We start from the raw sequence: 57,671 nt of genomic DNA on the forward strand, positions 1-57,671 counted from the left end.
AGCTGTTGGAAAACGAAGAGATCAAAGTTGAAGAGCATGATAAATTGAGTCCAGAATTGGATACCGAAGTTGAAGACGGACTGGAAGTGAAGCTCGATAAAGCCTTCCAAGTCAAATTGAATGACGGTGGAAAAGAGAAGAAAGTCTGGACCACTTCGATTACGGTCGCTGACCTTTTAAAACAACATAAGATCAAATTATCTGATCTGGATCGTATAGAGCCTGGCGAAGACACACTTGTCAAAAAAGGTTCTAAGATCAAAGTCATCAGAGTAGAAAAGGTCACCGATGTAGTGGAAGAGAAAATCGATTACGCTGTGGTGAAGCGTAAAGACAACAATCTAGCCAAGGGTACAGAAAAAGTCGTTTCCCAAGGGCAAGAAGGTAAACTGAAAAAGCATTACGAAGTTATCATGGAAAACGGGAAAGAAGTATCTCGTGAGCTTGTAAAAACCGAAAAAGTATCGGATAGCAAAGATAAAATTGTTGCAGTCGGTACGAAGGTGAAAAAACGCAATATATCCCGTCAGAAGCCTTCTACTGAACCGGAGGGTAGAGAGTTCTACGTTACCAGCACTGCATATACGGCTTTCTGTACAGGATGCTCTGGAATCACGACGACAGGATATAACTTGAGAGCAAACCCGAATGCCAAAGTCATTGCGGTCGATCCGAGTGTTATACCGCTTGGAAGCAAGGTCTGGGTTGAGGGATACGGCTATGCAACGGCGCTTGATACAGGTGGAGCAATCGTTGGTAACAAAATTGATGTGTTCTTCAGTAGTAAATCTGCTGCAAGAAGCTGGGGAAGAAAGACTGTTCGAATTAAAATCATCAATTAACAGAATGGTTGAGAGAGCATAGGATTAATCTCCTGTGCTTTCTTTTTTATTTTGGTTCTACAAAGCTTTATCTATATAAAAGGGTTAGGGTATACTGTTTTAATAGTGGCTCTACTTATTAGACGTATTTATTACAAAAAGGTTTCACATTTTTCGGAGGTTTTCATGAAAATCAAAGAAGTCATCGTGGTCGAAGGAAAAAGCGACACGATTGCAATAAAACGCGCATTAGATGCGGATACAATTGAAACGAATGGCTCTGAGATCAGTGCATCTACTCTGGAGCAAATCCGTCTTGCTCAGGAAAGACGTGGTGTCATTGTCTTTACCGATCCGGATTACCCAGGGGAACGTATACGAAGGATCATTCGAGATGAGATACCGGGGTGTAAGCATGCCTTTTTACCAAAAAAAGAGGCTATCGCCGTTAATAATAAAGGTGTAGGGATTGAACATGCATCCGATGAATCAATTCAGGCAGCCTTGGAGAATGCGAAGGAAGATTACTTAGGAGAAGAGGTCGAGCTCATCCACCGGCAGGATCTCGTTGATGCAGGGTTGATTGGTGGTATGCAGGCACGCTCCAGGAGAGAAAAGCTAGGGCTGCATCTGAAGATTGGATATAGTAATGGAAAACAACTACATAAGAAGTTGAAGATGTTCCAAATAAGTCGTGAAGAATTCATAGATGCGGTTCATCAGGTGCTAAAGGAGGAAAAGGAATGAGAAAAGATATCTCTACCCCTCAATATACAAGATCGATTATTGATAAGCATAAATTCACTTTCAAAAAAAGTCTCGGTCAAAACTTCTTGATCGATCGGAACATACTCGACAAAATTGTGAGTACAGCAGGAATAACGTCTGAAACGGGCGTGATCGAAATTGGACCGGGAATCGGTTCCTTAACTGAGCAATTGGCCAAACATGCCAAAAAAGTAACAGCATTCGAAATTGATCTACGTCTTATACCAATTTTGAAGGACACGTTATCTCCATACCCACATGTGAACGTTATCCATCAGGATGTTTTGGAAGCGGACCTTCACGACATGATTAAAAATGATTATTCGGAAATAGAAGACATTATGGTGGTGGCCAATTTACCCTACTACGTTACGACACCCATCATCATGAAGCTGTTGACTGAACAGCTGCCGATCCGTGGCATCGTCGTAATGATTCAGAAGGAAGTAGCGGATCGGATGGCGGCAAAGCCGGGTAACAAGAATTACGGCTCGCTGTCGATCGCCGTTCAATATTATGCTGAAGCGAAATCAGAAGTGAAAGTACCGAAAACGGTTTTTGTTCCTCAGCCGAACGTCGACTCCTCTGTCATTTCGTTGACGTTACGAAAACAGCCCCCAGTTGAAGTAACCGATGAAGCATTTTTCTTCGAGGTTGTACGGGCAAGCTTTGCACAACGGAGAAAGACTTTATTAAACAACTTACAAAACAACCTTCTTTCAAAGGATCAGAAGCCTTTAATCGAAGAGATTTTACAAGAGCTTGATATCGACGGAAGGCGTAGAGGTGAATCGCTGACGATCGGTGAATTTGCAAAGCTTTCAAACGGCTTATTGAAATTAAAATAGAAATTGATTTTCAACCCCCTGTTGAATATGGACAGCCTTCTTTTAGCGTGTCCAGCTCGACAGGGGCTTTTTTTCCTTCAATCTGCGAAAGACTCCCTCTTTTTTATAGCTTGTTTTTGAATGTTTCCCTTTATTTATCATTTTTTCATCCTCTCTCACATAGGTTTAAAGAGTATCCATAATATTGGTATGAAGAAGTATTTCTGATCACTCTCGTCGAAGGGGAGAAGAGAATATGTCTATACAGGTAGGAGATATTGTCGGGCGACGCTCATATCATTGTGACCTTCTGTTCCGGATAACATATATATCAGAAGATCAAAAAATAGCTGAACTTGCTGGGGAGGATATGAGACTGATTGCGGATGCCCCTTTAGAAGATCTTGTTGTCATGAATGGTGATGAACAACAAGAACGTCGGAAAAAGATCAAAGAAAAGGAAAAATCATCTTACCGATTGTTTCGTCAAGATTATCAGCTCCTTCGACATAAAATGGAGTACTCCGCTACGGGGGGTTATGACAAAAACAACTCCTATTTCAGGCTGCCCGGTAAAGTGCTGCATGTCGATGGAGATCCTTATTATCTGAACAAATGCCTGGAGTTATATAAAAAGTTGAACGTACCCGTATTTGGCATCCACATGAAAGAATCGGAAATGCCTGAGAAGGTCCCCGCCTTAATCGATGAAGTAGCTCCAGATATTCTAGTCATTACAGGTCACGATGCCTATATCCGTTCTAAAGGGGAAATTTCCGACCTGCAAGCTTATCGGCATTCGAAGTATTTTGTACGAACCGTAAAGGATGCAAGGAAGAAAAACCCGAACCTCGACCAGATGATGATTTTTGCGGGTGCTTGTCAATCGCATTTTGAATCGTTAATCCGAGCAGGAGCCAATTTTGCAAGTTCACCATCTAGAGTCAACATACACGCGCTGGATCCGGTGTATATCGTCTCAAAGGTAAGCTTCACCTCGTTTTACGATCGAATTAATGTTTGGGAGGTCTTGAGGAACACCATCACTGGCGACGATGGTCTAGGTGGGGTGGAGACAACAGGTTTCCTAAGGACAGGAATGCCGATAAAGGATCCTGAAAACAGCAATAACTCCTCTACAGCTAACGCGAATGTATAGACAAACGAAGGGCTGACTCTTATCCAAATGGAAAATGAGCACAGAAAGAACAACAAAGAGGCAGCCTCATTTGTCGCATCTTTTATTTCGTGTTGACTTTTTCATATTTTTTGTACAAGTCTACATATTCACCTGCTATTTAAGACAAAATAGTTTTAGATTAAAAAATTATCGGCAATACCGTTGACAACCGTTATAGAGGATTGCTATAATTTTAGATTTATTTTGACAAAATGCATCAAAAGATGTTATAATTTGTCTAAGTGAGGTGTAGTAGCATGGGAAAAACAATTCCTGATATAAAACGCGTGTTAGAAGGGCAAGTCGGAAAGCGGCTTACGTTGAAAGCTAACGGAGGACGACGAAAAACCATTGAACGAAGCGGCACCTTAGAAGAAACTTATCCAGCAGTTTTCATTGTAAAATTGGATCAAGATACAAACGCATTCGAACGTGTATCATACAGTTATGCGGATGTGTTGACCGAAACGGTCGAAATTACGTTTGCTGAAGATACGGCGAGCGGTATGATGGTAAGCGGGCAGTAAGGCAGAAAGTGTCTAACTGCTTTTTTACTTTTTTTTCATACGGCGTCTGCTTCTCTTAAAGGATACATAAGGAAATTATAAAACCCCTTCATCCACCCATACTAAGGGTATGTAGTAGTCATTAAGACTTGAAAGGGGCTTTACGCAATTATGAGTAGACGACGCGGCATTATGTCCGACCGTTTTAAAGAAGAAATTGCAAAAGAATTAGGCTTCTATGATACCGTGCAAAAGGAAGGCTGGGGAGCGATCCGCTCTCGGGATGCTGGAAACATGGTAAAACGTGCAATCGAACTTGCACAACAACAAATGTCGAAATAACTACTGCAATTCAGGGAACGATCTGACAACTGGCCAAATTCAGGAATGCGTACCACGACACAGCTGCCGACAAATGGCGGAGGTCGTGCTTTCGAATTTGACCGTTGTTGGGTCGTCCTTTTTTATCTCTGGCAATAATATTGAAAAAGCTTACACATAATGGCTTTGGTTATGATAAACTATCAGCGGTAAATGGTCATATAAGAAGGTGATAATAATGAAATACTCCGTTAAAGCTCCTGCAAAAATCAATCTTTCATTAGATGTATGTCATAAACGTGAAGACGGCTATCATGAAGTGGAAATGGTCATGACGACGATTGACCTTGCAGACAGAATAGAGTTGAGCACACATGAACGTGATGAAATTACGATTGAATCCTCAGGAGGTTATGTCCCTTCGGACAGTCGTAATTTAGCATACCAGGCAGCAGATCTTTTGAAGAAGACCTTCAACCGTTCCGAAGGCTTACATATTACAATTGATAAGCATATTCCCGTCTCTGCTGGATTAGCAGGTGGGAGCAGTGATGCTGCAGCCACATTGAAAGGTTTGAATTACATGTGGGATCTCGGGCTAAGCTTGGATGAATTGGCTGAACTAGGTTCTCAAATCGGATCTGATGTCGCTTTCTGTGTCTACGGCGGTACAGCAATCGCTACCGGACGTGGGGAAAAAATTCAACGGATTTCTTCGCCGCCGCCTTGTTGGGTCGTGCTGGCGAAACCCTCCATCGGGGTTTCAACTGCTGACGTATACCGGAACTTGAATTTGGATCAAATTGAGCATCCCAACATTGATCAAATGGTCGATGCCATTGAATCCAAGGATTATGAGGCGATTTGTGCATCACTTGGAAATGTCCTTGAATCTGTGACGCTGAATGAGTACCCTGAAGTGCGACACATCAAAAAACAGATGGAAAGACTAGGTGCAGACGGCGTTCTCATGAGCGGAAGCGGCCCCACTGTGTTTGGCCTCGCTGTTCATGAAACACGGGCACAACGTATCTATAATGGGCTTAGAGGGTTCTGCAATGAGGTATATATGGTAAGGATGTTGGGTGAAAGCGAATAGAAGGTTGAATAAACACGTACAAAAGTGGTATATTAACCTTAAAATATTCGGTTTTGGAGGAATGACACATGAAGTTGAAGCGAAGTAGCAGACTTGTGGATTTGACAAGATACCTCCTCCAGCATCCGCATCAACTGATCTCCCTTTCTTTTTTTAGTGAACGATACGGTGCCGCAAAATCTTCCATAAGTGAAGATTTATTGATCATTAAAGAAAATTTTGAAGGGCAAGGAGTAGGCTGGCTCGTAACAGTGCCTGGTGCAGCTGGTGGTGTCCGATACATACCTAAAGTTTCTATGGAAGAAGCCCAGGAAGTCGTTGATGAACTTAAGAGCTTGTTAAGTTCATCAGAACGTGTTTTACCTGGGGGATACCTTTATATGACGGACATCATCGGGAATCCTGCTTTCATCAACAAGGTAGGCCGTATGTTTGCCTCGATGTTTGCAGACCGTTCGGTCGATGTTGTGATGACCGTTGCTACCAAAGGCATCCCATTAGCCTATGCCGTTGCGTCTTACCTGAATGTACCTGTCGTGATTGTACGCAGTAACAGTCGAGTAACGGAAGGTTCGACCATGAGTATCAATTATGTATCCGGTTCGACGAAAAGGATACAAACGATGGCATTGGCGAAAAGAAGTTTGTCTTCAGGATCAAACGTCCTTATCATCGATGATTTCATGAAAGCTGGCGGAACGATCAAGGGCATGATGGACTTACTTCAAGAGTTCGACGCTTCGATGGCTGGTATCGGTGTATTGGTCGAATCAGAAGAAGAGGTTCAGGAGAGGCTTGTCGAAGATTATATATCGGTCGCTCGACTTTCGCATGTTGATGCGAGACAGAAACAGATCCAAGTTGAAGCTGGAAATTATCTTGATCGAATGGAGAGTGAGAAAGAATGAAATATGTCCACACATCCAAAGCACCTGAAGCAATCGGCCCTTATTCTCAAGGAATGATCGTCAATAATCTTTTCTATAGTTCAGGACAGATTGCTTTGACACCAGAAGGGACGCTTGTCGGAGATGATCTTGAAGCCCAAACACATCAAGTGTTCGCCAATTTGAAGGCGGTCTTGGAGGAAGCTGGGGCTTCTCTTGAAACGGTCGTCAAAACAACCGTATTCCTTAAGGATATGGGGGATTTCCCTCAGGTTAATGAAATTTACAGTCAGTATTTCGACACTCATAAACCAGCCCGTTCATGTGTTGAGGTTTCCAGACTCCCTAAAGATGTGAAAATTGAAATTGAAGTCATTGCACTCGTCAAATCATAATTTGGATATAAAGATCACAAAGCCGTTCGTTGAAAAGATAACTCAGCGAGCGGCTTTTTTTATGATTGCAGGATCCTGATGAAGTCATCACCATTCAAATAACTAAATTTTTTAATTATTTTTTATATTTAGAGAAGGAAAATGTTACTAGTGTGTAGAAACTACGTAGTACGCTGGTATTTATAAAAAAGGTGGTGTGTTTTACAAAATGGAAGTAACTGACGTAAGACTTCGACGAGTGAACACAGATGGGCGTATGAAGGCAATTGCTTCAATTACCATCGATCATGAATTCGTAGTTCATGATATCCGGGTGATTGACGGTAACAATGGAATGTTTGTGGCAATGCCGAGCAAAAGAACGCCAGATGGAGAATTCCGTGATATCGCACATCCAATCACATCCAACACTCGTGAGAAGATTCAGACAGCTGTGTTAACCGAATACCATCGTGTAGGGGAATTAGAGTCAGCACTAGAAGAAGCGGGTGCATCCTAATAATCTACGCAACCGAGAACCTGATCATAAACTGATTAGGTTCTTTTATTGTGCTGGAAATAATGGTTAATATTGGTTGTGCGGGCGAGGAATCGCGCTCTACATAACGATTGCGATGACAATATTGTTTCAAAATGGCGACAAATGCTGGCTTTCCTTGAATCAAAAAGAATTATGAGATATATTCATAGTGGATATTAGGACAGCAAGCATTGGAGGATATTTATGTCGAAACGTTATGCAGTTGTGTTAGCAGCTGGAAAAGGTACACGCATGAAATCTCGTTTATATAAAGTATTGCATCCTGTCGGTGGTAAGCCGATGGTGCAACATGTTGTCGATCAAATTAAAGAAGTTGATGTCGAACGGATTGTGACAGTAATCGGTCACGGAGCTGAGAAGGTGAAGGATCAATTAGGTCCTGAAGTCGATTATGTGCTCCAAGAGGAACAGCTAGGAACTGGACATGCTGTCATGCAGACCGAGGACTTACTTGGTGATCTCGAAGGAACGACACTTGTCGTATGTGGTGACACGCCATTGATTTCATCCGAGACAATGGAAGGTCTCTTGTGTCACCATGAGAAGGAAAACGCAAAAGTCACGTTGTTGACAGCACATGCTGAAGATCCAACTGGATATGGAAGGGTCATCCGAAATGAAGATGGGACGGTCTCCAAGGTCGTCGAGCATAAGGATGCTTCTTTACAAGAACAGGCTGTGCAAGAGATAAATACAGGAACGTATTGCTTTGATAACAAGTTGTTATTTGCAGCATTAAAGCAAGTGACCAACGATAATGTTCAAGGTGAATATTATCTTCCGGATGTCATTGAAATCGCCAAAGATTTGAATGAAACCGTGGCAGCTTATCAAACCCCTACTTTTGAAGAAACGATCGGTATTAATGATCGAGTAGCATTGTCTCAAGCAGAAATACTGATGAAGAAACGTATCAACAGGCAGCATATGAAAAACGGTGTGACAATCATTGATCCACAACAAACGTACATCGCTTCTGATGTGCAGATTGGCCAAGACACGGTCATCTATCCAGGTACCGTCATTACCGGTGAAACCAAGATCGGTGAGGAATGCATCATTGGTCCGAACACTGAGATTAAAGACAGTCAGATCGGTAACGAGACGACTGTGAAGCAATCTGTTGTCCATGACAGTGAAGTGGGTGACCAAGTCGCCATCGGTCCGTTTGCCCATATCCGTCCTCAATCGAACCTTGGAAACAATATCAAGGTCGGAAACTTTGTCGAAATCAAGAAGTCAAAAATGGATGATGGAAGTAAAGCCTCCCACTTGAGCTATATCGGCGATGCTGAGATCGGAAAAGATGTAAATCTTGGATGTGGATCGATCACCGTCAACTATGATGGAAAGAACAAACATCTTACTAAGGTTGAAGATGGTGCCTTCATCGGATGCAATTCCAACCTGGTTGCTCCTGTAACCGTAGGAAAGAATGCTTATGTTGCTGCAGGATCCACCATTACGGAGGATGTACCAGGCGAAGCATTATCCATTGCAAGAGCAAGGCAATTGAACAAAGAAGGATACGTTTCCAAAATCCAAGATAAGCAAAACAACCTCAGGGGGGAATAAGCATGTCCAAGTACGAGAATTCCAAATTGAAAGTATTTACGTTGAACTCTAATGAACATCTAGCTCAAGAAATTACCGAACATATCGGGGTCCATATGGGGAAGTGCTCCGTCCAACGTTTCAGTGATGGTGAGATCCAGATTAATATTGAAGAAAGTATCCGTGGTGGCGAAGTCTACGTCATCCAATCCACTTCTTCACCAGTAAACGAAAATCTGATGGAACTCCTTATCATGATTGATGCGTTGAAGCGTGCATCTGCTAAAACAATCAACGTGGTGATTCCGTATTACGGATATGCAAGACAAGACCGTAAAGCTCGTTCAAGAGAACCGATTACTGCGAAGCTGGTTGCAAATCTTTTGGAAACTGCTGGTGCTACTCGTGTCATTTCAATGGACTTGCACGCGCCACAAATTCAAGGATTTTTCGATATTCCAGTTGATCAGCTGTTGGGCGTACCGATTCTTGCGAATTACTTCGAAAGCAAGAACTTGGACGACATCGTAGTGGTCTCTCCTGATCACGGTGGCGTTACCCGTGCTAGAAAAATGGCGGATCGACTTAAAGCTCCAATTGCGATCATTGATAAGCGCCGCCCTCGTCCGAACGTTTCGGAAGTCATGAATATCGTGGGTAATATCGAAGGAAAAACAGCGATTCTGATTGATGATATCATTGATACAGCGGGTACAATCACACTAGCAGCGAACGCATTGATTGAAAATGGTGCCCGTGATGTATATGCTTGCTGTACACATCCAGTGTTGTCAGGCCCAGCAATTGAACGTATTCAGAATTCAAAGATCAAGGAGCTTGTTGTTACTAACACGATTGCATTACCAGAAGAGAAGTTCATCGACAAATTGACACAGCTTTCTGTGGCACAACTTCTCGGAGAAGCGATCATCCGTGTACACGAACAGCAATCTGTAAGTAAACTTTTTGACTAATCTTTCAAAAGCTTTTTATGTCATTTGTTGATTTCATGATAATTCACGACACTCCAGCGGGAAAAGCGAGCCAGGCGAGACCCCGCAGCGAACGATAATCTTCATGGTTTATCACATACGTGAGCGAGGAGGCTTGCGGTTCGCCCGCGGAAAGGGAGTGGATTTCTAAATCAACAATGATCAGCATGAATCTTTTTCAACATCATATGTTTGAACCTATCTGTTTTCGGGTATAGTTTTAAAATAGCAACTGACACAGGAAGGTGATTTCGTTATGGCTATTGATTTAGATGTAAAACCAAGAACTGATTTCAGTCGATCTACTACACGAAAGCTTCGTGAAGAAGGAAACGTTCCAGGCGTTTTCTATGGCAATGGCGATAGTAAGCCGATTTATCTGGACCGTGTTAACTTCATCAAAACCATCCGTGAAAATGGAAGAAATGCTGTCATCAACTTGAAAATTGACAATGAGAAGCATTCTGCAATGGTTCAAGACCTTCAAATCGATCATTTGAAAGATCTCTTGATCCATGTCGATTTCCGCGAAATTGATTTGAATGAAGAGACAGATGCAGATGTACCTGTACATCTTGTTGGAGAAGCAGCAGGTGTCAAGGAAGGCGGCGTAGTCCAGCACTTCCTGCATGAAATTACAGTTCGTGCACTGCCAGCTGATATTCCGAGTGAAATCGAAGTGAATATCGAAGAATTGAACATCAGTGATGCTTTCACAGTTGCAGATATCATGGAGAATTCCTCTTATAACATCATGACTGATCCTGAGGAAGTCGTCGTATCCATTGCACCACCGACGGAAGAGCCTGAGGAAGAAATGGTGGAAGAAGAAGATCAAGAACCAGAAGTGATCAATGATAAAGAGGGTTCTGAAGAAGAGGAAGAAAAGGAAGACAAGAAAGAAGAAGAATAAACAAACTTCAAATGATTCATACAGAGGCGTAGCCGCTTTGGTTACGCCTCTTCTATCGTGTCTGGAAAGCAGACCCAGATTAAGTTTCTCCACCTGGCTGGTGAATTGTAATGAAGTTGAAAACATCCTCCAAGGAGGATGGAACATCTTAATCTTGAATAGAATAAGAAAGTTCAATTGAGGAGTCTCTAACATGCTGAACAAGATCAAACAGTTGTTGAAAAAGGAAGGATATGAAGACATGAAGGTAATAGCGGGTCTAGGGAACCCAGGGAATAAATATGAAGAGACGCGCCATAATGTAGGATTCAAAGTAATTGATCAGCTATCGGATTCGTTATCGATTCCGTTGAATAAGCAAAAGTTTAACGGCCTATTTGGCATAGGGGAAGTGAACGGGCATAAAATATGTTTACTGAAACCATTAACCTACATGAACCGTTCAGGTGATTCAATCATCCCGCTTATGAACTATTATAAGGTCAAACAAGACGATCTTCTTGTCATCTATGATGACCTGGATCTTGCTCCTGGTAAGCTCCGGTTACGTGAAAAAGGAAGTGCAGGAGGTCATAATGGGATGAAGTCCATCATCCAGCATCTAGGTAACCAAGATTTCAAGCGAATCCGGATTGGGATCGGAAGACCTGAGCATGGAGAACCCGTCCATGAGTATGTGTTGAAATCATTTCGCCCTGATCAAAAGCAAGCGATCGAAGAATCACTCCAACGATCCGCTGAGGCTTGTGAAAACTGGATTGACACGCCATTCCTTCAAGTGATGAACCGATATAACGGGTGAATAGAATCCATCCTTGGCGACCATAATGTTAGTATGCCAGGTCACTGAGGAGGCGTATGATGGCGGTTTATTATACGTGTAAGCATTGTAAGGTCGACATTGGAAGGCTTGATGTCAATACAATCGAAACAACAAACCTAGGATTCAATCAGCTGACAGATCATGAACGCGAGGAATATCTATCCTATGATGATCAAGGACATGTTCATGTAAAATCCATATGTGAGGACTGTTATGAAATGCTGAGAAGGAACCCTGATTACCACGCATTGGATTCATTCATACAATGATTAGCTTTGGCTACGGAGCCAAGGCATTTTTTGCTGTAAAAAAGAGTGAAATGGCTCCGTTCGCTTTTAAGGTATTTAAAGAAAACAGAAGCGCAAGGCGGCGAATCCAGCGGGAAGCGTCCGCCTGGAGCTGTTCAACATCAACAACATTCTTTAACAGAGCACCATGAAGAAATAGAAGAGGGACTGTAACTCCCATTCCTATCGGGAAGGAGATAAATGATGCAAGGTTTACTTAATTATTTTTGTGATAATGATGACTTTCATTCGCTTGCAACCGGGATGTCTGAAGGTCTTCGAGAGCAGCTTGTGTCAGGCTTGTCAGGTTCAGCACGAACGTTAATGATGGCATGCTTGTATCAGGCGAATGGTCGTGCTCAGCTTGTTGTCACCCATAACCTTTTCCAGGCACAAAAGCTTTATGAAGACCTGGCTGGGATATTAGGTGAAGACACTGTGCATTTATATCCTGTTAACGAACTGACATCAGCAGAAATTGCGATTGCGAGTCCAGAACTGAAGTCGCAAAGGATCGATGTTCTGAATCGGTTAACTGATCGCAATACGGGTGGCATCGTCATCACCCCGATTGCAGGGTTAAGAAGGATGATCCCGCCTCCAACTGTTTGGAAATCCAGTCATGTTGTTTTTGAAAGAGGGACGGATATCGACCTTGATCGGGTGAAGGGTCAATTGATTGCGATGGGTTATGAGCGGTCTGATATGATTACAGCTCCTGGGGAATTCAGTATTCGCGGAGGGATTCTCGATGTATATCCGCTTACTGAAACCAAACCATTACGAATTGAATTGTTCGACACAGAAGTGGATTCCATCCGGTATTTTGATGTTGAGACACAACGATCAGAGGATCAGCTTCAGGAGATCAAGGTGGGACCTTCCGAAGAAATCATCCTTTTTCCTGAACATTATCAAAAGGCGGCTGCCAATTTAGAGTTGGCTTTATCCCGTTCGCTTCAAAAAATCAAAGATGATGGAGTCAAAGATAAACTGACTGAAAATATCGGTTATGATATCGAGCAGTTGAAGCAACAACAAACATTCCAAGGGATGTATAAGTACATTTCCAAATATTATGACAGCCCTGGTAGTTTACTAGATTATTTACCCGAAAATCCGGTTGTCATCATGGATGAAATCAGTCGAATCCAGGAAACCTCTTCACAGCTTGAGAAAGAAGAGGCGGAGTGGCACACTGCCCTGTTGAACCAGGGGGAAACGGTTACTGGATTGGATTTATCTCATTCTTACGAGGACCTCGTCGATCGTGAAGATCTCGTCTTTTTGTATTTGTCATTATTTTTAAGACATGTGCCCCATACAAACCCTCAAAACATCATTAATATGAGCTGTAAGGCCATGCAGAATTTCCATGGTCAATTAAATGTGCTCCTGACTGAAGTCCAAAGGTGGCACAAAAGCAAGGATGCCGTCGTCTTTATGGCAGCTAATGCGGAGCGAGCCAAGCGCCTGGAGCGTGTTATGGAGGATTATAAAATCGAAGCATCCATTGTTGAAGGGAAAACGCCGCTTACTCCAGGAAAGAACCATATCATGATTGGTGATTTGAACGGCGGTTTCGAGCTTCCGATGAAGAAACTCGTCGTTTTGACTGAGGACGAAGTATTCACAAAGAAAACACGAAAAGCCCGTAAACCACAAAGGGTTTCCAATGCCGAGCGTATCAAGAGCTATTCAGAGTTGAAGGTTGGCGACTATGTCGTCCATGTTAATCATGGAATCGGGAAATACCTCGGGATCGAGACTTTGGAGATCAATGGTGTCCATAAAGATTACCTTCACTTAAAATATGCAGGGGATGACAAGCTTTATGTACCTGTCGAACAGATTGACCAGGTGCAGAAATTCGTTGGTTCTGAAGGGAAGGAACCAAAAGTTTATAAACTTGGCGGAAGTGAATGGAAGAAGGTCAAAAGCAGAGTCCAATCTTCTGTTCAAGATATCGCCGATGACCTGATCAAGCTGTATGCAGAGCGTGAAGCCACAAAGGGATACGCATTCTCCGAGGATGCCGGACTTCAGCAGGAGTTCGAAAGTGCTTTCCCATATCAAGAAACAGAGGATCAATTACGAGCGATCGAGGAAATCAAAAAAGACATGGAAAAAGAACGACCAATGGATCGATTATTATGTGGGGATGTCGGTTACGGAAAAACAGAAGTGGCAATCCGTGCAGCATTCAAAGCCATCAATGATGGAAAACAGGTGGCGTTCCTCGTTCCGACCACGATCCTTGCTCAACAGCACTTTGAGACGTTCCAGGAACGTTTCGCAGAATTCCCGATTACGATCAAGACACTAAGCAGATTCAGAACACGTAAGGAACAGACGGAAACATTGAAGGGTCTGAAAGCTGGGACAGTCGATATCGTTGTCGGGACACACAGGCTTTTGTCAAAGGACATTCAATTCAAGGACCTAGGCCTATTGATTATCGATGAAGAGCAACGTTTCGGGGTCACTCATAAAGAGAAGATCAAACAGATGAAAACGAATGTCGATGTCCTCACCTTGACCGCTACTCCAATACCGAGAACCTTGCATATGTCGATGCTCGGAGTCCGGGACCTTTCCGTTATCGAGACACCGCCGGAGAATCGTTTCCCGGTGCAAACCTATGTGGTCGAGTTCAGCGGGGCGGTTGCTCGTGAAGCGATAGAGCGTGAATTATCGAGGGGTGGGCAAGTCTATTACCTCTATAATAAAGTGGAATCGATTGAACGAATGGCTGAACAGATCTCCCAGCTCGTCCCTGATGCTCGTGTCGCTTACGCTCATGGACAGATGAGGGAAAGTGAGCTGGAGTCGGTCATGATCGATTTCTTGGATGGGAACTATGATGTACTGGTCAGCACGACGATCATTGAAACAGGTGTTGATATCCCGAACGTCAACACGCTTATCGTACATGATGCAGACAAGATGGGACTATCCCAGCTGTACCAGCTCCGTGGACGAGTCGGACGGTCGAACCGCGTCGCATATTCTTATTTCATGTATCAACGTGATAAGGTGTTAACAGAGGTAGCGGAAAAACGCCTTCAAGCCATAAAAGAATTCACGGAATTGGGATCCGGGTTCAAAATCGCGATGCGGGATCTATCCATCCGTGGAGCAGGGAATCTGCTAGGAGCTCAGCAGCATGGTTTCATCGACTCAGTTGGATTTGATTTGTATTCTCAAATGTTGAAAGAGGCGATTGAAGAACGTAAAGGTGAAAAGCCTAAGAAGAAGCAGGTTGAGCTTGAGCTCGATCTGAATGTGGATGCTTACATTCCTTCATCTTATATAGAAGATGAGAAGCAGAAAATCGATATGTACAAACGCTTTAAAGGGATCTCTAGCTTTGATGATGTCTTGGATCTTCATGATGAAATGATCGATCGATTTGGAGATTATCCAGAACAGGTTCAGAATCTTTTCGCTGTTGCCAGAATCAAGCTGTATGCTGCACAAGAGAAAATCGTTAAGATTGAGCAGCTGAAGAATAATCAAGTCCAAATTCTGACTTCGAAGGAAACGACGTCCCATCTAGATGGCAGTAAGCTGTTCGACATCGTCAACAAAATCGGGAGACATGTAAACCTAGGTATGGAAAAGGAACAAATAAAAGTATTGGTCAATACACGAAGGTTGAGTGACGAGCAGCTCTTAAAAACGATTGAAGACGTGCTTGAACAATTCCCAAATGCCAAGAAAGAAACCGTTCAAGCCTGAGTGTCCACAATTAAATAAGAGGAAACACAATCAATACAGTGGATCTCAACTAAAATCCACCACGTTATGCGTCAGAAGCTTGGTCTCGACAGATTTTCTTTGGAGAATTTTCCGTTTTCTGTGAATAGATTAGGCTAACGTACGGATACTAAAGGAAAATGAATGGTATATTTATTCATTCGTACCATGAATGCTATTGTATCTCAATTATCTTGCAAAGATAGAAAGTGAGGGCATCAAAGAATGAAAGCCACAGGTATCGTACGTCGTATTGACGATCTTGGACGGGTCGTCATTCCAAAGGAAATTCGAAGAACCCTGCGCATTCGTGAGGGAGATCCTCTTGAAATTTTCGTTGACCGTGAAGGGGAAGTCATCCTGAAGAAGTATTCTCCGATAAGTGAGCTTGGAGATTTTGCTCAGGAGTACGCAGAGTCATTGTATGAGCACACCCAGCATATCGCACTCATATCTGACAGAGATGCATTTATTGCGGTAGCAGGTGGGGGAAAGAAGGATTACTTAAATAAAAATATCGGTAAAATCATCGAGACATCAATGAGTGATCGGAAATCGGTCGTTTCCTCTCAAGCTACATCCGTTGAAGTCGTGGATGGGAACAGTGAGTCTGTTGCCCATGTCATTGCTCCTATTGTGGCGAACGGGGATCCGATCGGTGCAGTTGTCTTGCTATGTAAATCGGACAAGCAAATCGGCGATGTCGAACAAAAATTAGCTGAAACAGCCGCAGGCTTTTTAGCAAAACAGATGGAACAGTAACAAGAAAAGAAGCAGCCAACTGCTTCTTTTTTCTTTGGCTCTGTTAGCTTTTAATGTTGATATTTAAAAAAATAGAAGCGTAAGGCGGCGACTCCAGCGGGAAAAGCAACAGCTGAAGACCCCGCAGAGTGAGGAACGAGCTCGAGGAGGCTGAAGCGTTGCCCGCGGAAAGCGTCCGCCTGAAGCTGTTCAATATCAACAACATTCTTTAACTGAGCTTTTTCTTGACATGCATATCTCATCAATGCACTCCAATCTTTTTGTCAGAGTCTGTTTCTGCTTATATCGTGATATAATGATGCTATTATTGTCGATTTTTAGGCGGTGTCAAGATGTTGAACCAAACCGATCTGCAGAAAACATTCTGGAAAGGGACCATGATCATATCTGGTGCGGCTTTGCTCGTAAAGGTCCTTAGTGCATTCTACCGAATTCCTTACCAGAATATTGCGGGGGATCTGGGGCTGTATGTCTATCAGCAAGTCTATCCTTTTTATGCGATAGCCTTTGCATTAAGTTTATATGGATTTCCTCTCATCATTTCGAAAGTGGTATCTGAGCACGATGAACGGTTTGTTAAAGATCGATTGACGACTGTTTTCTTCGGTCTCAGTATCCTCTTTCTTTTGGCATTCATTCTATTACATCAAACGGCTCCGATGATCTCTGAAGCGATGAATGATCCGCTATTGATTACACCATTACGCATGGCTTCCTATGCGTTTTTGTTCGTACCGATCCTTTCAGTTGCCCGTGGGTATTTCCAAGGTGAGAAGGAGATGACGCCGACAGCAGTGTCGCAGGTAGCTGAGCAATCCGTCCGTGTAACGCTCATCCTACTACTTACGATTTGGTTTGTCGGAGAAGGGGCAGATCAATACACAGTCGGAAGTGCTGCAATTTTCGGTGGATTGGTTGGAAGTGTCGTTTCGATCATCGTTATGCTCACGTATTTACGAAAAAACCAAACACATCCTAAAGTTTTTCAAATACCCTCTATTTCTGTCATGATGCATTCCTTCGGGTTGATATGGAAGGTATTCAAAGGCGGTATTGCCATATGTATCACAGCAGTCATGTTTGCCTTGTTCTCACTTGTAGATGCACTCCAGGTTGTACCGGGTTTACATTCAGGCGGTTTGGACCTATTGGAGGCAAAAGTAAATAAAGGGGTGTTCGATCGAGGTCAGCCTCTTCTTCAGCTTGGCACAGTATTGGCTACTTCAATGGCTCTGCCTCTAATCCCTTTTATCGCCAAATCCAATCATGCTCAAGATAAGGAAAAGATCATCACGCTGACGGGCCAATCGTTGAAATTCAGTTTCATAATTGGTGGTGCAGCGGCTGTCGGTCTAGCAGTCATCATCGTGCCGACTAATATATTCTTATACGAAAACACGAATGGATCCATGGCGCTTGGCATTTTGGGGGCAGCCATCCTTTTTGGCTCCCTTGCGATAACGTCATCGGCCATTCTGCAAGGACTTGGTCGGATCGCCTATCCGGTCTTCTTCATTCTAATTGCCTTGATGGTCAAGGCTGCATTGAATGCATGGCTGCTTCCTCTGTACGGCATTACTGCTGCAGCTGTGACAACAGTCATCAGTTCAGCATTTGTTGCATGCAGTAATCTATTCATGATCCAGCGTTTGACGAGGGTATTCCATTTCCAAAGGTTTTCCGGTTTAAAGGTGTTGTTGGCCCTCCTCTTAATGGCGGGTATTACGTTTGTTTGGAAAGCGTTTTTGTTGTACTTCCTTCCTGTTGAAGATCGTCTGGCAGCTGGATTGATTGCATTGTCCAGTGCGGTTATCGGGGGAGTCGTCTATGGCTTTGCACTCATTTACCAAAAAGTATGGAAGTATGAAGAGATGATTTTATTGCCAAAAGGAAAGTATCTAGCGAAATGGTTCTTTAGAGAAAGGAGAGATGAAGATGCATAACACAATAACAGTCGTCGGTCTCGGAGCGGGAGACTTGAATCAGCTGCCTTTCGGGGTTTATAAATACCTGAAAGAGGCTGAACATATCTTCTTGAGAACGAAAGAACACCCGGTCGTCAATGAGTTGCAGGCAGAAGGGTTATCATTCATAAGCTTTGATGAATTGTATGAACAAGAATCCGAATTCAATTCTGTTTATGAATCCATTGTCGAACGGTTATGGGAGGAGTCTCGAGACAAGGATATCGTGTATGTCGTTCCGGGGCATCCTTTTGTTGCTGAGCAGACTGTCCAGTTATTGCTTGAAGGACAGGACGCACACAATACGAATGTAGAATTTAAAGGCGGGCAAAGCTTCCTCGATTCGATGTTCCAGGCACTCCGAATTGACCCTGTTGATGGTTTTCAGCTACTTGATGGGACAAGTTTGACTGCAGAACAAATGAACATTCGACAACACGTCATCATTGCACAAGTCTATGATTCATTCATCGCTTCACATGTTAAATTGATCCTTATGGAGCGTTATCCAGATGATCATCCCGTACATATCGTAACGGCTGCAGGCTCTGAGTCCGAATCAATCACCTCAGTCCCTCTTTATGAGATCGATCGTCATGTCGAGTTGAATAACCTGACAGCCCTTTACGTAGAACCGGTAACCAGGATGGATCATTTGACTCGGGAATTCTCTCAATTGAGAGATGTTATCCGGACGCTCAGAGGCCCGGATGGGTGTCCATGGGATAAAAAACAAACTCACGAAAGTTTAAGGAAATACTTACTTGAAGAAGCGTATGAAGTCATAGAAGCTATTGATCGTAAGGACGATGAACATCTGACAGAGGAGTTAGGTGACGTATTGCTTCAAGTCATGCTCCATGCCCAAATCGGAGAAGACAATGGATACTTTACGGTGGAAGACGTGATTCAAGCATTGAATGAGAAAATGATCCGTCGTCATCCACATGTGTTCGGGGACCAGTCTCTTGATACAGCGGAACAAGTGAAGGCGACATGGGATGAAATCAAGAAAAGTGAGAAGGATGAGGATCAAACTGCTTCAATCCTCGATGGAACAGAGCAATTTCCGGCTTTGTTGAGAGCAGTCAAATTGCAGAAAAAAGCGGCTAAGGTAGGCTTTGATTGGGATGAGGTCAGCCCGATCCTCGATAAGATTAAAGAGGAGATCGAGGAATTCCAACAAGCAGCAGAAAATCAAGATGAGCTAGAAACAGAGAGTGAACTAGGTGATGTGTTATTTGCACTCGTAAACTTATGCCGTTATTATAAGGTTGACCCTGAGCTTGCTCTTAATCGGACGAACCGGAAATTTTTCGATCGCTTCCGTTTTATTGAATCTGAGCTGGCGAAAAAGGATGTCTCTTTTGATCAAGCTACACTTGAGGACATGGACAAATTGTGGGAAAAGGCAAAAATTCTTTCAAAAAAGAAGGAAAATCCTGAAGAATAGAGAACTTTATTCTGTGGAATGGACAGAGAAGCGCTCGAATACGCGAATTTGTCTATCAAACATGGTTAGAAAATTAGGAGGTACATAAGATGAACAAAAATGATCTAGTCAACAATATTTCCGAAAAAGAAGGCATGACAAAGAAAGATGTTGAAGCTGTTGTAAACGGTTTGCTTACTGAAATCACTGAAGCCCTTAAATCAGGGGAAAAAGTCCAATTCGTAGGATTCGGTACTTTTGAAACAAGAGAACGATCCAGCCGTTCCGGACGTAACCCACAGACTGGTGAAACGATCGACATTCCAGCCTCAACGGTTCCTGCTTTCCGTGCAGGTAACAAGTTGAAAGAAGCCGTAAAATAAATGCGCTTAGATAAGTTCTTAAAGGTCTCTCGCTTGATCAAAAGGCGAACGGTCGCCAAAGAGATTTCAGATCAGGGGAGGATCTTGATTAACGGGAATGCCGGGAAGGCATCCTCGACCGTCCAGGCTGGAGATGAACTGAAAATCCGGTTCGGACAAAAGATCGTAACGGTCAAAATCAATGATTTAAAAGAGACATCCAAAAAAGAAGATGCTGCATCCATGTATACGGTCGTTAGCGAAGAACGGTTGAACGAAGAAGCTTGACCGGGACGACAGCATATTTCTTGGAGATTTGTTAATAGGGGTTAGTGATAAAGAGATTGACGACAGATCCGTCTAACATAGACAGCTGTCAGTCAATCTCTTTTTAATATTTTGGACCTGTTCGCTTCTAATATTGGTATCTTAAGAAAACAGAAGCGTAAGGCGGCGACTCCAGCGGGAAAAGCAACAGCTGAAGACCCCGCAAATTGAGGAACGAAATTGAGGAGGCTGAAGCGTTGCCCGCGGAAAGCGTCCGCCTGAAGCTGTGCATTCTTAAACGAAGCCAATACTTTTAAAGAACGTGAGACTCCTGTTGGCGCACCCTTTCACGGAGGCTTGTTCTAATTTACCGCCCACCTACATACATTGGTACAAACTATGTATGGGGGGAGCTTCCATGGATTCATATTACGATTACAATGGACCAAACTACGATAAATCATCAAATACGACTCCAGATCATGACATAAAGATGAGAGGCCGGAAATCGCTCGATATTACAGGGGTTAAACAGGTTGAAAGCTTTGATAATGAAGAATTTCTTCTCGAAACGTCAATGGGCTTTCTTGCAATACGTGGTTATAACTTAAAGATGAAGAATCTTAACCTTGAACAAGGACTTGTGTCGATCGAGGGGAAGGTATTCGACCTTGTCTATCTCGACCAACAACAAGGGGATAAAGCTAAAGGATTTTTTAGCAAGTTGTTTAAATGACATTGAATGTGCAACTTTATACCATCCTGGCGATGATTGGCAGTGGAATCTGGATCGGAATCGCTATGGACACGTATCACAGGTTCTTGCCTAGAAATAAAAAATGGAACTGGCTGAGGTTCATCAATGATATTATCTTTTGGATCCTTCAGGCCTTATTGATCTTCTACGTCTTACTCCAAGTGAATCATGGTGAAGTGCGCGTTATCATCTTTTTGGCTTTACTCTGTGGATTTGCTGCGTATCAAAGCCTGTTCCAGAGTATCTACAAGCGGCTGTTGGAACGATTGATCAGAATTGTCATAGGTCTTTACAAGATCATACGCAATATCATTTTCATTCTACTCATCCAACCGGTAAAAGTTATATTGAAACTCCTTCTTACCTTGAGTAAAATGGTAGGTAGTCTACTATTATCCATCCTTCTATTCCTTTCAGGTATTCTTCTTTTTCCTTTTAAACGAATCGGTTCCTTCATCTTTCAACGAATACGGAAGATGATTCCGATAAATATCGGTACAAAACTAAAAGGGAAAGCAGGAATTTTGAAGAAGCCAACGAATATGGTGAAAGATTGGATTGGAAAATTCAGACGGTAAAGGAGGTCCTGGATGGTGCAACGACATGATAAAGTAACGGCCTTAAACGAAAACTTCATGAATGAAGAAAAGTTGAAAAGCGAACGAGCACGCCGAAGGAAAAAAGGGTTAGTGCGACGTTTGGTTGTTTTCGGTGTATTGGTTGTCATCATGTTTGCCGTCATGATTACTACACTTACCTCACAAGCCTCTGTCATTGCGGAAAAGAAAGAAGAGAAGCAAAAGGTTGAACAACGTCTGGAAGAAGTGAAGAATGAGAAAGCACAATTAACCGAAGAAGTGAATAAACTACAAGACCCTGATTATATCGGAGAAGTCGCCCGCAGAGATTATAATATGTCCAAACCAGGAGAGACGATTTTCAAACTGCCAAAGAAGAAGGAAGAGTCTCGTTGACCTTGGATTTTCGGGCATGTATAATAAAATAAATTTGATTCATTCATACTTTTAAGGAGGAGCAATTTTTACAATGACAATTGAAGTAGGCAGCAAATTGAAGGGAAAAGTATCAGGTATTACCCATTTTGGAGCATTTGTCGAGCTGCCAGATGGTGTCACCGGTTTAGTCCACATTAGTGAAGTTGCCGACAATTATGTGAAAGACATCAATGAGCATTTATCCGTCGGAGATGAAGTAGAAGTAAAGGTTATCAATGTTGATAACGATGGTAAGATCGGGCTATCCATCAAAAAAGCGAAAGAACAGCTATCTAAGCCGAACAAAAGACCTGACCGTCCTCGTGGAAGAGGAGGTAAACCTCGTAGACAGAACAATGAGTTTGTTTCATTTGAAGATAAGCTGAATCGTTTCCTGAAGGATAGTGAAGATCGTTTATCTACGCTCAAAAGACAAACTGAATCGAAACGTGGAGGTCGCGGTGCACGCCGAGGGTAATTCACTATCTGCTGCTTACCGATTGTAGTAAAAAAACCGCTCTGATCGGACGAATTAAGCACAAGAAAAAGACTGACATCATGTCAGTCTTTTTTTGGTTATGCTCTGTTAAAGATAATTGTTCATCCTCCGTATATAGGAAAATTAATTTATGAAAAAGTATTGACGTTCTCCTGAATATCTTGTATTATTCTTGTTGTGTCTTTAAGACAAACTGCATGTGGCGGTGTAGCTCAGCTGGCTAGAGCGTACGGTTCATACCCGTGAGGTCGGGGGTTCGATCCCCTCCGCCGCTACCATTTTTATCTGAGATTAAAAATAAACACTTCTACTATCACAAAATAACTTAGGCCCCTTGGTCAAGTGGTTAAGACACCGCCCTTTCACGGCGGTAACACGGGTTCGAATCCCGTAGGGGTCACCACTACATACAATCTACAAGCTGTCCAACTTTGTTGGGCGGCTTTTTTATTTATGCGCTCAACCTAGTAAATAAACGTGCCCCTTTCATAGGCGAATTCAAATCCGATTGACAGCAAACGATTGATTTATGGTAAAAGACATTACATAAAATTCTGAAAATTGAATCATATTGACAACCGGCATCGTAACCCGTCGATAAGTTTTATGACCTCTGCCTGATGGTTTGACAAAAAATGAGAGAAATGTGTGTTTTAATAGACAACACCAAATCTATTAACAGGTGGTGCGGGGATGATGCAAAAGGTAGGATCACAAAGTAACCCTATACTGCGGAAATTCGTCGTGGTAGATCGGTTTAAGAAAAGTATGTTTATGTACATGAAAGAAACGAAACAACGGGTGAAACGATTTCTCCTCCACTGGAGCTTGCTGTTGTTTTGTACAGGCTTCTTGCTTGGTCGAGCTCTTATACTTTCTGAGCTTTCACCCTTTGCCATCCCTTTCTTCGGAGTCGTTCTTTCGCTGAAAAGGGAGAGGGCAGGAGTCGCTGCGGTAGCAGTCCTGACTGGAGCCCTGACCACCTTTGATCAAACAGGATTATTTGTTTCATTGGGGTTAGCGGTGTTTTTTGTTCTGCATACCCTTCTTACAAATCTCGCAAAACCAAGTTATAAACTATTACCGATAACGGTATTAGCCGCCAGCTTCATCACCCGGATGGCCTTACTTTCGTTCGGGTCTGAACCCATCACGACTGGTACAATGTTGATGGTTTCAATAGAAGCTGGTTTAAGCAGTGTTCTTACATTGATATTCTTACAAAGTATCCCACTGCTTTCGTTGAAGAAAATTCAGCATTCCTTGAAGAACGAAGAGATCGTCTGTTTCATCATCCTCCTGGCATCCGTTATGACCGGTACGATTGGATGGCATGTGTACGATCTATCCATGGAGCACATCCTTTCACGATATCTTGTATTGATCTTCGCCTTCGTAGGGGGAACGGCGATTGGTTCTACCGTAGGTGTCGTTACAGGGTTGATCCTTGGATTAGCTAATATCGCAAGCCTCTATCAAATGAGTTTGCTCGCTTTTTCAGGCTTATTAGGAGGTCTACTGAAAGAAGGTCGAAAAATCGGGGTCAGTGTAGGCTTGTTCATCGGTACGTTGCTTATCGGTCTATATGGTGGCGAAACAGGGATTCTATATACCAGTTTCTTGGAATCATGTGCAGCAGTAGCAATCTTCTTGCTTACACCGAACAATGCCATTTCTAAATTATCCCGGTACATACCTGGGACGAAAGAATATTCACAGGAGCAACAACAATACTTGAGGAAAGTGAGAGATGTGACCGCAAACCGAGTGGAGCAATTCTCACATCTGTTCCAGGCATTATCGAATAGCTTTTCAAATACCAGTGCGACAACGATGATGGAAGAGGAAGGGAAACGAGAGCTGGACATGTTCCTCAGTAACGTGACAGAGAAGACCTGTCAAAATTGCTTCAAGAAACGACATTGTTGGGTGAATCATTTTGATCAGACATATGATTATATGGCGAACATCATGACTGAAACGACTCCGAATGGAAATCTGAAGGATCGTCAGCTCCAAAAGGATTGGGAACGACATTGTGTACGTTCAAAGAAAGTGATTGATACGATCCAGTATGAGCTGGGTCAATACCATGCGAATATCAAGCTCAAGCAACAAGTGAAGGAAAGCAGAAGATTAGTGGCGGAACAGCTGCACGGCGTATCACAGGTGATGGATAACTTCGCAAAGGAGATTCAAAGAGAAAGGGAGAACCATCAGATCCAAGAAGAGCAAGTGAAGGAAGCGTTGGATGACATCGGGTTGGAAGTCGGAAACATTGAAATCTATTCACTTGAAAAAGGGAGCATCGATATTGAGATGAGCATCCCTTATTGCAACGGAAGAGGAGAATCTGAAAAAGTCATCGCGCCGTTGTTATCAGATATCCTGGATGAAGCGATCGTGGTCAAAACGGAAGAATGTGCAGCCTATCCGAACGGGTATTGTCATGTCGTGTTCCGTTCTTCACAAAACTTTGTAATTGAAACAGGGGTTGCGAGTGCGGCTAAAGGAGGAGCCTGGGTTTCAGGAGATAGCCATTCCATGATTGAGCTCGGTGCCGGGAAATATGCGGTTGCAATAAGCGACGGGATGGGGAACGGAGAACGGGCGCATCTAGAAAGCAACGAGACGTTGAGGCTGTTACAACAAATCCTCCAATCAGGAATTGATGAGACGACAGCGATCAAATCGGTCAACTCCATCCTTTCATTACGGACGACAGATGAAATTTTCTCAACACTCGATTTGGCTATGATCGATCTCCAAAATGCAACAGTGCGATTTTTGAAGATCGGATCGAGTCCGAGTTTTGTGAAACGGGCAGATCAGGTTCGGATGATTGAAGCGAGCAATCTCCCGATGGGCATCATTGAAGAATTTGATGTGGAGGTTGTCAGTGATCAATTGAAGGCTGGAGACTTCCTGGTCATGATGAGTGACGGCATATTCGAAGGGCCTAAGAATGTAGAGAATAAAGAGGCATGGATTAAACGCAAAATCAGAGAAATCCATTCAGACGATCCGCAAATCATCGCGGACCTGCTGCTTGAAGAGGTGATCCGGACCGATCGAGGTCGGATCGAAGATGACATGACGGTCGTGGTAACGAAAATCAATCGCAATATCCCGAAATGGTCAACAATCCGTTATCAAAATAAAAACAATACAAAGAATACTGGCTGATTATCAGGATAAAACCTCCCTATGGATATGTCGACATTTCTATGAAAACGACATCAAGGGACGAGACATTCAATCTAGTATAAATCCCCTCTTGCTTGACCATCATGGTAGTAACAAACTGCGAGAGGGGATTTTCATATGAGTAAAGGCACTTTACGACAGATTTTATTGATCACAGATGGATGTTCAAACCATGGTGAAGACCCGGTTGCGATTGCTGCACTGGCGAGGGAAAAGGGTGTCGCAATCAATGTAATCGGTATTCTATCGAAGAACGAAGCGTATGGCGAGCACGGCTTGAAGGAAGTAGAAGACATCGCCATGAGCGGTGGTGGAGTCAGTCAAATCGTATATGCAAATCAATTGGCGCAAACCGTCAAAATGGTCACTCAAAAGGCTATGACACAAACCATTCATGGCCTGATCAACAAAGAACTCACTCATATACTTGGGGAAGACAGACAAATGGAGGACCTTCCACCTGATAAGAGGGGAGAAGTTATGGAAGTCGTCGATGAAATCGGCGAAACGGTCGACCTTGAGGTAATGATCCTCGTTGACATTTCTGCAAGTATGGATGATAAGCTGCCAACTGTACAAGAATCGTTGATCGATCTATCCATATCATTGAATTCGAGGAGTGGATGCAATCGATTTGCGATCTATGCTTTTCCAGGTAAGCGCCACTCAATTGAACGCCTTCTGGATTGGACACCTCAGCTTGATACGTTAGGAAAGACATTCAAAAAAATCACGACTGGCGGAATTACGCCGACAGGACCTGCCTTAAGAGAAGTCTTAGAGTTATTCCCGGAGAGCAGCTCGAGAAGAAAGTTCCTTGGTGATTCGGATGAATACATCGAAGAATCCGGAAGTTAAGCTCTCGCCTGGAGACCAGGTTACAGGGAAATGGAATCAGAACCACTATATCATCCTCCGTGAGCTTGGTTCCGGTGCAACAGGAACTGTCTATCTGGCCAAGTCTGACCGTTCGAAGGTTGCCGTGAAGGTCAGCCATGATACACTGTCCATCACCTCCGAAGTGAACGTTCTGAAGCACTTGTCGAAGGTCCAGGGAAAAACACTTGGACCTTCTTTCATCGAAATGGATGATTGGAGTACGAACAAAGGAATCTTTCCATTTTACGTAATGGAATACGTGCAAGGAGAGTCCTTGTTTGCATTCATGAAACAAAGAAAAGATGAATGGATGGGCATACTGATTCTTCAATTATTAAGAGACTTAGCTGAACTTCATCGGGCTGGCTGGGTTTTCGGAGACCTGAAGCCTGATAATCTCCTTGTTTCTGGTCCTCCCCCTAAGATCCGTTGGTTGGATGTAGGTGGAACGACGATGATCGGCAGGGCGATCAAGGAATATACAGAGTTCTTCGATCGTGGCTATTGGGGGATGGGCTCAAGGCGTGCAGAACCGTCTTATGACTTGTTTGCAGTGGCGATGATCATGATGAATTACGCAGTACCTTCTCGTTTTGATAAAAAAGAAGGAGGATGGAATCAGCTTCAGAAGGTCATCGATCACAATCGATGGCTGAAAAAGTTCAAACCGGTTCTTCATAAAGCCTTACACGGTCATTATCAGACGGCAGAAGAGATGAGAAATGATCTATTGAAACATTATTCTACTAAATCTTCTGTTCAACCAAAGGCAAGGAGAGCTCACCCACGCCCTGCTCAGCCCTCAAACACTCAGATGGGAAGAGCCCGCCAGCAGCAAAAAAAGAAGATCAAGAAACGCTTGCGATATACAGAATCAATACTGATTTTCTTGTTCTTGTTCGTATTCTATGTCGTCTATCTGATGAGTCAGGTATTTTAGAACAGCATGTTATAATGGACATCAGTCATGCCTTCTTTTTAAAATCATAGAACTTCCTTTATAAAGAAGAGCATGGATCAATGTATTGAAGGAGAATCCTCCATGCTTGAAGAGGTAGACAAGTTCATTGACCGAAATCAGCTATTGAGAAAGGGGACGACTGTGGTCGTTGGGGTTTCCGGTGGACCGGACTCTATGGCTCTGCTTCATTACCTTTTCCATAAGCAGGATGAATGGCAAATTAAAATCATAGCCGCTCACCTGGATCATATGTTCAGAGGAGAGGAGTCAGAAGAAGACGCGCGGTTCACAGTTGACTATTGTAGAGAGCATCGGATTCAGATCGAGCAAGAACAGAAGAATCTTCCTTTATATATAGAAGAAACTGGCGAATCCCCACAGCATGCTGCCCGTTATGTCCGTTACCGTTTTTTTGAGGAAGTGATGAAAAAGCATCAAGCAGATTACTTAGCTCTTGCCCACCATGGGGACGATCAGGTTGAAACGATGGTGATGAATTTGGTAAGGGGAACAAGCACCAAAGGTCTATCTGGGATTCCATCACGTCGTGCATTTGCATCTGGGGAAATCATCAGACCTTTCCTGACCCTTACGAAGGAACAGATTCTCCACTATTGTAAGGAAGAAAAGATTCCGTATCGGATCGATCCAAGTAACACGGAACTAAAGTACACCCGTAACCGTTTCCGAAAGAGCATTCTTCCTTTTTTCAAGGAAGAGAACCCGCAGGTGCACGAGCGCTTCCAGAATATTAGTGAGCTCCTTGAAGAGGATGAACGTTATTTGAGGGAGCAGGCAAGTGACGAATTAGACAATGTTATTTTGAAAAAGTGTGACAATCAATTGACATTGTCCGTCCATCGCTTTCTTCAAGTGGCAATTCCTTTACAAAGAAGAATGATTCATCTAATATTAAACTATCTTTATAAGACAAGCCAAAATCGTGTTCTGTCTACTCACATCAAGAATTGTTTGGATCTGATCGGTTCAAGCAACCCTTCTGGATCCCTTCATTTACCAGATGGTTTGACCGTTCGACGGAATTATGACGAATGCCTTTTTTCGTTTGAACAGTCGAAAGACAATTCACCTTATACATACACCTTACGCCCGGGTGGGCATTATGAGCTTCCGGTAGGGAATCTCGGGTTTATGGAAGAACAGGGAATTAAAATCGGTAAAAGAGGGAAAAATTACTTAGTGTTTGACACTTCCCAAGTGCAGTTGCCACTCTATGTCAGAACTAGAGAAGCAGGTGACCGCATCCACCCAGCAGGGGTCAAAGGCTCCCGAAAGTTAAAAGATGTTTTCATCGACGCTAAATTACCGAGACATCTTAGAGACATTTGGCCGATTGTTGTTGATTCGACAGGAAAAATCATTTGGATACCAGGTATCAAACATGCCGAACTTCCTGCTGTATCCCCAAATGATGGTGAACGGCTTTATTTATATTTTGAAAATATCACGCATGAGGTCTAGGAGGATTACATACTTATGAGAAATGATATGCAAGAAATCTTGATTTCCGAAGAGGAAATTCAGGTTAAGGTTCATGAGCTTGCAGCACAGCTTTCAGAAGAGTATAAAGACCGATTTCCACTTGTCATCGGTGTTCTGAAAGGCGCTTTACCATTTATGGCGGACTTGGTGAAACGAATGGATATTCACGTCGAGCTTGACTTCATGGATGTATCAAGCTATGGAAATTCAACCGTTTCATCTGGAGAAGTCAAAATAGTAAAGGATTTGAACACTTCGTTGGAGGGTAGAGATGTACTCATCGTTGAGGACATCATTGACAGCGGACTGACCTTGAATTATCTGATCGAGCTGTTCAAGCACCGTAAGGCTAAATCCATCAAGATCGTTACACTTCTGGATAAGCCGTCTGGTCGAAAAGTGGATTTGAAACCTGACACGGCTGGTTTCATCGTCCCTGATGCGTTTGTGGTCGGATATGGTTTGGACTTTGCAGAGCGTTATCGGAACCTTCCATTCATCGGGGTATTGAAGCCTGAAATCTACCAGGATTAGTAAAGCTGAATTGTTGTGAATAAATGAACAGATGTGGTACTATAATTTATGATTTGTTTGAATGCGAGAGGAGGTAAGGGATGAATCGCATCTTTAGAAATACAATCTTTTACTTATTAATATTCCTTGTCGTTGTTGGGATTGTAAGTTTCTTCAATGGCAATAACAATGACGTTAAACAATTAAGATATGATCAATTCATAGATCAGCTAGAAAAAGGTGAAGTTGCGTCTCTCACGATGCAACCGAAGAACCAGGTCTATGTCATTCAAGGAAAAATGAAATCGTATAACGACGAGACAACCTTTACGACGAACATACCACCTACCATGAGTGAGGATGTTCTTGCACAGGTGAAGGATGCGGATGTCGAGATCAAGGAAGCAGAAGGAACGAGCGGATGGGTTACGTTCTTCACTTCCATCATTCCATTTGTCATCATATTCATTTTATTCTTCTTCTTACTTAACCAGGCTCAGGGTGGCGGAAGCCGAGTGATGAACTTCGGTAAGAGTAAAGCGAAGCTCTATAGTGAAGAGAAGAAGAAAGTGACATTTAAAGACGTTGCAGGTGCTGATGAAGAGAAACAAGAGCTCGTTGAGGTCGTTGAGTTCTTGAAAGACCCACGGAAGTTCGCATCGCTTGGTGCCCGTATTCCGAAGGGTGTCCTTCTTGTCGGACCTCCTGGTACAGGTAAAACGTTATTAGCAAGAGCGGTTGCTGGAGAAGCGGGTGTTCCGTTCTTCTCAATCAGTGGTTCAGACTTCGTTGAGATGTTTGTCGGTGTCGGTGCATCACGTGTTCGTGACTTGTTCGAGAATGCGAAGAAGAATGCGCCTTGTATCATCTTCATCGATGAGATTGATGCTGTCGGTCGTCAACGTGGTGCAGGACTTGGCGGTGGACACGATGAACGTGAGCAGACATTGAACCAATTGCTTGTTGAAATGGATGGTTTCAGTGCGAATGAAGGAATCATCATCGTCGCTGCGACAAACCGACCGGATATCCTAGATCCAGCCTTACTCCGTCCAGGACGTTTTGACCGTCAAATTCCAGTCGGACGCCCGGATGTAAAAGGCCGTGAAGCGGTGTTGAAGGTACACGCCCGAAACAAACCTCTCGCTGATGAGGTCGACATGAAGACGATTGCTATGAGAACACCTGGATTCTCTGGTGCAGACCTTGAAAACCTATTGAACGAAGCGGCCCTTGTAGCTGCTCGTCAGAACAAGAAAAAAGTAGACATGGAAGACATCGATGAAGCGACGGACCGTGTCATTGCTGGTCCAGCGAAGAAGAGCCGTGTCATTTCTGATAAGGAAAAGAATATCGTTGCTTACCACGAAGCAGGTCATACGATGATTGGACTTGTGCTCGATAACGCAGAAGTCGTTCACAAAGTGACCATTGTTCCACGTGGCCAAGCGGGTGGATATGCGGTAACACTTCCGAAAGAAGACCGTTACTTCATGACGAAGCCTGAACTGATTGATAAGATCACAGGATTGCTCGGTGGCCGGGTTGCCGAAGAGATCACATTCGGTGAATCCAGTACGGGTGCAAGTAACGACTTCCAGCGTGCGACTGGTATCGCCCGTCGTATGGTAACGGAATTCGGTATGAGTGAAAAGCTTGGACCAATGCAGTTCGGTCAAGGCCAGGGAGGAAATGTATTCCTTGGTAGAGATATTCAGAATGAACAAAACTACAGTGATGCGATTGCGCATGAAATCGATCTTGAAGTTCAGAAGATCATCATGGAAGCTTATAACCGCTGTAAAGAAATTCTTGTTCAAAATCAGGATAAACTCAACCTAATCGCTGAAACATTGAAGGAAGTCGAAACACTTGATAGTGAACAAATTAAATCACTATATGAAAAAGGTGAAATGCCAGAAGGGTATAAGGCACCTAAGAAGAACACTTCTTCTGATGATGACGTGAAAGTCAACATCAATAAGAAGGAAGACTCTACTAATGAGGATTCAAGCGATTCCGATTCGAACAATAATGAATAAAGAATCATGAAATAAGGAAGGATGTCCACAACGGGCATCCTTTTCTTTTCTTGGCTCAGTTAAAGATTGTTGTAGATGTTGAACCTCCTGGCGGACGCCTTGGCTTCTATTTTCGTTCAATATCAACACTTCTACGATACTGTGTTTGTCAATCCATGTTTTCATCGATTGTTTTGTGTTATAACTAAAGAAAATGGTATAGATAGTGGGGATTAGCATGATTCTAGTAATGGATGTAGGGAATACAAATATCGTCCTTGGTGTATATGATGGGGATGAGTTGAAATATCACTGGCGAGTAGGGACAAGCCGTAAAAAATCGGAAGATGAATACGGAATGTTCATCTCCAATTTGTTGACGCATGTAGGGCTCGGTTTCAAGGATATCGATGGCATCATCCTGTCCTCAGTCGTTCCGCCGCTCATGTTTCCGTTGGAGAAAATGTGTGAGAAGTATTTCAACCTCCAACCAATGGTGATTGGACCTGGTATTAAGACAGGCTTGAATATCAAAACAGAAAATCCGAGAGAAGTCGGTGCCGATCGAATTGTTAATGCAGTTGCTGCATTACATGAATACAAAAGTCCGATGATTATTGTCGACTTTGGAACGGCAACGACATATTGTTATATAGATGAACAGAAAAATTATTTAGGTGGAGCGATTTCTCCGGGGATTGGGATATCAACCGAAGCGCTCTATACAAACGCTGCAAAACTACCAAGGATTGAAATTACAAAACCTGATCATGTAGTCGGAAAGAATACAGTAAGTGCGATGCAGGCTGGAATATTCTACGGATATGTCGGTCAAGTGGAAGGGATCGTGCAGCGTATGAAGGATCAAGCGGATAGGGATGCAAAGGTCATTGCTACAGGTGGACTGGCCCATCTTATTGGAGAAGAATCATCGATTATCGATGTTGTTGATCCATTCCTAACCTTAAAAGGTCTACAATTGATTTATCAAAAAAATAAAGATGTACATTAAGAAAGGAGATTCTCCATGTCAGATTATCTAGTCAAAGCATTGGCATTCAACGGAGATATCCGTGCTTTTGCTGTGGATACAACGGAAATGATTAAAGAAGCACAACGCCGCCAAGGAACACTACCGACTGCTTCAGCGGCATTAGGGAGAGCAATGACCGCCTCAACAATGATGGCGTCGATGCTGAAAGGTGAAAAAAACAAATTAACAGTAAAAATAGAAGGTGACGGACCGATTGGTGTCATCATCGTTGATGCAAACATGAACGGAGACACAAGGGGCTATGTTTCGAATCCATTAGTCCACTTTGATTTGAATAAACACGGGAAGCTGGACGTGGCTCGAGCTGTCGGCAGAAATGGACACCTCTCCGTAGTAAAAGACTTAGGTATGCGAGATAAATTCACTGGACAAGTGCCGCTTGTTTCAGGAGAACTAGGAGAAGATTTTACGTATTATTTCGTTTCTTCCGAACAGATTCCTTCCGCAGTAGCAGTTGGGGTATTGGTCAATCCAGATAATACGATTCTAGCTTCCGGCGGATTTGTCATTCAGGTGATGCCAGGTGCTCAGGATGAAATGATCACCTTTATCGAGAAACGACTCGAAAATTTAGATCCGGTGTCCAAAATGATCGAAGCTGGCCACAGTCCTGAACAACTGCTTCACAACGTTCTCGGAGAAGAAAATGTGAAGATATTAGAAACTTCACCCGTTCAATTCAAATGCACATGTTCACGTGAACGTTTTGCAGATGCCATCATCAGTTTAGGTGTAGAGGAGATTGAATCAATGATTCAGGAGGATGGAAAAGCGGACGCGAAATGTCATTTCTGCAATGAATCCTATCATTATACCAAAGAAGATCTTGAGAAATTATTAACGGAAGCACACGAGGAGAACAATGGATGAGGTCAAAGTGGCTGATCGGTGTTAGTGCGTTTCTCTTGATTACCAACATCGGTACGCTCATCTATTTCACCTCGAATGACAAGGGCGACTTTCTCTTGTCCAGTCATGTGGCTGAGGTTGGAGAGGAATCAATTTCCGAACGAGAATGGGTCGAGGTTCTGAAACAACGTTACGGAAAAGAAATACTGACACAAATGATCAACAAAAAGGTTGTTGCTCAACTCGCTGAAAAGCACGAGATACGTGTTTCAGAGAAGGAATTGAAGCGGGAAATCGACCTTTACCATCGCATGGTCGGAGCAGGAGCTGATGCATACGAACATCCTGATATCGATCGGATGAATGATGAAGAGCTGGCAAAAGAAATCGAACATGCCATATTGCTTGAAGAATTGATTACAAAAGATGTCGTCATCAAAGAAGAGGATTTGCGTAAATATTATAAAGAGAATCAACACCTATATGATTTGAAACCACTCTATCACATATCACAAATCGTCGTCCCTACAAAGGATGAGGCAGAGCAAATCATGCAAGAACTAGAAAGTGGCTCGTCTTTCTCCACACTTGCTCGAGAGCGGTCTATCGACGAATTTTCAGCTCCTAGTGGGGGAGCAATGGGTTGGATAGACGTAAACAGTAATTATGTCGATCCTGCTTACTTTGAAGAACTCAGTGATATGGGTAGAGGAGAGTGGAGGGGGCCAATTGAGATCCAACAGGGTTATGGAATCGTTTATCTTCATGACACCAAAGAAGGTACCCGTTACACGTATGAAGAAGTGAAAGGTCAAATCAAAAGGCAAATTGCGATACAACAACTGGGCTCCGATTTCGATCCTAAACAACTCTGGGATGAAGTGGACGTTAGCTGGGAGTACGGGTCGAATTAATTGAATAAAAATTCTGATAATGCTATGATTGTGTACAGTATTCCTATGAAAATACTGAGAATTAGGGAGTGAAAGGTATGAGAGTGGGAAATTCAATTGTAGACCTGATTGGACAAACGCCAGTTGTAAAATTGAATCGGTTAACGGGTGAAGAGGACGCAGACGTTTATTTGAAGCTTGAATTCATGAACCCTGGGAGTAGTGTGAAAGACCGGATCGCCTTTGCGATGGTGGAAGCAGCGGAGAAAGACGGTACGTTGAAAGAAGGCGACACCATCATTGAACCGACAAGCGGAAATACCGGCATCGGGCTCGCAATGGTCGCTGCGGCTAAGGGATACCGTACAATTCTCGTCATGCCAGACACGATGAGTCTAGAACGTCGAAACCTACTTCGTGCTTATGGGGCGGAGCTCATTCTCACTCCTGGACCAGAAGGGATGAAAGGTGCGATAGCTAAAGCAGAAGAGCTTGCTGCTGAAAAAGGTTATTTCATGCCTCAACAATTCAGAAACGAAGCAAACCCTGCCATCCATCGAGATACGACAGGTAAAGAAATCGTTGAACAAATGGGTGATCAGCTTGATGCATTCGTTTCGGGAATCGGCACGGGTGGAACGATAACCGGAGCTGGTGAGGTTTTGAAGGAACACTATCCGAACATCAAGCTTTATGCAGTGGAGCCGAAGGATTCCCCGGTTTTATCAGGTGGAAAGCCAGGTCCACATAAGATCCAAGGAATCGGTGCAGGCTTTGTACCTTCCATATTGAATACATCCCTATATGATGAAGTACTTACCATCACTGCGGATGAGTCCTTTGAGTGTGCAAGAAGAGCGGCAAGAGAGGAAGGTCTTCTTGGAGGAATCTCATCAGGAGCTGCTATCTCAGCTGCACTGAAAGTCGCAAAAGAACTTGGTAAAGGGAAGAAAGTGCTCGCTATTATTCCAAGTAACGGTGAACGTTACTTAAGTACACCTCTTTACCAATTCGAACAGGAATGATGAACACATATACGGAAGAGCTGACGACAATCGTCAGCTCTTTTTTAATTGATTCGGAAGTGTGGATCACTTCACTTGCTGAATGTAAATAAATGGAGGCTGTTTTTACGTGTCATCCCTTCCTTGTTCATGTACAATGAAAGAGGAAAATGAACGTCAGGAGAGGACTTCAATGCATCAGGTCAAAAAATATCGTACTACCAAAACGATAGATCTTAACCAAAAGGACTGGTTTGGAAACTATCGCTCATATATAAAGGATCATACTCATCATGTCCTGTTGGAAAGTGGTCGAGGAGGACGCTATCATTTTATTGGTGCATCTCCCCGTGTCGTCTTAATCGGCAAAGACCGTGAGATGAAAATTGAAGGAGACCCAAGGATTGAAAGAATGGAAGGAGACTTGTTGGAGCTCCTTCAGGACTATTTGCAATCCTATGAGATTGTACACGAAACAGCAATGTCAGCAGACCTTCCGGATTTCAAAGGTGGAGCGATCGGATATATCAGCTATGATATGGCTCGCCAAATTGAAAAGCTACCAGAGCAGACGGAAGATGATATGGACATGCCAGATCTTTATTTCATGATCTTTGAGGATTTCGTTGTCATTGATAAAGAACAAGACAAGCTTACGTTTATCACCCATACCGACGAAATGGAGCCTTTGAAGGCAAATCAAAGGCTTGAAGAGATGGAATCCCGCTGGTTCAGTCCAGTTGCGGAGAAAAAAGTGTCCAAACGTAATGATGCAGATATGCAGTCTGCCACTCCGATGAACTATTCAATGGATGAAGCGGCTTTCAAGCAAGCCGTCGAGCAAGTGCAGGAGTATATTCGAAGTGGTGATGTCTTTCAGGTGAACTTATCTGTTCGACAATCCCAGCCCTTATACGCTGAACCGATTGAGATCTATGAACAACTAAGGGAATTCAACCCATCTCCATATATGGGATATTTCCATACGCCCCAGTTCCAGCTCGTCAACGGTTCACCAGAGCTATTGGTCAAAAAACAAGGAAAACAGGTGAGCACAAGACCGATTGCAGGAACGAGATCACGCGGCAAGTCCGCTGCAGAAGATGAAGCTCTCGCGAAAACCTTGATTGAAAACGAAAAGGAACGTGCAGAGCATGTCATGCTTGTGGATTTGGAGAGGAACGACCTTGGGCGTGTATGCCGTTATGGTACTGTCGACGTGAATGAATTCATGGTCATAGAAAAGTATTCCCATGTGATGCACATCGTTTCAAATGTAAGGGGCGAGCTTGCAGATGACCGTAATACAACGGATTTGATTAAGGCTACCTTCCCTGGTGGTACGATTACAGGTGCACCGAAAGTAAGGACGATGGAAATCATAGAGGAATTAGAGCCTGTCCGAAGAGGCGTATACACAGGATCAATCGGCTGGATCGGCTTCGACGGAGATACTGAACTGAATATCGCCATCCGAACAATGATATGTAAAGGTGGCATGGCCCATGTCCAAGCAGGAGCAGGAATTGTCATCGATTCTGATCCGAAGGCAGAATTCAAGGAAAGTCTGAAGAAAGCAAAAGCATTGTGGCATGCCAAAACCTTAAGTGAACAACCAATGAAGAAGGTGTAGCAAATGATTGTCATGATCGATAACTACGATTCCTTCACGTATAACCTTGTCCAATACCTGGGAGAGCTTGGAGAAGAATTGATCGTGAAACGGAACGATGAAATTACAATTGAAGAGATTGAAAAGCTTGATCCAAGCTATTTGATGATTTCGCCGGGACCGTGCAGTCCGAATGAAGCAGGCATCAGCCTGACTGCAATTGAACATTTCGCTGGCAAAATACCGATATTCGGGGTGTGTCTAGGACATCAATCCATCGCTCAGGTTTTCGGCGGAGATGTAGTTCGTGCAGAACGACTCATGCACGGAAAAACCTCCCCTATCCAACATGATGGGAAGACCATTTTCAAAGGGATGGCGAATGGCCTCACTGCAACACGTTATCATTCATTGATTGTTGATCGAGCGACACTACCTTCTTGCTTTGACATTTCTGCAGAGACAGCTGAAGGTGAAATCATGGCGATCCGTCATAAGACCCTACCGATAGAGGGAGTACAGTTCCACCCGGAATCGATCATGACGGAAAACGGGAAGCAGCTCCTTAAGAATTTCATTGTTGAATATGGACGTGAATTGGTATGTTCATCTACCTGAATGGTGACATTGTAAAGGACAAGGAAGCGGCCATTTCCCCGTTTGATTATGGTTATCTCTATGGGATCGGTTTTTTTGAATCGTTCCGTATTTATGATGGACACCCGTTTTTACTAGATGATCATTTGGATCGTTTGAACAAAGCCTTGCAAGAAGTCCATATAAACCAGCGATTTACTCGTGCATCCATGCAATCCATTATTGAGCGTTTGCTGAACGTAAATGGATGGCAGCATGCAAGCTTTCGATTGAGCGTTACTGCAGGGAAGGGAGAACCCGCCTTAAGGACGCTCGCCTTCGAAGAACCGACGATTCTTGTATACGGAGGTCCCTTGCCTGAAGCGCCGATGGAGTTACAAGAGAAGAAAGCAAGTGTGCTCACCATTCGACGAAACAGCCCTGAAGGAAGTGAAAGGTGGAAATCGCATCACTTCTTGAACAACCTTCTGGCTAAGCAGGAAATCGGAAATCCGGCAGTTGAAGGGATTTTCCTTGACCAATTTGGGCACGTTGCCGAAGGAATAACCTCTAATATTTTCTGGGTGAAAGGGAATACCGTTTATACACCTTCTGTCGATACGGGTATACTAAATGGCATTACTCGTCAATATGTGCTTTCTCTTTGCGAGAAGAGAGGAATTACTGTTGAAATCGGCAGGTACCCTTTATCCGCACTTCTTGAAGCCGAAGAAATTTTCATGACCAATTCGGTCCAGGAAATTACCGGCATCCATGAGGTGGACGGATCGTCGTTTCCTGGGAAAGCTGGACAAATCACGAATGAATTGTTCAAGCATTACACACAAGACCGAAACGAATTATGGACGAGGAACGGATAGAAAGGAATTTGCATTATGAGATACAACCCAATCTTCATCCATCCAAACACTGAAACAGATGCGATGAATGAACTGATGTCTGTTGGAGCGAAAATCGATCGTATGAAAAGGAACCAGCTGATTGAGAGTAAATGGACGATCCGGCTTGAAAGCCTTCCGTTGAAAACGGCATGGCAACTGAAGCAGGTGATGCTCGTAAATGGTCTTGATTGCATCATTTCAGAGGAAGCAGAAGAAATGGAAGAAGACATGACCGATGCGATTGTGGTTGGTCCTTCGAACGGAGTCGAGCTTGCGATTGATCAACTATGTCAACATGAATCAAAGGAAGTGGTCGAAGCTGGACGAGAGCTTCAACACCTGCTGGAAGGCAAGAAGGTTACTCAAAATCCATGGATCATCAATGTACGGGATCGAATGATGGACTTGAACGAACGAACATGGATCATGGGAATCTTGAACGTAACACCAGATTCTTTTTCAGATGGTGGCCATTACAATTCAATCGAACGAGCTGTAGAGCATGCGAAAGAAATGGTCCAAGCAGGGGCGGATATTATTGACATCGGCGGCGAATCAACCCGTCCGGGTGCTGAAAAAGTTACCCTGCAGGAAGAACTGGATCGAGTCATACCAATGATTAAAGCTGTCAGGGCAGCTGTTGACGTTCCAATTTCAATTGATACGTATAAAGCGGAAGTGGCCGACCAAGCCATCCAGGCAGGAGCGGATATTATCAATGATGTATGGGGAGCAAAAGCGGATGCGAAAATGGCAGAGGTCGCAGCTGCACATCAAGTGCCGATCATTCTCATGCACAACCAATCAGACGGAAACTATCACCATCTTATGGCTGACATTGCCAGGGGTCTCAGGGAAAGCGTCGAGATTGTGAAAGATGCTGGCGTTAAAGATGAAAACATCATCCTTGACCCCGGTATAGGTTTTGCGAAGACGTATGAAGATAACCTGGAAGTCATGTCGAGCTTGGATGTCCTGACGAATCTCGGCTATCCCGTCATCCTCGGTACATCCAGGAAATCGTTCATCGGGCGAGTACTGCAAACGGAAGCGGATCAACGGATGGAAGGGACCGGAGCGACGACATGTCTTGGCATTCAGAAAGGCTGTCAGCTTGTCCGCGTGCATGATGTGTTGGAAAACAAACGAATGGCGATGATGATGGATGCGATGTTAATGAAGAAGGGAGCTGTACAGCATGGATAAGATCTATATCGACAATATGCAATTTTACGGTTATCACGGCGTGTACCCTGAAGAGAACAAGCTAGGTCAACGATTCAATGTGGACCTCGTCCTTGAATGTGATTTGACGGAAGCTTCAAAGTCAGACGATATTGAGAGCACTGTTCATTATGGGCAGGCTTATGAATTGACGAAAGAAATCGTTGAAGGAAAGCCTAAGAAGCTCGTTGAGACGATTGCTGAGGATATTGCCCAGGCTTTGCTTGAGAAATTCCCGATCATCCAAGCATGCACTGTCAAAGTCATCAAGCCGGACCCACCGATTCCAGGCCATTATGATGCCGTTGCGATTGAAATAAAGAGGTCCCGTGCATGAAGGATGTTTACTTAGCCCTAGGGTCGAATATCGGTGACCGCAGTTCTTATTTACAGCGGGCTCTTCGAGCGATTGATTCCCTGCCAGGCACTCATGTTGAGAAAACATCATCCATCTATGAAACAGAACCTGTTGGATATACGGATCAAGCAGCCTTTTTGAACATGGTTGCCAAAGTGGAAACGATGGAAACTGCACAAGACCTGCTTGAAAAACTTCAATCCATTGAAAAGGAACTCGATCGTACACGTGAAATACATTGGGGTCCGCGTACGATAGACCTTGACATTTTATTGTATAATCAAGAGAATATACAATCAGAAGACTTAAAAATACCACACCCAAGAATGCTCGAAAGAGGTTTTGTCATGATTCCCCTTTATGAGCTGCAACCAGATTTACATTTTCCACATACGGATGAAAGCTTTACGACAATCATCAACGAAAGAATTGACAAAAAAGGAGTAAACGTATGGAAGCGGAACAATGGGGAAGGCGAATACGGGCTTTTCGAAAATTGAAGGGTTTCACACAAGAAGGGCTCGCTGGGGAAATGAACATATCTGTTTCGGTTCTCGGTGAAATAGAACGTGGCAACCGGATGCCGAATGATGACCTTATCCACAAAGTCACGCAAGCTTTAAATATATCTGTAGAGGAACTCTCTCCAAAGAAAGTTCAAGAACAATAAACATGCTGCATGGTATTTAAAAGGTCTTCCGGAAAAACGCAAAAGTTCATAACACGATCATGGAGCTAGAATCTATCGATGCCATGGAGAAAGTGTTGATGAACGATGTACAAGAATTAGAAGCTAGACAAGAAGCACAAGAAATTCAAGTAGGATAACAGTGTTCACTTAGAGAATACTGTTTACATACCTCTTGGTGTCTACACACAGAAACCTATTTTAGGAGGAAAAGTATGAGCGGTACGATTACCCGACTCACAAGTGGAGGCATCAAGAAGTTAGCTACGGAATTGATTGACTTGTACGAAAGCCGCAATAACCCCCATGCAGTCGTAGCAGAGCTGGCATCTGAAGAGATGTGTTTTTATGATACGCGTATAAAGGAGCTGGAAAAGCTGCTTTATTCTGCCGAACAGTTATCTGAAATGACTGGGGAAGAGGCTATATCCCTCGGATCGAATGTTACGCTCTTCGATCCACACCTAGATGTTACCGAAACCTATAAACTCGTCCACCCGGTTGAATCATCCCCGACATTGAACTATCTTTCGGTTGAATCTATATTAGGGAAGAAGCTGTTGCATAAAAAAACAGGCGATGAAGTATGTCTATCGCTTTATGGGGATACAATTAGATACAATATTTTGGACGTGAACTGATTTTTTAGGAGTGATAGAAATGAGTCAAGACGTCGAATTGAACGACCAGCTGCTCGTTCGACGAGAAAAGTTAAACACATTAAAGGATTTGGGTGTCGATCCATTCGGACATCGTTTCGATCGGACCCATACTGCACAATCCATGACAGAGAAGTTCGAGGAAGTATCGAAGGAAGATCTCTCCGAACAAAACAATGAAGTCTCACTCGCTGGACGTATTATGACAAAGCGGGGCAAAGGAAAAGCGGGATTCGCTCACATCCAGGACCTTACTGGACAAATCCAGCTTTATGTACGTAAGGATACAGTCGGTGACGAGCAATATGAGCTTTTCAATACAATCGATATCGGTGACATTGTCGGCGTAAAAGGTGTTGCATTCAAGACAAAAGTAGGAGAACTCTCAGTCAAAGTAACCGACTTCTTCCTATTATCCAAAGCGCTACGCCCGTTACCTGATAAGTTCCATGGATTAAAAGATATTGAACAACGCTATCGTCAACGTTATGTGGACCTGATCATGAATCCAGAAGTGAAAGACACTTTCGTAACACGAAGCCGTATCCTACAATCCATGCGCCGTTATCTGGATAATAACGGTTACTTGGAAGTAGAGACACCGACAATGCATTCCATTCCAGGGGGAGCATCTGCTCGACCATTCATCACACATCACAACTCTCTCGACATGGAGCTCTATATGCGTATTGCGATTGAATTGCACTTGAAGCGTCTCATCGTCGGTGGAATGGAGAAAGTATACGAAATCGGCCGTGTATTCCGTAACGAAGGCGTCTCTACTCGTCATAATCCAGAGTTCACAATGATGGAGCTTTATGAAGCGTATGCGGATTATAAAGATGTCATGTCCTTGACTGAAAACCTAATTGCCCACGTTGCTGAAGAGGTTCTCGGAACAACGACAGTAAAATACGGAGACTATGATGTGGATCTTAAACCAGAATGGGCCCGTATTCACATGGTGGATGCTGTCAAAGAGCACGCAGGTGTAGACTTCTGGAAGGAAATGAGCGATGAAGAGGCACGCGCTCTTGCTAAAGAACATAACGTGCCTGTTCAAGAGACGATGACATATGGTCATGTCGTCAACGAATTCTTCGAGCACTTTGTGGAAGAGAAGCTTATCCAGCCAACATTCATATACGGTCACCCTGTTGCCATTTCTCCTCTTGCGAAAAAGAATCCGGATGATCCTCGTTTCACGGATCGCTTCGAACTCTTTATCGTGGGACGTGAGCATGCGAATGCCTTTACAGAGTTGAACGATCCAATCGACCAACGTGAACGTTTCGAGGCTCAACTGAAGGAGCGCGAGGAAGGTAACGATGAAGCACACATGATGGACAATGATTTCATTGAAGCGCTGGAATATGGATTACCTCCAACTGGCGGACTTGGAATCGGAATCGATCGCCTAGTCATGTTGCTGACGAACTCGCCATCGATCCGAGACGTCCTGCTCTTCCCTCAAATGAGAAATCGGACAGAATAGGAATGATTTTGTTTAGACTGCCTCTATCAGGGGGCAGTCTTTTACTTTGAAAATTTATTTATGAAAATGTATTGATTCATTCATGAAAAGATGGTATATTATTTTTCGTCGTTGGAAAAACTGATTTCGCGACAACACACGATAAAATTTGTTGTTGACTTCGACAAACTCGTATGTTACATTAATTAAGTCGCCAATAAACGACAAAACAAATTAAGTGAGTCGCACTTCGCGATTCGAAAGCTCTTTGAAAACTGAACAAAAGCCAAGCGTGAAACGGGTTTTTAATAAACCCTGAATCAATTTCGATTTACATTTATGAGCAAGACAAACTTTACTTTATTGGAGAGTTTGATCCTGGCTCAGGACGAACGCTGGCGGCGTGCCTAATACATGCAAGTCGAGCGGATCAATGGGGAGCTTGCTCCCCTGAGATCAGCGGCGGACGGGTGAGTAACACGTGGGCAACCTACCTGTAAGACTGGGATAACTCCGGGAAACCGGGGCTAATACCGGGTAACACCTACCTCCGCATGGAGGAAGGTTAAAAGATGGCTTCTTGCTATCACTTACAGATGGGCCCGCGGCGCATTAGCTAGTTGGTGGGGTAAGAGCTTACCAAGGCGACGATGCGTAGCCGACCTGAGAGGGTGATCGGCCACACTGGGACTGAGACACGGCCCAGACTCCTACGGGAGGCAGCAGTAGGGAATCTTCGGCAATGGGCGAAAGCCTGACCGAGCAACGCCGCGTGAGCGATGAAGGCCTTCGGGTCGTAAAGCTCTGTTGTTAGGGAAGAACAAGTACCGTTCGAATAGGGCGGTACCTTGACGGTACCTAACCAGAAAGCCACGGCTAACTACGTGCCAGCAGCCGCGGTAATACGTAGGTGGCAAGCGTTGTCCGGAATTATTGGGCGTAAAGCGCGCGCAGGCGGTCTCTTAAGTCTGATGTGAAAGCCCACGGCTCAACCGTGGAGGGCCATTGGAAACTGGGGGACTTGAGTACTGGAGAGGAGAGTGGAATTCCATGTGTAGCGGTGAAATGCGTAGATATATGGAGGAACACCAGTGGCGAAGGCGGCTCTCTGGCCAGTAACTGACGCTGAGGCGCGAAAGCGTGGGGAGCAAACAGGATTAGATACCCTGGTAGTCCACGCCGTAAACGATGAGTGCTAGGTGTTGGGGGGTTCCACCCTCAGTGCTGACGTTAACACATTAAGCACTCCGCCTGGGGAGTACGGCCGCAAGGCTGAAACTCAAAGGAATTGACGGGGGCCCGCACAAGCAGTGGAGCATGTGGTTTAATTCGAAGCAACGCGAAGAACCTTACCAGGTCTTGACATCCTTCGCTACTTCCAGAGATGGAAGGTTCCCCTTCGGGGGACGAAGTGACAGGTGGTGCATGGTTGTCGTCAGCTCGTGTCGTGAGATGTTGGGTTAAGTCCCGCAACGAGCGCAACCCTTGATCTTAGTTGCCAGCATTCAGTTGGGCACTCTAAGGTGACTGCCGGTGACAAACCGGAGGAAGGTGGGGATGACGTCAAATCATCATGCCCCTTATGACCTGGGCTACACACGTGCTACAATGGATGGTACAAAGGGCAGCAAAACCGCGAGGTTGAGCGAATCCCATAAAGCCATTCTCAGTTCGGATTGCAGGCTGCAACTCGCCTGCATGAAGCCGGAATTGCTAGTAATCGCGGATCAGCATGCCGCGGTGAATACGTTCCCGGGCCTTGTACACACCGCCCGTCACACCACGAGAGTTTGTAACACCCGAAGTCGGTGAGGTAACCTTTTGGAACCAGCCGCCGAAGGTGGGACAGATGATTGGGGTGAAGTCGTAACAAGGTAGCCGTATCGGAAGGTGCGGCTGGATCACCTCCTTTCTAAGGAGTCCTTTAAGGACATACACGCTTTGGCTTTTGTTTAGTTTTGAATGAGCTTGTATAAAAAAACAAGATTGTTCGGGCCTATAGCTCAGCTGGTTAGAGCGCACGCCTGATAAGCGTGAGGTCGGTGGTTCGAGTCCACTTAGGCCCACCATTTTAAAATATCACATCTATTACGGGGCCTTAGCTCAGCTGGGAGAGCGCCTGCCTTGCACGCAGGAGGTCAGCGGTTCGATCCCGCTAGGCTCCACCATTTAAAAGACTATTGACAGCATGTCGGTATGTCTGTATAATGAATGTTCGTTGCTTCAAAAAGGCAACGCACTGTTCCTTGAAAACTAGATAACAAATTCTTGAAAACAAGACATCGAAACGTCATTTTAAATGACAAGAAGTAAAGTGTAAGTTCATTCATAACGTGGTTAAGTTATGAAGGGCGCACGGTGGATGCCTTGGCACTAGGAGCCGAAGAAGGACGGGACGAACACCGATATGCCTCGGGGAGCTGTAAGTAAGCTTCGATCCGGGGATTTCCGAATGGGGGAACCCACTATCCGTAATGGGATAGTATCCATACCTGAATACATAGGGTATGAGAAGGCAGACCTGGGGAACTGAAACATCTTAGTACCCAGAGGAAGAGAAAGCAATCGCGATTTCCTGAGTAGCGGCGAGCGAAACGGAAACAGCCCAAACCAAGAGGCTTGCCTCTTGGGGTTGTAGGACACTCTATACGGAGTAAGAAAGGAACGGCGTAGGCGAAGCGGTCTGGAAAGGCCCGCTAGAAGAGGTAACAGCCCTGTAGCCAAAACGTCGTTCCCTCCAGAGTGGATCCTGAGTACGGCGGGACACGTGAAACCCCGTCGGAATCTGGGAGGACCATCTCCCAAGGCTAAATACTCCCTAGTGACCGATAGTGAACCAGTACCGTGAGGGAAAGGTGAAAAGCACCCCGGAAGGGGAGTGAAAGAGATCCTGAAACCGTGTGCCTACAAGTAGTCGGAGCCCATTAACGGGTGACGGCGTGCCTTTTGTAGAATGAACCGGCGAGTTACGATAACGTGCAAGGTTAAGTTGAAAAGACGGAGCCGCAGCGAAAGCGAGTCTGAATAGGGCGAAGGAGTACGTTGTCGTAGACCCGAAACCGAGTGATCTACCCATGTCCAGGGTGAAGTTCAGGTAACACTGAATGGAGGCCCGAACCCACGCACGTTGAAAAGTGCGGGGATGAGGTGTGGGTAGGGGTGAAATGCCAATCGAACTCGGAGATAGCTGGTTCTCCCCGAAATAGCTTTAGGGCTAGCCTCGTGGTGAGAGTTCTGGAGGTAGAGCACTGATTGGACTAGGGGTCCCCACAGGATTACCGAATTCAGTCAAACTCCGAATGCCAGGAACTTGTCCACGGGAGTCAGACTGCGAGTGATAAGATCCGTAGTCGAGAGGGAAACAGCCCAGACCATCAGCTAAGGTCCCCAAGTATACGTTAAGTGGAAAAGGATGTGGAGTTGCTTAGACAACCAGGATGTTGGCTTAGAAGCAGCCACCATTTAAAGAGTGCGTAATAGCTCACTGGTCGAGTGACTCTGCGCCGAAAATGTACCGGGGCTAAACGTATCACCGAAGCTATGGATTGTACCGTTGGTACAGTGGTAGGGGAGCGTTCGAAGGGCTGAGAAGCGAGACCGGAAGGACTCGTGGAGCGCTTTGAAGTGAGAATGCCGGTATGAGTAGCGAAAAGAGAAGTGAGAATCTTCTCCATCGAAAGCCCAAGGTTTCCTGAGGAAGGCTCGTCCGCTCAGGGTTAGTCGGGACCTAAGCCGAGGCCGAAAGGCGTAGGCGATGGATAACAGGTTGATATTCCTGTACCACCTCCTTTCCGTTTGAGCAACGGGGGGACGCAGGAAGGTAGGGAGAGCGCGCTGATGGATATGCGCGTCCAAGCAGTCAAGGCCGGTGGATAGGTAAATCCGTCCACCATACGGCGGAGCTGTGATGGCGAGGGAATTAAAGTACCGAAGTCCCTGATCCTACACTGCCAAGAAAAGCCTCTAGCGAGGAAAGAGGTGCCCGTACCGTAAACCGACACAGGTAGGCGAGGAGAGAATCCTAAGATGCTCGGGAGAACTCTCGTTAAGGAACTCGGCAAAATGACCCCGTAACTTCGGGAGAAGGGGTGCTCTGATAGGGTGTATGCCCGAGAGAGCCGCAGTGAAAAGATCCAAGCGACTGTTTAGCAAAAACACAGGTCTCTGCGAAGCCGTAAGGCGAAGTATAGGGGCTGACACCTGCCCGGTGCTGGAAGGTTAAGAGGAGGGGTTATCCCTTACGGGAGAAGCTCTGAATCGAAGCCCCAGTAAACGGCGGCCGTAACTATAACGGTCCTAAGGTAGCGAAATTCCTTGTCGGGTAAGTTCCGACCCGCACGAAAGGTGCAACGACTTGGATACTGTCTCAACGAGAGACCCGGTGAAATTATAGTACCTGTGAAGATGCAGGTTACCCGCGACAGGACGGAAAGACCCCATGGAGCTTTACTGTAGCCTGATATTGGATTTTGGTATCGTTTGTACAGGATAGGTAGGAGCCTTAGAAGCCGGACCGCCAGGTTCGGTGGAGGCGTCGGTGGGATACTACCCTGACGGTATTGAAATTCTAACCCAGAACCGTGATCCGGTTCGGAGACAGTGTCAGGTGGGCAGTTTGACTGGGGCGGTCGCCTCCTAAAGTGTAACGGAGGCGCCCAAAGGTTCCCTCAGAATGGTTGGAAATCATTCGCAGAGTGTAAAGGCACAAGGGAGCTTGACTGCGAGACCTACAAGTCGAGCAGGGACGAAAGTCGGGCTTAGTGATCCGGTGGTTCCGCATGGAAGGGCCATCGCTCAACGGATAAAAGCTACCCTGGGGATAACAGGCTTATCTCCCCCAAGAGTCCACATCGACGGGGAGGTTTGGCACCTCGATGTCGGCTCATCGCATCCTGGGGCTGAAGTAGGTCCCAAGGGTTGGGCTGTTCGCCCATTAAAGCGGTACGCGAGCTGGGTTCAGAACGTCGTGAGACAGTTCGGTCCCTATCCGTCGCGGGCGCAGGAAATTTGAGAGGAGCTGTCCTTAGTACGAGAGGACCGGGATGGACACACCGCTGGTGTACCAGTTGTTCCGCCAGGAGCATCGCTGGGTAGCTACGTGTGGACGGGATAAGTGCTGAAAGCATCTAAGCATGAAGCCCCCCTCAAGATGAGATTTCCCATCGCGTCAAGCGAGTAAGATCCCTCAGAGATGATGAGGTTGATAGGTCTGGTGTGGAAGCGTGGCGACACGTGAAGCTGACAGATACTAATCGATCGAGGACTTAACCACAAAACTTAAACATCGAAGATGTTTTCAAGAAACGTTATCTAGTTTTGAGGGAATAGGATTCCCTAACAAAATAGTCTGGTGATGATGGCGAAGAGGTCACACCCGTTCCCATGCCGAACACGGAAGTTAAGCTCTTCAGCGCCAATGGTAATTGGGGGCTTCCCCCTGTGAGAGTAGGACGTCGCCGGGCTTTATATATGGAGGATTAGCTCAGCTGGGAGAGCACCTGCCTTACAAGCAGGGGGTCGGCGGTTCGATCCCGTCATCCTCCACCATTTATTATAATAACGCTGGCCTAGCTCAATTGGTAGAGCAAGGAGCATGACAGCTGATGAATTAGCTGCGACTTGTCTCGACGCAGTCTACAACGAAGCAGTTCGTGTAGAGGAAGAGACACAAATTGAACAGACTTCTTTTAACAACGCTGGCCTAGCTCAATTGGTAGAGCAACTGACTTGTAATCAGTAGGTTGGGGGTTCAAGTCCTCTGGCCAGCACCATTCCGAGCCATTAGCTCAGTCGGTAGAGCATCTGACTTTTAATCAGAGGGTCGAAGGTTCGAGTCCTTCATGGCTCACCACTTTTCATCTAAATAGATTTGCGGGTGTGGCGGAATTGGCAGACGCGCTAGACTTAGGATCTAGTGTCCTTGCGACGTGGGGGTTCAAGTCCCTCCACCCGCACCATTTGCGGAAGTAGTTCAGTGGTAGAACACCACCTTGCCAAGGTGGGGGTCGCGGGTTCGAATCCCGTCTTCCGCTCCATTACTGCCGGGGTGGTGGAATTGGCAGACACACAGGACTTAAAATCCTGCGGTAAGTGATTACCGTGCCGGTTCAAGTCCGGCCCTCGGCACCATTTTCGACAACGTCTTCAAATCATATAAAATGCGCCCGTAGCTCAATTGGATAGAGCGTCTGACTACGGATCAGAAGGTTAGGGGTTCGACTCCTCTCGGGCGCGCCATTTACGGGAAGTGGCTCAGCTTGGTAGAGCACCTGGTTTGGGACCAGGGGGTCGCAGGTTCAAATCCTGTCTTCCCGACCATTCCGTTTTTAGATATGGGGCCTTAGCTCAGCTGGGAGAGCGCCTGCCTTGCACGCAGGAGGTCAGCGGTTCGATCCCGCTAGGCTCCACCATAGTTCTTTGAAAACTGAACAAAAGCCAAGCGTGAAACGGGTTTTTAATAAACCCTGAATCAATTTCGATTTACATTTATGAGCAAGACAAACTTTACTTTATTGGAGAGTTTGATCCTGGCTCAGGACGAACGCTGGCGGCGTGCCTAATACATGCAAGTCGAGCGGATCAATGGGGAGCTTGCTCCCCTGAGATCAGCGGCGGACGGGTGAGTAACACGTGGGCAACCTACCTGTAAGACTGGGATAACTCCGGGAAACCGGGGCTAATACCGGGTAACACCTACCTCCGCATGGAGGAAGGTTAAAAGATGGCTTCTCGCTATCACTTACAGATGGGCCCGCGGCGCATTAGCTAGTTGGTGGGGTAAGAGCTTACCAAGGCGACGATGCGTAGCCGACCTGAGAGGGTGATCGGCCACACTGGGACTGAGACACGGCCCAGACTCCTACGGGAGGCAGCAGTAGGGAATCTTCGGCAATGGGCGAAAGCCTGACCGAGCAACGCCGCGTGAGCGATGAAGGCCTTCGGGTCGTAAAGCTCTGTTGTTAGGGAAGAACAAGTACCGTTCGAATAGGGCGGTACCTTGACGGTACCTAACCAGAAAGCCACGGCTAACTACGTGCCAGCAGCCGCGGTAATACGTAGGTGGCAAGCGTTGTCCGGAATTATTGGGCGTAAAGCGCGCGCAGGCGGTCTCTTAAGTCTGATGTGAAAGCCCACGGCTCAACCGTGGAGGGCCATTGGAAACTGGGGGACTTGAGTACTGGAGAGGAGAGTGGAATTCCATGTGTAGCGGTGAAATGCGTAGATATATGGAGGAACACCAGTGGCGAAGGCGGCTCTCTGGCCAGTAACTGACGCTGAGGCGCGAAAGCGTGGGGAGCAAACAGGATTAGATACCCTGGTAGTCCACGCCGTAAACGATGAGTGCTAGGTGTTGGGGGGTTCCACCCTCAGTGCTGACGTTAACACATTAAGCACTCCGCCTGGGGAGTACGGCCGCAAGGCTGAAACTCAAAGGAATTGACGGGGGCCCGCACAAGCAGTGGAGCATGTGGTTTAATTCGAAGCAACGCGAAGAACCTTACCAGGTCTTGACATCCTTCGCTACTTCCAGAGATGGAAGGTTCCCCTTCGGGGGACGAAGTGACAGGTGGTGCATGGTTGTCGTCAGCTCGTGTCGTGAGATGTTGGGTTAAGTCCCGCAACGAGCGCAACCCTTGATCTTAGTTGCCAGCATTCAGTTGGGCACTCTAAGGTGACTGCCGGTGACAAACCGGAGGAAGGTGGGGATGACGTCAAATCATCATGCCCCTTATGACCTGGGCTACACACGTGCTACAATGGATGGTACAAAGGGCAGCAAAACCGCGAGGTTGAGCGAATCCCATAAAGCCATTCTCAGTTCGGATTGCAGGCTGCAACTCGCCTGCATGAAGCCGGAATTGCTAGTAATCGCGGATCAGCATGCCGCGGTGAATACGTTCCCGGGCCTTGTACACACCGCCCGTCACACCACGAGAGTTTGTAACACCCGAAGTCGGTGAGGTAACCTTTTGGAACCAGCCGCCGAAGGTGGGACAGATGATTGGGGTGAAGTCGTAACAAGGTAGCCGTATCGGAAGGTGCGGCTGGATCACCTCCTTTCTAAGGAGTCCTTTAAGGACATAACACGCTTTGGCTTTTGTTTAGTTTTGAAAGAGCTAAACCTCTTTCAAACACTGTTCCTTGAAAACTAGATAACAATTCTTGAAAACAAGACATCGAAACGTCATTTTAAATGACAAGAAATAAGTGTAAGTTCATTCATAACGTGGTTAAGTTATGAAGGGCGCACGGTGGATGCCTTGGCACTAGGAGCCGAAGAAGGACGGGACGAACACCGATATGCCTCGGGGAGCTGTAAGTAAGCTTCGATCCGGGGATTTCCGAATGGGGGAACCCACTATCCGTAATGGGATAGTATCCATACCTGAATACATAGGGTATGAGAAGGCAGACCTGGGGAACTGAAACATCTTAGTACCCAGAGGAAGAGAAAGCAATCGCGATTTCCTGAGTAGCGGCGAGCGAAACGGAATTAGCCCAAACCAAGAGGCTTGCCTCTTGGGGTTGTAGGACACTCTATACGGAGTAAGAAAGGAACGGCGTAGGCGAAGCGGTCTGGAAAGGCCCGCTAGAAGAGGTAACAGCCCTGTAGCCAAAACGTCGTTCCCTCCAGAGTGGATCCTGAGTACGGCGGGACACGTGAAACCCCGTCGGAATCTGGGAGGACCATCTCCCAAGGCTAAATACTCCCTAGTGACCGATAGTGAACCAGTACCGTGAGGGAAAGGTGAAAAGCACCCCGGAAGGGGAGTGAAAGAGATCCTGAAACCGTGTGCCTACAAGTAGTCGGAGCCCATTAACGGGTGACGGCGTGCCTTTTGTAGAATGAACCGGCGAGTTACGATAACGTGCAAGGTTAAGTTGAAAAGACGGAGCCGCAGCGAAAGCGAGTCTGAATAGGGCGAAGGAGTACGTTGTCGTAGACCCGAAACCGAGTGATCTACCCATGTCCAGGGTGAAGTTCAGGTAACACTGAATGGAGGCCCGAACCCACGCACGTTGAAAAGTGCGGGGATGAGGTGTGGGTAGGGGTGAAATGCCAATCGAACTCGGAGATAGCTGGTTCTCCCCGAAATAGCTTTAGGGCTAGCCTCGTGGTGAGAGTTCTGGAGGTAGAGCACTGATTGGACTAGGGGTCCCCACAGGATTACCGAATTCAGTCAAACTCCGAATGCCAGGAACTTGTCCACGGGAGTCAGACTGCGAGTGATAAGATCCGTAGTCGAGAGGGAAACAGCCCAGACCATCAGCTAAGGTCCCCAAGTATACGTTAAGTGGAAAAGGATGTGGAGTTGCTTAGACAACCAGGATGTTGGCTTAGAAGCAGCCACCATTTAAAGAGTGCGTAATAGCTCACTGGTCGAGTGACTCTGCGCCGAAAATGTACCGGGGCTAAACGTATCACCGAAGCTATGGATTGTACCGTTGGTACAGTGGTAGGGGAGCGTTCGAAGGGCTGAGAAGCGAGACCGGAAGGACTCGTGGAGCGCTTTGAAGTGAGAATGCCGGTATGAGTAGCGAAAAGAGAAGTGAGAATCTTCTCCATCGAAAGCCCAAGGTTTCCTGAGGAAGGCTCGTCCGCTCAGGGTTAGTCGGGACCTAAGCCGAGGCCGAAAGGCGTAGGCGATGGATAACAGGTTGATATTCCTGTACCACCTCCTTTCCGTTTGAGCAACGGGGGGACGCAGGAAGGTAGGGAGAGCGCGCTGATGGATATGCGCGTCCAAGCAGTCAAGGCCGGTGGATAGGTAAATCCGTCCACCATACGGCGGAGCTGTGATGGCGAGGGAATTAAAGTACCGAAGTCCCTGATCCTACACTGCCAAGAAAAGCCTCTAGCGAGGAAAGAGGTGCCCGTACCGTAAACCGACACAGGTAGGCGAGGAGAGAATCCTAAGATGCTCGGGAGAACTCTCGTTAAGGAACTCGGCAAAATGACCCCGTAACTTCGGGAGAAGGGGTGCTCTGATAGGGTGTATGCCCGAGAGAGCCGCAGTGAAAAGATCCAAGCGACTGTTTAGCAAAAACACAGGTCTCTGCGAAGCCGTAAGGCGAAGTATAGGGGCTGACACCTGCCCGGTGCTGGAAGGTTAAGAGGAGGGGTTATCCCTTACGGGAGAAGCTCTGAATCGAAGCCCCAGTAAACGGCGGCCGTAACTATAACGGTCCTAAGGTAGCGAAATTCCTTGTCGGGTAAGTTCCGACCCGCACGAAAGGTGCAACGACTTGGATACTGTCTCAACGAGAGACCCGGTGAAATTATAGTACCTGTGAAGATGCAGGTTACCCGCGACAGGACGGAAAGACCCCATGGAGCTTTACTGTAGCCTGATATTGGATTTTGGTATCGTTTGTACAGGATAGGTAGGAGCCTTAGAAGCCGGACCGCCAGGTTCGGTGGAGGCGTCGGTGGGATACTACCCTGACGGTATTGAAATTCTAACCCAGAACCGTGATCCGGTTCGGAGACAGTGTCAGGTGGGCAGTTTGACTGGGGCGGTCGCCTCCTAAAGTGTAACGGAGGCGCCCAAAGGTTCCCTCAGAATGGTTGGAAATCATTCGCAGAGTGTAAAGGCACAAGGGAGCTTGACTGCGAGACCTACAAGTCGAGCAGGGACGAAAGTCGGGCTTAGTGATCCGGTGGTTCCGCATGGAAGGGCCATCGCTCAACGGATAAAAGCTACCCTGGGGATAACAGGCTTATCTCCCCCAAGAGTCCACATCGACGGGGAGGTTTGGCACCTCGATGTCGGCTCATCGCATCCTGGGGCTGAAGTAGGTCCCAAGGGTTGGGCTGTTCGCCCATTAAAGCGGTACGCGAGCTGGGTTCAGAACGTCGTGAGACAGTTCGGTCCCTATCCGTCGCGGGCGCAGGAAATTTGAGAGGAGCTGTCCTTAGTACGAGAGGACCGGGATGGACACACCGCTGGTGTACCAGTTGTTCCGCCAGGAGCATCGCTGGGTAGCTACGTGTGGACGGGATAAGTGCTGAAAGCATCTAAGCATGAAGCCCCCCTCAAGATGAGATTTCCCATCGCGTCAAGCGAGTAAGATCCCTCAGAGATGATGAGGTTGATAGGTCTGGTGTGGAAGCGTGGCGACACGTGAAGCTGACAGATACTAATCGATCGAGGACTTAACCACAAAACTTAAACATCGAAGATGTTTTCAAGAAACGTTATCTAGTTTTGAGGGAATAGGATTCCCTAACAAAATAGTCTGGTGATGATGGCGAAGAGGTCACACCCGTTCCCATGCCGAACACGGAAGTTAAGCTCTTCAGCGCCAATGGTAATTGGGGGCTTCCCCCTGTGAGAGTAGGACGTCGCCGGGCAAACAAGAGAGTAGTCGAATTGACTACTCTTTTTTGTGTTCAAATAAATGTCCGCAAGGGGGTTTCAAGCTTTTTTCATTACGGATAACGGCGGGAATCCGTTTTTTGTAGATAATTACTGTGTTTTCGTAGATAATTCGTCGTTTTTGTAGATAAATTCTAATTTCCGTAGATAATCGCTCATTTTTGTAGATAATTTCTGATTTTCGTAGATAATCTTTAAATTTTCACTATTTAATGCAGATTCTTATTACATAATCGGAAAAAGACGTTTATTTTTTCCAAAAAAGAACATCCACACCCTATTTTTTGTTTCAAAGTGCACGTTTTTACTGATATAGAGTCGTCAGCCTGAGAACAGTCGAAAGACTGTTCTTTTTTGTGTTTAAATATATGGGAGTGGAGGGAAGCAGACGATGAGATCAGTCATTCATTGTAATTCCACAATGCATCAAAGAAAAATACTTCCTGTTAAAGTTGATTTTTGTAGAAATTCACGACACTCCTGCGGGAAAAGCGGGCCAGGCGAGACCCCACAGCTACTTTAATTAAGGTTCTTCGACTAAAAGCCACCACGTCCTGTGGTGAACGTCGAAGTCACCACATCCTGTGGAAGTGAGGAGGCTCGCGGAGATGTCTAGCTCATCGCCTAGGTGCTCGAGGTCGCTTCGATTCCTTTTAAACACAAAGAACGTGTTTTTAAAGGAATCTCCAGCGCTTGTCGCACCTGAACAGGCGATTCCGCTTTTCCTTCCACCCGCGGAAAGGGAGTGAATTTCGGAAGAAATCAACTTTTACGAGCCAAAACAGAGCATATACTATCCGAATTTCCCCCATTACTATCCACAACAGAGTATTTACTATCCAAATTTCTCACTTTACTATCCAAACAGTACAAAGCTACAGAAATGCCCAACACAACATTCTTTCACTTTCCAGCACCTTTTTCATTGCCCCTTTTTTCATTGTTGACCTATAATTAAATTCAATAAACCATAGACTATAGAAATGGTGATGTTACATATAGGGGTGAGAGAATATGGATCTATTATCGTATGATTGGATATCAGATGAAACGGCAACGATTACGATCAGACTCGTATTAGCAGCGTTCCTTTGTGGAATGGTGGGAATCGAACGAGAATTCAAGCGACACCCAGCGGGCTTTCGAACCCATCTATTAGTAGGGGTAGGCTCATGCCTCATGATGCTTTTATCCATCTTCGGATTCGAAGATTTTTTAAGTACACATGAACAAGTGCAAGGCTTCGACCCTTCCCGTCTGCCAGCATATGTGGTCAGTGGCATCGGGTTCCTAGGGGCTGGAACAATCCTTGTACATGGTGTGACAGTGCGTGGTCTTACGACTGCTGCTTCGATCTGGGTCGTAGCAGGGATTGGACTTGTTGTCGGGATCGGGATGTACTATGAAGCGATCTTCACCACGACGGTTATGATCGCGAGCTTACTATTCCTCAACAAATTCGAGGATCTTTACTTACGGAAGCAGAGGTTCCATCATGTCACTGTCATTGTAGAAAACAAGGAAGTATCCTTATCTACAATCGTAAACGAGCTGGAGTCATGTAAAGTGCCGATTTTGAGTATGTCGGTCGACGATCATCCTAATGATGCATCTGTTCCTCTAATCAAGTATTCCTTCAAAATTCAGGTTTCAAATACAAAAAAGCTTCCAGAGGTCTATGACAAGATACAATCGATTGATTACGTTCATAAAGTATTTGCAACAGAGTAATTTTGCGTTTATTCCTCCCTGACTCTGTCAATAATGGTGACAGATAAAACATTTGCAAGTTTTGCGCAAATGTTTATAATTATAGTCAAAGAAAGTCAAAGTCAGAGTGTGAGGAGGGGCAAAAATGGGATGAAGAATATTTCAGACATCATTGAAGCGTATTTAAGGGAAATCTTAAATGAAAGTAACACAAAGGCAATTGAAATAAAAAGAAGTGAAATAGCAGAAAAGTTTCAGTGTGTCCCTTCACAAATCAATTACGTGATAAATACGAGGTTTACGATTGAGAAAGGCTTCATCGTGGAAAGTAAAAGAGGAGGAGGAGGTTACATCCGGATCATAAAGGTCGAAACAGATAGTTCGACGATCTTACTTGATCAAATACTCCGTCTCATCAAAACAAGAATCAATCAATCTGCAGCTGAGAATATCATTTTACGACTTTTAGAAGAAGAAATCATCAGCATAAGAGAAGCACGGCTTATGAAAAGTGTCATGGATCGCTCCACCATAAATATCGTTTTGCCCTACCGGGATGAATTACGGGCAAATCTATTAAAATCCATGATCCAAAGCTTAAAGTATAAAGACTGAGGGGAGTGTAAGGCGTGTATTGTCAGGAATGCCAACAGCGACCAGCCACTTTGCACTTCACAAAAATCATCAACGGTGAAAAAAATGAGTTTCATATTTGTGAACAGTGTGCGAAGGAAAAAGGGGATTTCATACCAGGGTCTAATTCTTTTTCTATTCATAATCTGCTATCAGGTCTATTAAACTTTGAACAACCGCTCAGCGATCCCGGTACTGCTGCACGAAGTAAACAAGTAACCCAATGTTCACAATGTGGGATGACCTATCCGGAATTTGCCAAGATTGGTCGATTCGGTTGCATGAATTGTTATAAGACATTCGCTTCCAAGCTCGATCCAATCTTCAAGAGAATCCATGGAGGCAACACGGACCATTCCGGAAAAATACCCAAACGCCTCGGTAACGATCTTCTGGAACGTAAAAAGATCAATCAGTTACGAGAAAAGCTACAGCAGCTTATCGCCCAGGAAGAATTCGAAGAAGCTGCTGAGGTGAGAGATCGTATCCGATCGATGCAACAGCGGCTTGAGGGGAGGGATTAAGATTGTCTTTAGAACGATTCATGAGTGAAGCAATCAGCCCCTGGATGAAACGGGAAGGTCCGGACTCAGATATTGTCTTAAGCAGTCGTATCCGTTTAGCCCGGAATCTGGAGAATCATGTATTTCCGATGGTAGCCAACGAACAACAAGCCGAAGAAGTCAATCAACAGATTCGTCAGCACTATGCAGATGAATCCTATGGATCGGTAGGGCGGTTAACGTATTTTGATGTCGATCAGCTGAAACCAATCGAAAAAAGGGTTCTGGTTGAAAAACATCTTATCAGTCCGAATCTTGCGGAAGACCCAAAGAAGTCGGGTGTCCTGATGAGTGAG

General features: G+C 45.1%; 49 protein-coding genes, 13 tRNA genes and 6 rRNA genes (2 of these 68 cut by a window edge). 67 read left to right on the forward strand and 1 reads right to left on the reverse strand.

Annotated features, from left to right (window positions below):
* The 17 genes from V1497_RS00280 to spoVT all read left to right on the forward strand — a co-directional run.
* Positions 1-842, forward strand: partial view of a ubiquitin-like domain-containing protein gene (locus tag V1497_RS00280; protein WP_349409055.1) — the 3' portion only. Its footprint begins 358 nt before the window's first position; 842 of the gene's 1,200 nt are visible here — the last part of the coding sequence; its start codon lies off the left edge, out of view; its stop codon occupies positions 840-842.
* 165 nt (positions 843-1,007) lie between these two features.
* Positions 1,008-1,568, forward strand: a complete 561-nt coding sequence (gene rnmV, locus V1497_RS00285; protein WP_349409056.1) for a ribonuclease M5 — start codon at positions 1,008-1,010, stop codon at positions 1,566-1,568.
* A complete protein-coding gene (rsmA, locus tag V1497_RS00290; RefSeq protein ID WP_349409057.1) occupies positions 1,565-2,437 on the forward strand; it encodes a 16S rRNA (adenine(1518)-N(6)/adenine(1519)-N(6))-dimethyltransferase RsmA in 873 nt (290 codons plus the stop codon). Before rnmV ends, rsmA begins: the two co-directional genes overlap by 4 nt.
* Positions 2,438-2,672: 235 nt before the next feature.
* Positions 2,673-3,575, forward strand: a complete 903-nt coding sequence (yabG, locus tag V1497_RS00295; RefSeq protein WP_349409058.1) for a sporulation peptidase YabG — start codon at positions 2,673-2,675, stop codon at positions 3,573-3,575.
* A gap of 278 nt (positions 3,576-3,853) precedes the next feature.
* On the forward strand, positions 3,854-4,123 hold the full coding sequence (veg, locus tag V1497_RS00300) for a biofilm formation stimulator Veg (RefSeq protein ID WP_349409059.1): 270 nt from the start codon (positions 3,854-3,856) through the stop codon (positions 4,121-4,123).
* A 150-nt stretch (positions 4,124-4,273) separates the two neighbouring features.
* Positions 4,274-4,444, forward strand: a complete 171-nt coding sequence (locus V1497_RS00305; protein ID WP_349409060.1) for a small, acid-soluble spore protein, alpha/beta type — start codon at positions 4,274-4,276, stop codon at positions 4,442-4,444.
* 217 nt (positions 4,445-4,661) lie between these two features.
* Positions 4,662-5,522: a 4-(cytidine 5'-diphospho)-2-C-methyl-D-erythritol kinase gene (gene ispE / locus V1497_RS00310; protein WP_349409061.1), complete on the forward strand. Its 861-nt coding sequence runs from the start codon at positions 4,662-4,664 to the stop codon at positions 5,520-5,522.
* Positions 5,523-5,590: 68 nt separating this feature from the next.
* Entirely contained in the window at positions 5,591-6,430 is an 840-nt protein-coding gene (gene purR / locus V1497_RS00315) for a pur operon repressor (RefSeq protein WP_349409062.1), read from the forward strand.
* On the forward strand, positions 6,427-6,804 hold the full coding sequence (locus V1497_RS00320) for a RidA family protein (RefSeq protein WP_349409063.1): 378 nt from the start codon (positions 6,427-6,429) through the stop codon (positions 6,802-6,804). The genes purR and V1497_RS00320 overlap by 4 nt, the downstream gene beginning before the upstream one ends.
* Positions 6,805-7,012: 208 nt before the next feature.
* The gene (gene spoVG, locus V1497_RS00325; RefSeq protein WP_221569249.1) at positions 7,013-7,303 is read left to right on the forward strand and encodes a septation regulator SpoVG; all 291 of its coding nucleotides are present in this window, start codon (positions 7,013-7,015) and stop codon (positions 7,301-7,303) included.
* 225 nt (positions 7,304-7,528) lie between these two features.
* A complete protein-coding gene (gene glmU / locus V1497_RS00330; RefSeq protein WP_349409064.1) occupies positions 7,529-8,920 on the forward strand; it encodes a bifunctional UDP-N-acetylglucosamine diphosphorylase/glucosamine-1-phosphate N-acetyltransferase GlmU in 1,392 nt (463 codons plus the stop codon).
* A 2-nt stretch (positions 8,921-8,922) separates the two neighbouring features.
* Positions 8,923-9,873 (forward strand): ribose-phosphate diphosphokinase, encoded by a 951-nt coding sequence (locus V1497_RS00335; RefSeq protein WP_349409065.1) that lies wholly within the window; start codon positions 8,923-8,925, stop codon positions 9,871-9,873.
* Between the two features lie 274 nt (positions 9,874-10,147).
* Positions 10,148-10,804, forward strand: coding sequence for a 50S ribosomal protein L25/general stress protein Ctc (locus tag V1497_RS00340; protein ID WP_349409066.1), 657 nt, complete (start codon positions 10,148-10,150; stop codon positions 10,802-10,804).
* A gap of 193 nt (positions 10,805-10,997) precedes the next feature.
* Positions 10,998-11,606 carry an aminoacyl-tRNA hydrolase gene (pth, locus tag V1497_RS00345; RefSeq protein WP_349409067.1) on the forward strand — a complete coding sequence of 203 codons (609 nt, stop codon included), beginning with the start codon at positions 10,998-11,000 and terminating at the stop codon, positions 11,604-11,606.
* Positions 11,607-11,662: 56 nt separating this feature from the next.
* Positions 11,663-11,896 carry an anti-sigma-F factor Fin gene (locus V1497_RS00350; RefSeq protein WP_414703590.1) on the forward strand — a complete coding sequence of 78 codons (234 nt, stop codon included), beginning with the start codon at positions 11,663-11,665 and terminating at the stop codon, positions 11,894-11,896.
* Positions 11,897-12,118: 222 nt separating this feature from the next.
* On the forward strand, positions 12,119-15,655 hold the full coding sequence (gene mfd, locus V1497_RS00355; RefSeq protein WP_349410710.1) for a transcription-repair coupling factor: 3,537 nt from the start codon (positions 12,119-12,121) through the stop codon (positions 15,653-15,655).
* Positions 15,656-15,898: 243 nt separating this feature from the next.
* Entirely contained in the window at positions 15,899-16,435 is a 537-nt protein-coding gene (spoVT, locus tag V1497_RS00360; RefSeq protein WP_349409068.1) for a stage V sporulation protein T, read from the forward strand.
* Between the two features lie 50 nt (positions 16,436-16,485).
* Here the strand turns inward: spoVT and V1497_RS00365 are convergent, their stop codons facing one another.
* On the reverse strand, positions 16,486-16,677 hold the full coding sequence (locus V1497_RS00365) for a hypothetical protein (RefSeq protein WP_349409069.1): 192 nt from the start codon (positions 16,675-16,677) through the stop codon (positions 16,486-16,488).
* 90 nt (positions 16,678-16,767) lie between these two features.
* Here V1497_RS00365 and V1497_RS00370 point away from each other — a divergent pair, with 90 nt between their 5' ends.
* The 50 genes from V1497_RS00370 to V1497_RS00615 form a co-directional block, all read left to right on the forward strand.
* Entirely contained in the window at positions 16,768-18,378 is a 1,611-nt protein-coding gene (locus V1497_RS00370; RefSeq protein ID WP_349409070.1) for a polysaccharide biosynthesis protein, read from the forward strand.
* The gene (gene mazG / locus V1497_RS00375) at positions 18,371-19,852 is read left to right on the forward strand and encodes a nucleoside triphosphate pyrophosphohydrolase (protein ID WP_349409071.1); all 1,482 of its coding nucleotides are present in this window, start codon (positions 18,371-18,373) and stop codon (positions 19,850-19,852) included. Before V1497_RS00370 ends, mazG begins: the two co-directional genes overlap by 8 nt.
* An 89-nt stretch (positions 19,853-19,941) precedes the next feature.
* Positions 19,942-20,214 carry an HU family DNA-binding protein gene (locus V1497_RS00380; RefSeq protein ID WP_349409072.1) on the forward strand — a complete coding sequence of 91 codons (273 nt, stop codon included), beginning with the start codon at positions 19,942-19,944 and terminating at the stop codon, positions 20,212-20,214.
* The gene (locus V1497_RS00385; protein WP_349409073.1) at positions 20,215-20,481 is read left to right on the forward strand and encodes an RNA-binding S4 domain-containing protein; all 267 of its coding nucleotides are present in this window, start codon (positions 20,215-20,217) and stop codon (positions 20,479-20,481) included.
* A gap of 397 nt (positions 20,482-20,878) precedes the next feature.
* Complete coding sequence (yabP, locus tag V1497_RS00390; RefSeq protein WP_349409074.1) at positions 20,879-21,196, forward strand: sporulation protein YabP; 318 nt, start codon at positions 20,879-20,881, stop codon at positions 21,194-21,196.
* Positions 21,193-21,795 (forward strand): spore cortex biosynthesis protein YabQ, encoded by a 603-nt coding sequence (gene yabQ, locus V1497_RS00395; protein ID WP_349409075.1) that lies wholly within the window; start codon positions 21,193-21,195, stop codon positions 21,793-21,795. The genes yabP and yabQ overlap by 4 nt, the downstream gene beginning before the upstream one ends.
* Positions 21,796-21,807: 12 nt before the next feature.
* The gene (locus tag V1497_RS00400) at positions 21,808-22,191 is read left to right on the forward strand and encodes an FtsB family cell division protein (protein WP_349409076.1); all 384 of its coding nucleotides are present in this window, start codon (positions 21,808-21,810) and stop codon (positions 22,189-22,191) included.
* Positions 22,192-22,264: 73 nt separating this feature from the next.
* Positions 22,265-22,690, forward strand: coding sequence for a S1 domain-containing RNA-binding protein (locus tag V1497_RS00405; RefSeq protein ID WP_349409077.1), 426 nt, complete (start codon positions 22,265-22,267; stop codon positions 22,688-22,690).
* 222 nt (positions 22,691-22,912) lie between these two features.
* Positions 22,913-22,989: transfer RNA gene (locus V1497_RS00410), tRNA-Met, on the forward strand.
* Positions 22,990-23,039: 50 nt separating this feature from the next.
* Positions 23,040-23,114, forward strand: a tRNA-Glu gene (locus V1497_RS00415).
* A 290-nt stretch (positions 23,115-23,404) separates the two neighbouring features.
* Positions 23,405-25,897 carry a stage II sporulation protein E gene (gene spoIIE, locus V1497_RS00420; protein WP_414703591.1) on the forward strand — a complete coding sequence of 831 codons (2,493 nt, stop codon included), beginning with the start codon at positions 23,405-23,407 and terminating at the stop codon, positions 25,895-25,897.
* A 138-nt stretch (positions 25,898-26,035) separates the two neighbouring features.
* On the forward strand, positions 26,036-26,776 hold the full coding sequence (locus V1497_RS00425) for a hypothetical protein (RefSeq protein WP_349409078.1): 741 nt from the start codon (positions 26,036-26,038) through the stop codon (positions 26,774-26,776).
* A complete protein-coding gene (locus V1497_RS00430) occupies positions 26,748-27,737 on the forward strand; it encodes a serine/threonine protein kinase (protein ID WP_349409079.1) in 990 nt (329 codons plus the stop codon). Before V1497_RS00425 ends, V1497_RS00430 begins: the two co-directional genes overlap by 29 nt.
* A gap of 102 nt (positions 27,738-27,839) precedes the next feature.
* Positions 27,840-29,240 (forward strand): tRNA lysidine(34) synthetase TilS, encoded by a 1,401-nt coding sequence (gene tilS, locus V1497_RS00435; protein ID WP_349409080.1) that lies wholly within the window; start codon positions 27,840-27,842, stop codon positions 29,238-29,240.
* A 15-nt stretch (positions 29,241-29,255) separates the two neighbouring features.
* The gene (gene hpt / locus V1497_RS00440) at positions 29,256-29,795 is read left to right on the forward strand and encodes a hypoxanthine phosphoribosyltransferase (RefSeq protein ID WP_349409081.1); all 540 of its coding nucleotides are present in this window, start codon (positions 29,256-29,258) and stop codon (positions 29,793-29,795) included.
* A gap of 80 nt (positions 29,796-29,875) precedes the next feature.
* The gene (gene ftsH / locus V1497_RS00445) at positions 29,876-31,816 is read left to right on the forward strand and encodes an ATP-dependent zinc metalloprotease FtsH (RefSeq protein WP_349409082.1); all 1,941 of its coding nucleotides are present in this window, start codon (positions 29,876-29,878) and stop codon (positions 31,814-31,816) included.
* 217 nt (positions 31,817-32,033) lie between these two features.
* Positions 32,034-32,807, forward strand: coding sequence for a type III pantothenate kinase (locus tag V1497_RS00450; protein ID WP_349409083.1), 774 nt, complete (start codon positions 32,034-32,036; stop codon positions 32,805-32,807).
* 15 nt (positions 32,808-32,822) lie between these two features.
* On the forward strand, positions 32,823-33,719 hold the full coding sequence (gene hslO, locus V1497_RS00455; protein WP_349409084.1) for an Hsp33 family molecular chaperone HslO: 897 nt from the start codon (positions 32,823-32,825) through the stop codon (positions 33,717-33,719).
* Complete coding sequence (locus V1497_RS00460) at positions 33,716-34,612, forward strand: peptidyl-prolyl cis-trans isomerase (RefSeq protein WP_349409085.1); 897 nt, start codon at positions 33,716-33,718, stop codon at positions 34,610-34,612. The genes hslO and V1497_RS00460 overlap by 4 nt, the downstream gene beginning before the upstream one ends.
* Positions 34,613-34,689: 77 nt before the next feature.
* Positions 34,690-35,616: a cysteine synthase A gene (gene cysK / locus V1497_RS00465; protein WP_349409086.1), complete on the forward strand. Its 927-nt coding sequence runs from the start codon at positions 34,690-34,692 to the stop codon at positions 35,614-35,616.
* 172 nt (positions 35,617-35,788) lie between these two features.
* Positions 35,789-37,228, forward strand: coding sequence for an aminodeoxychorismate synthase, component I (gene pabB / locus V1497_RS00470; RefSeq protein ID WP_349409087.1), 1,440 nt, complete (start codon positions 35,789-35,791; stop codon positions 37,226-37,228).
* Positions 37,229-37,231: 3 nt separating this feature from the next.
* Complete coding sequence (gene pabA / locus V1497_RS00475) at positions 37,232-37,825, forward strand: aminodeoxychorismate/anthranilate synthase component II (RefSeq protein ID WP_349409088.1); 594 nt, start codon at positions 37,232-37,234, stop codon at positions 37,823-37,825.
* Positions 37,810-38,664, forward strand: coding sequence for an aminodeoxychorismate lyase (gene pabC, locus V1497_RS00480; protein ID WP_349409089.1), 855 nt, complete (start codon positions 37,810-37,812; stop codon positions 38,662-38,664). The genes pabA and pabC overlap by 16 nt, the downstream gene beginning before the upstream one ends.
* Before the next feature lie 417 nt (positions 38,665-39,081).
* On the forward strand, positions 39,082-39,891 hold the full coding sequence (folP, locus tag V1497_RS00485) for a dihydropteroate synthase (protein ID WP_349410712.1): 810 nt from the start codon (positions 39,082-39,084) through the stop codon (positions 39,889-39,891).
* A complete protein-coding gene (gene folB, locus V1497_RS00490) occupies positions 39,884-40,246 on the forward strand; it encodes a dihydroneopterin aldolase (RefSeq protein WP_349409090.1) in 363 nt (120 codons plus the stop codon). Before folP ends, folB begins: the two co-directional genes overlap by 8 nt.
* Complete coding sequence (gene folK, locus V1497_RS00495) at positions 40,243-40,767, forward strand: 2-amino-4-hydroxy-6-hydroxymethyldihydropteridine diphosphokinase (protein WP_349409091.1); 525 nt, start codon at positions 40,243-40,245, stop codon at positions 40,765-40,767. Before folB ends, folK begins: the two co-directional genes overlap by 4 nt.
* A complete protein-coding gene (locus V1497_RS00500) occupies positions 40,719-40,937 on the forward strand; it encodes a helix-turn-helix transcriptional regulator (protein ID WP_349409092.1) in 219 nt (72 codons plus the stop codon). The genes folK and V1497_RS00500 overlap by 49 nt, the downstream gene beginning before the upstream one ends.
* Positions 40,938-41,170: 233 nt before the next feature.
* The gene (locus V1497_RS00505) at positions 41,171-41,596 is read left to right on the forward strand and encodes a GreA/GreB family elongation factor (RefSeq protein ID WP_349409093.1); all 426 of its coding nucleotides are present in this window, start codon (positions 41,171-41,173) and stop codon (positions 41,594-41,596) included.
* Between the two features lie 19 nt (positions 41,597-41,615).
* Positions 41,616-43,109: a lysine--tRNA ligase gene (gene lysS / locus V1497_RS00510; RefSeq protein ID WP_349409094.1), complete on the forward strand. Its 1,494-nt coding sequence runs from the start codon at positions 41,616-41,618 to the stop codon at positions 43,107-43,109.
* Between the two features lie 339 nt (positions 43,110-43,448).
* Positions 43,449-45,000: ribosomal RNA gene (locus V1497_RS00515) — 16S ribosomal RNA — on the forward strand.
* Positions 45,001-45,080: 80 nt separating this feature from the next.
* A tRNA-Ile gene (locus V1497_RS00520) sits at positions 45,081-45,157 on the forward strand.
* Positions 45,158-45,180: 23 nt separating this feature from the next.
* A tRNA-Ala gene (locus tag V1497_RS00525) sits at positions 45,181-45,256 on the forward strand.
* A 167-nt stretch (positions 45,257-45,423) separates the two neighbouring features.
* Positions 45,424-48,360: ribosomal RNA gene (locus tag V1497_RS00530) — 23S ribosomal RNA — on the forward strand.
* Positions 48,361-48,434: 74 nt separating this feature from the next.
* Positions 48,435-48,550, forward strand: a 5S ribosomal RNA gene (gene rrf, locus V1497_RS00535).
* 9 nt (positions 48,551-48,559) lie between these two features.
* Positions 48,560-48,635, forward strand: a tRNA-Val gene (locus tag V1497_RS00540).
* A gap of 148 nt (positions 48,636-48,783) precedes the next feature.
* Positions 48,784-48,859 (forward strand) — tRNA-Thr (locus V1497_RS00545).
* Between the two features lie 4 nt (positions 48,860-48,863).
* Positions 48,864-48,939, forward strand: a tRNA-Lys gene (locus V1497_RS00550).
* 20 nt (positions 48,940-48,959) lie between these two features.
* Positions 48,960-49,045 (forward strand) — tRNA-Leu (locus V1497_RS00555).
* Positions 49,046-49,048: 3 nt separating this feature from the next.
* Positions 49,049-49,123, forward strand: a tRNA-Gly gene (locus V1497_RS00560).
* Positions 49,124-49,128: 5 nt separating this feature from the next.
* Positions 49,129-49,217 (forward strand) — tRNA-Leu (locus tag V1497_RS00565).
* 31 nt (positions 49,218-49,248) lie between these two features.
* A tRNA-Arg gene (locus V1497_RS00570) sits at positions 49,249-49,325 on the forward strand.
* Between the two features lie 4 nt (positions 49,326-49,329).
* Positions 49,330-49,406: transfer RNA gene (locus V1497_RS00575), tRNA-Pro, on the forward strand.
* A gap of 16 nt (positions 49,407-49,422) precedes the next feature.
* Positions 49,423-49,498, forward strand: a tRNA-Ala gene (locus tag V1497_RS00580).
* A 99-nt stretch (positions 49,499-49,597) separates the two neighbouring features.
* Positions 49,598-51,149 (forward strand): 16S ribosomal RNA (locus V1497_RS00585).
* 168 nt (positions 51,150-51,317) lie between these two features.
* Positions 51,318-54,254, forward strand: a 23S ribosomal RNA gene (locus tag V1497_RS00590).
* A gap of 74 nt (positions 54,255-54,328) precedes the next feature.
* Positions 54,329-54,444 (forward strand): 5S ribosomal RNA (gene rrf, locus V1497_RS00595).
* Together the 16S, 23S and 5S rRNA genes with 11 tRNA genes alongside form the textbook arrangement of a ribosomal RNA operon.
* Before the next feature lie 1,039 nt (positions 54,445-55,483).
* Positions 55,484-56,200: an MgtC/SapB family protein gene (locus V1497_RS00600; RefSeq protein ID WP_349409095.1), complete on the forward strand. Its 717-nt coding sequence runs from the start codon at positions 55,484-55,486 to the stop codon at positions 56,198-56,200.
* Between the two features lie 129 nt (positions 56,201-56,329).
* Positions 56,330-56,794: a CtsR family transcriptional regulator gene (locus tag V1497_RS00605; RefSeq protein WP_349409096.1), complete on the forward strand. Its 465-nt coding sequence runs from the start codon at positions 56,330-56,332 to the stop codon at positions 56,792-56,794.
* A gap of 14 nt (positions 56,795-56,808) precedes the next feature.
* Positions 56,809-57,336 (forward strand): UvrB/UvrC motif-containing protein, encoded by a 528-nt coding sequence (locus V1497_RS00610; RefSeq protein WP_349409097.1) that lies wholly within the window; start codon positions 56,809-56,811, stop codon positions 57,334-57,336.
* Between the two features lie 2 nt (positions 57,337-57,338).
* Positions 57,339-57,671 carry the 5' end (the start) of a protein arginine kinase gene (locus V1497_RS00615; protein ID WP_349409098.1) on the forward strand. It continues 741 nt past the right edge of the window, so 333 of the gene's 1,074 nt are visible here — the first part of the coding sequence; it begins with the start codon at positions 57,339-57,341; its stop codon lies beyond the right edge, outside the window.

The organism is Pseudalkalibacillus sp. SCS-8 (assembly GCF_040126055.1).
Lineage (GTDB): Bacteria > Bacillota > Bacilli > Bacillales > Fictibacillaceae > Pseudalkalibacillus > Pseudalkalibacillus nanhaiensis.

Excerpts from the sequence above, each read along its gene's own strand:
- rnmV (WP_349409056.1), top strand. The coding sequence starts at position 1,008 with ATGAAAATCAAAGAAGTCATCGTGGTCGAAGGAAAAAGCGACACGATT.
- rsmA (WP_349409057.1), top strand. The coding sequence starts at position 1,565 with ATGAGAAAAGATATCTCTACCCCTCAATATACAAGATCGATTATTGAT.
- yabG (WP_349409058.1), top strand. The coding sequence starts at position 2,673 with ATGTCTATACAGGTAGGAGATATTGTCGGGCGACGCTCATATCATTGT.
- veg (WP_349409059.1), top strand. The coding sequence starts at position 3,854 with ATGGGAAAAACAATTCCTGATATAAAACGCGTGTTAGAAGGGCAAGTC.
- V1497_RS00305 (WP_349409060.1), top strand. The coding sequence starts at position 4,274 with ATGAGTAGACGACGCGGCATTATGTCCGACCGTTTTAAAGAAGAAATT.
- ispE (WP_349409061.1), top strand. The coding sequence starts at position 4,662 with ATGAAATACTCCGTTAAAGCTCCTGCAAAAATCAATCTTTCATTAGAT.
- purR (WP_349409062.1), top strand. The coding sequence starts at position 5,591 with ATGAAGTTGAAGCGAAGTAGCAGACTTGTGGATTTGACAAGATACCTC.
- V1497_RS00320 (WP_349409063.1), top strand. The coding sequence starts at position 6,427 with ATGAAATATGTCCACACATCCAAAGCACCTGAAGCAATCGGCCCTTAT.
- spoVG (WP_221569249.1), top strand. The coding sequence starts at position 7,013 with ATGGAAGTAACTGACGTAAGACTTCGACGAGTGAACACAGATGGGCGT.
- glmU (WP_349409064.1), top strand. The coding sequence starts at position 7,529 with ATGTCGAAACGTTATGCAGTTGTGTTAGCAGCTGGAAAAGGTACACGC.
- V1497_RS00335 (WP_349409065.1), top strand. The coding sequence starts at position 8,923 with ATGTCCAAGTACGAGAATTCCAAATTGAAAGTATTTACGTTGAACTCT.
- V1497_RS00340 (WP_349409066.1), top strand. The coding sequence starts at position 10,148 with ATGGCTATTGATTTAGATGTAAAACCAAGAACTGATTTCAGTCGATCT.
- pth (WP_349409067.1), top strand. The coding sequence starts at position 10,998 with ATGCTGAACAAGATCAAACAGTTGTTGAAAAAGGAAGGATATGAAGAC.
- V1497_RS00350 (WP_414703590.1), top strand. The coding sequence starts at position 11,663 with ATGATGGCGGTTTATTATACGTGTAAGCATTGTAAGGTCGACATTGGA.
- mfd (WP_349410710.1), top strand. The coding sequence starts at position 12,119 with ATGCAAGGTTTACTTAATTATTTTTGTGATAATGATGACTTTCATTCG.
- spoVT (WP_349409068.1), top strand. The coding sequence starts at position 15,899 with ATGAAAGCCACAGGTATCGTACGTCGTATTGACGATCTTGGACGGGTC.
- V1497_RS00365 (WP_349409069.1), bottom strand. The coding sequence starts at position 16,677 with ATGAGATATGCATGTCAAGAAAAAGCTCAGTTAAAGAATGTTGTTGAT.
- V1497_RS00370 (WP_349409070.1), top strand. The coding sequence starts at position 16,768 with ATGTTGAACCAAACCGATCTGCAGAAAACATTCTGGAAAGGGACCATG.
- mazG (WP_349409071.1), top strand. The coding sequence starts at position 18,371 with ATGCATAACACAATAACAGTCGTCGGTCTCGGAGCGGGAGACTTGAAT.
- V1497_RS00380 (WP_349409072.1), top strand. The coding sequence starts at position 19,942 with ATGAACAAAAATGATCTAGTCAACAATATTTCCGAAAAAGAAGGCATG.
- V1497_RS00385 (WP_349409073.1), top strand. The coding sequence starts at position 20,215 with ATGCGCTTAGATAAGTTCTTAAAGGTCTCTCGCTTGATCAAAAGGCGA.
- yabP (WP_349409074.1), top strand. The coding sequence starts at position 20,879 with ATGGATTCATATTACGATTACAATGGACCAAACTACGATAAATCATCA.
- yabQ (WP_349409075.1), top strand. The coding sequence starts at position 21,193 with ATGACATTGAATGTGCAACTTTATACCATCCTGGCGATGATTGGCAGT.
- V1497_RS00400 (WP_349409076.1), top strand. The coding sequence starts at position 21,808 with ATGGTGCAACGACATGATAAAGTAACGGCCTTAAACGAAAACTTCATG.
- V1497_RS00405 (WP_349409077.1), top strand. The coding sequence starts at position 22,265 with ATGACAATTGAAGTAGGCAGCAAATTGAAGGGAAAAGTATCAGGTATT.
- spoIIE (WP_414703591.1), top strand. The coding sequence starts at position 23,405 with ATGATGCAAAAGGTAGGATCACAAAGTAACCCTATACTGCGGAAATTC.
- V1497_RS00425 (WP_349409078.1), top strand. The coding sequence starts at position 26,036 with ATGAGTAAAGGCACTTTACGACAGATTTTATTGATCACAGATGGATGT.
- V1497_RS00430 (WP_349409079.1), top strand. The coding sequence starts at position 26,748 with ATGAATACATCGAAGAATCCGGAAGTTAAGCTCTCGCCTGGAGACCAG.
- tilS (WP_349409080.1), top strand. The coding sequence starts at position 27,840 with ATGCTTGAAGAGGTAGACAAGTTCATTGACCGAAATCAGCTATTGAGA.
- hpt (WP_349409081.1), top strand. The coding sequence starts at position 29,256 with ATGAGAAATGATATGCAAGAAATCTTGATTTCCGAAGAGGAAATTCAG.
- ftsH (WP_349409082.1), top strand. The coding sequence starts at position 29,876 with ATGAATCGCATCTTTAGAAATACAATCTTTTACTTATTAATATTCCTT.
- V1497_RS00450 (WP_349409083.1), top strand. The coding sequence starts at position 32,034 with ATGATTCTAGTAATGGATGTAGGGAATACAAATATCGTCCTTGGTGTA.
- hslO (WP_349409084.1), top strand. The coding sequence starts at position 32,823 with ATGTCAGATTATCTAGTCAAAGCATTGGCATTCAACGGAGATATCCGT.
- V1497_RS00460 (WP_349409085.1), top strand. The coding sequence starts at position 33,716 with ATGAGGTCAAAGTGGCTGATCGGTGTTAGTGCGTTTCTCTTGATTACC.
- cysK (WP_349409086.1), top strand. The coding sequence starts at position 34,690 with ATGAGAGTGGGAAATTCAATTGTAGACCTGATTGGACAAACGCCAGTT.
- pabB (WP_349409087.1), top strand. The coding sequence starts at position 35,789 with ATGCATCAGGTCAAAAAATATCGTACTACCAAAACGATAGATCTTAAC.
- pabA (WP_349409088.1), top strand. The coding sequence starts at position 37,232 with ATGATTGTCATGATCGATAACTACGATTCCTTCACGTATAACCTTGTC.
- pabC (WP_349409089.1), top strand. The coding sequence starts at position 37,810 with ATGTTCATCTACCTGAATGGTGACATTGTAAAGGACAAGGAAGCGGCC.
- folP (WP_349410712.1), top strand. The coding sequence starts at position 39,082 with ATGATGGACTTGAACGAACGAACATGGATCATGGGAATCTTGAACGTA.
- folB (WP_349409090.1), top strand. The coding sequence starts at position 39,884 with ATGGATAAGATCTATATCGACAATATGCAATTTTACGGTTATCACGGC.
- folK (WP_349409091.1), top strand. The coding sequence starts at position 40,243 with ATGAAGGATGTTTACTTAGCCCTAGGGTCGAATATCGGTGACCGCAGT.
- V1497_RS00500 (WP_349409092.1), top strand. The coding sequence starts at position 40,719 with ATGGAAGCGGAACAATGGGGAAGGCGAATACGGGCTTTTCGAAAATTG.
- V1497_RS00505 (WP_349409093.1), top strand. The coding sequence starts at position 41,171 with ATGAGCGGTACGATTACCCGACTCACAAGTGGAGGCATCAAGAAGTTA.
- lysS (WP_349409094.1), top strand. The coding sequence starts at position 41,616 with ATGAGTCAAGACGTCGAATTGAACGACCAGCTGCTCGTTCGACGAGAA.
- V1497_RS00600 (WP_349409095.1), top strand. The coding sequence starts at position 55,484 with ATGGATCTATTATCGTATGATTGGATATCAGATGAAACGGCAACGATT.
- V1497_RS00605 (WP_349409096.1), top strand. The coding sequence starts at position 56,330 with ATGAAGAATATTTCAGACATCATTGAAGCGTATTTAAGGGAAATCTTA.